This window comes from Pseudomonas sp. NPDC089407, from assembly GCF_044900445.1.
Taxonomy (GTDB): Bacteria; Pseudomonadota; Gammaproteobacteria; order Pseudomonadales; family Pseudomonadaceae; genus Aquipseudomonas.
This window is the reverse complement of the sequence record NZ_JBJDNB010000031.1, coordinates 1-56,153: the sequence shown is the minus strand read 5'-3', so window position 1 is coordinate 56,153 and position 56,153 is coordinate 1. Positions and strand designations below refer to the sequence as shown.

52 protein-coding genes, 6 tRNA genes and 2 pseudogenes (1 of these 60 running past the window's edge) are annotated in these 56,153 nt (G+C 62.3%); 28 read left to right on the top strand and 32 right to left on the bottom strand.

The window, feature by feature from the left end; genetic code table 11:
* The 3 genes from glyA to ACI2KG_RS21895 all read left to right on the top strand — a co-directional run.
* A protein-coding gene (gene glyA, locus ACI2KG_RS21905) for a serine hydroxymethyltransferase (protein WP_110996555.1) crosses the window boundary here: on the top strand, positions 1-654 show its 3' portion. The gene continues 600 nt to the left of window position 1, outside the view; only the last 654 of its 1,254 coding nucleotides appear in the window; its start codon lies off the left edge, out of view; its stop codon occupies positions 652-654.
* 142 nt (positions 655-796) lie between these two features.
* On the top strand, positions 797-1,390 hold the full coding sequence (locus tag ACI2KG_RS21900) for a hypothetical protein (RefSeq protein ID WP_404663268.1): 594 nt from the start codon (positions 797-799) through the stop codon (positions 1,388-1,390).
* Positions 1,391-1,481: 91 nt separating this feature from the next.
* Positions 1,482-2,435, top strand: a complete 954-nt coding sequence (locus ACI2KG_RS21895; RefSeq protein WP_404663266.1) for an arsenic resistance protein — start codon at positions 1,482-1,484, stop codon at positions 2,433-2,435.
* A 15-nt stretch (positions 2,436-2,450) separates the two neighbouring features.
* Here the strand turns inward: ACI2KG_RS21895 and aceE are convergent, their stop codons facing one another.
* Complete coding sequence (aceE, locus tag ACI2KG_RS21890) at positions 2,451-5,123, bottom strand: pyruvate dehydrogenase (acetyl-transferring), homodimeric type (RefSeq protein WP_404663265.1); 2,673 nt, start codon at positions 5,121-5,123, stop codon at positions 2,451-2,453.
* 166 nt (positions 5,124-5,289) lie between these two features.
* Between aceE and ACI2KG_RS21885 the strand changes: the two genes are divergently transcribed.
* Complete coding sequence (locus tag ACI2KG_RS21885; RefSeq protein WP_404663264.1) at positions 5,290-5,736, top strand: MarR family winged helix-turn-helix transcriptional regulator; 447 nt, start codon at positions 5,290-5,292, stop codon at positions 5,734-5,736.
* A gap of 2 nt (positions 5,737-5,738) precedes the next feature.
* Here the strand turns inward: ACI2KG_RS21885 and ACI2KG_RS21880 are convergent, their stop codons facing one another.
* From ACI2KG_RS21880 to ACI2KG_RS21870, 3 genes are all read right to left on the bottom strand, one after another.
* Positions 5,739-6,791: a transketolase-like TK C-terminal-containing protein gene (locus ACI2KG_RS21880; protein ID WP_404663263.1), complete on the bottom strand. Its 1,053-nt coding sequence runs from the start codon at positions 6,789-6,791 to the stop codon at positions 5,739-5,741.
* Positions 6,792-6,992: 201 nt separating this feature from the next.
* Positions 6,993-7,136, bottom strand: a complete 144-nt coding sequence (locus tag ACI2KG_RS21875) for a hypothetical protein (protein ID WP_404663262.1) — start codon at positions 7,134-7,136, stop codon at positions 6,993-6,995.
* A gap of 130 nt (positions 7,137-7,266) precedes the next feature.
* Complete coding sequence (locus ACI2KG_RS21870) at positions 7,267-8,196, bottom strand: malate dehydrogenase (RefSeq protein WP_404663261.1); 930 nt, start codon at positions 8,194-8,196, stop codon at positions 7,267-7,269.
* Positions 8,197-8,658: 462 nt separating this feature from the next.
* Here ACI2KG_RS21870 and ACI2KG_RS21865 point away from each other — a divergent pair, with 462 nt between their 5' ends.
* From ACI2KG_RS21865 to ACI2KG_RS21845, 5 genes are all read left to right on the top strand, one after another.
* Positions 8,659-10,044, top strand: coding sequence for a GntP family permease (locus tag ACI2KG_RS21865; RefSeq protein ID WP_404663260.1), 1,386 nt, complete (start codon positions 8,659-8,661; stop codon positions 10,042-10,044).
* A gap of 570 nt (positions 10,045-10,614) precedes the next feature.
* Positions 10,615-11,085: a GNAT family N-acetyltransferase gene (locus ACI2KG_RS21860; protein ID WP_404663259.1), complete on the top strand. Its 471-nt coding sequence runs from the start codon at positions 10,615-10,617 to the stop codon at positions 11,083-11,085.
* Positions 11,086-11,168: 83 nt separating this feature from the next.
* Complete coding sequence (locus ACI2KG_RS21855; protein WP_404663258.1) at positions 11,169-11,675, top strand: sigma-70 family RNA polymerase sigma factor; 507 nt, start codon at positions 11,169-11,171, stop codon at positions 11,673-11,675.
* The gene (locus tag ACI2KG_RS21850) at positions 11,672-12,637 is read left to right on the top strand and encodes a FecR domain-containing protein (protein ID WP_404663257.1); all 966 of its coding nucleotides are present in this window, start codon (positions 11,672-11,674) and stop codon (positions 12,635-12,637) included. The genes ACI2KG_RS21855 and ACI2KG_RS21850 overlap by 4 nt, the downstream gene beginning before the upstream one ends.
* Before the next feature lie 195 nt (positions 12,638-12,832).
* On the top strand, positions 12,833-15,187 hold the full coding sequence (locus ACI2KG_RS21845) for a TonB-dependent siderophore receptor (RefSeq protein ID WP_404663279.1): 2,355 nt from the start codon (positions 12,833-12,835) through the stop codon (positions 15,185-15,187).
* Positions 15,188-15,839: 652 nt separating this feature from the next.
* Here the strand turns inward: ACI2KG_RS21845 and ACI2KG_RS21840 are convergent.
* From ACI2KG_RS21840 to ACI2KG_RS21820, 5 genes and pseudogenes are all read right to left on the bottom strand, one after another.
* Positions 15,840-16,065: pseudogene (locus ACI2KG_RS21840) on the bottom strand (hypothetical protein).
* A 584-nt stretch (positions 16,066-16,649) separates the two neighbouring features.
* A pseudogene (locus ACI2KG_RS21835) lies at positions 16,650-16,847 on the bottom strand (Fic family protein); the annotation flags it as partial.
* A gap of 12 nt (positions 16,848-16,859) precedes the next feature.
* On the bottom strand, positions 16,860-17,210 hold the full coding sequence (locus ACI2KG_RS21830; RefSeq protein ID WP_404663256.1) for a hypothetical protein: 351 nt from the start codon (positions 17,208-17,210) through the stop codon (positions 16,860-16,862).
* Positions 17,211-17,701: 491 nt separating this feature from the next.
* A tRNA-Thr gene (locus ACI2KG_RS21825) sits at positions 17,702-17,777 on the bottom strand.
* Between the two features lie 71 nt (positions 17,778-17,848).
* Positions 17,849-18,259, bottom strand: a complete 411-nt coding sequence (locus tag ACI2KG_RS21820) for a pilin (RefSeq protein ID WP_404663255.1) — start codon at positions 18,257-18,259, stop codon at positions 17,849-17,851.
* A gap of 217 nt (positions 18,260-18,476) precedes the next feature.
* On the opposite strand from ACI2KG_RS21820, the gene ACI2KG_RS21815 reads away from it, so the two are divergent.
* From ACI2KG_RS21815 to yacG, 4 genes are read left to right on the top strand one after another with little or no spacing between them, the layout of a single operon-like run.
* Entirely contained in the window at positions 18,477-19,685 is a 1,209-nt protein-coding gene (locus tag ACI2KG_RS21815) for a type II secretion system F family protein (protein WP_404663254.1), read from the top strand.
* Between the two features lie 2 nt (positions 19,686-19,687).
* Complete coding sequence (locus tag ACI2KG_RS21810; protein WP_404663253.1) at positions 19,688-20,554, top strand: prepilin peptidase; 867 nt, start codon at positions 19,688-19,690, stop codon at positions 20,552-20,554.
* Positions 20,554-21,177, top strand: a complete 624-nt coding sequence (coaE, locus tag ACI2KG_RS21805) for a dephospho-CoA kinase (RefSeq protein ID WP_404663252.1) — start codon at positions 20,554-20,556, stop codon at positions 21,175-21,177. The genes ACI2KG_RS21810 and coaE overlap by 1 nt, the downstream gene beginning before the upstream one ends.
* Entirely contained in the window at positions 21,174-21,374 is a 201-nt protein-coding gene (gene yacG / locus ACI2KG_RS21800; protein WP_201205810.1) for a DNA gyrase inhibitor YacG, read from the top strand. Before coaE ends, yacG begins: the two co-directional genes overlap by 4 nt.
* 248 nt (positions 21,375-21,622) lie before the next feature.
* Here the strand turns inward: yacG and ACI2KG_RS21795 are convergent, their stop codons facing one another.
* Positions 21,623-22,330, bottom strand: coding sequence for an energy-coupling factor ABC transporter permease (locus tag ACI2KG_RS21795; RefSeq protein ID WP_404663251.1), 708 nt, complete (start codon positions 22,328-22,330; stop codon positions 21,623-21,625).
* A 131-nt stretch (positions 22,331-22,461) separates the two neighbouring features.
* Between ACI2KG_RS21795 and ACI2KG_RS21790 the strand changes: the two genes are divergently transcribed.
* From ACI2KG_RS21790 to ACI2KG_RS21780, 3 genes are all read left to right on the top strand, one after another.
* The gene (locus ACI2KG_RS21790; protein ID WP_201207926.1) at positions 22,462-23,091 is read left to right on the top strand and encodes a DUF1780 domain-containing protein; all 630 of its coding nucleotides are present in this window, start codon (positions 22,462-22,464) and stop codon (positions 23,089-23,091) included.
* 132 nt (positions 23,092-23,223) lie between these two features.
* On the top strand, positions 23,224-23,397 hold the full coding sequence (locus tag ACI2KG_RS21785) for a DUF3094 family protein (RefSeq protein WP_033744188.1): 174 nt from the start codon (positions 23,224-23,226) through the stop codon (positions 23,395-23,397).
* Positions 23,398-23,481: 84 nt separating this feature from the next.
* Complete coding sequence (locus tag ACI2KG_RS21780) at positions 23,482-24,777, top strand: NAD(P)/FAD-dependent oxidoreductase (RefSeq protein ID WP_404663250.1); 1,296 nt, start codon at positions 23,482-23,484, stop codon at positions 24,775-24,777.
* A gap of 267 nt (positions 24,778-25,044) precedes the next feature.
* Here ACI2KG_RS21780 and ACI2KG_RS21775 read toward each other — a convergent pair.
* From ACI2KG_RS21775 to rluD, 8 genes are all read right to left on the bottom strand, one after another.
* Positions 25,045-25,120: transfer RNA gene (locus tag ACI2KG_RS21775), tRNA-Lys, on the bottom strand.
* 5 nt (positions 25,121-25,125) lie between these two features.
* Positions 25,126-25,202 (bottom strand) — tRNA-Pro (locus ACI2KG_RS21770).
* Between the two features lie 47 nt (positions 25,203-25,249).
* Positions 25,250-25,325, bottom strand: a tRNA-Lys gene (locus ACI2KG_RS21765).
* A gap of 6 nt (positions 25,326-25,331) precedes the next feature.
* Positions 25,332-25,408 (bottom strand) — tRNA-Pro (locus tag ACI2KG_RS21760).
* 3 nt (positions 25,409-25,411) lie between these two features.
* A tRNA-Asn gene (locus tag ACI2KG_RS21755) sits at positions 25,412-25,487 on the bottom strand.
* A gap of 432 nt (positions 25,488-25,919) precedes the next feature.
* Positions 25,920-28,484: an ATP-dependent chaperone ClpB gene (clpB, locus tag ACI2KG_RS21750; RefSeq protein WP_404663249.1), complete on the bottom strand. Its 2,565-nt coding sequence runs from the start codon at positions 28,482-28,484 to the stop codon at positions 25,920-25,922.
* 231 nt (positions 28,485-28,715) lie between these two features.
* Positions 28,716-29,456, bottom strand: coding sequence for a peptidoglycan editing factor PgeF (pgeF, locus tag ACI2KG_RS21745; protein ID WP_404663248.1), 741 nt, complete (start codon positions 29,454-29,456; stop codon positions 28,716-28,718).
* Positions 29,453-30,415, bottom strand: a complete 963-nt coding sequence (gene rluD, locus ACI2KG_RS21740) for a 23S rRNA pseudouridine(1911/1915/1917) synthase RluD (protein WP_400619344.1) — start codon at positions 30,413-30,415, stop codon at positions 29,453-29,455. Before rluD ends, pgeF begins: the two co-directional genes overlap by 4 nt.
* Positions 30,416-30,562: 147 nt before the next feature.
* Between rluD and ACI2KG_RS21735 the strand changes: the two genes are divergently transcribed.
* The 10 genes from ACI2KG_RS21735 to ACI2KG_RS21690 all read left to right on the top strand — a co-directional run bounded on the left by ACI2KG_RS21735 (position 30,563) and on the right by ACI2KG_RS21690 (position 40,420).
* Positions 30,563-31,582 (top strand): outer membrane protein assembly factor BamD, encoded by a 1,020-nt coding sequence (locus ACI2KG_RS21735; RefSeq protein ID WP_201206528.1) that lies wholly within the window; start codon positions 30,563-30,565, stop codon positions 31,580-31,582.
* A 94-nt stretch (positions 31,583-31,676) separates the two neighbouring features.
* Entirely contained in the window at positions 31,677-31,907 is a 231-nt protein-coding gene (locus tag ACI2KG_RS21730) for a PP0621 family protein (RefSeq protein WP_404663247.1), read from the top strand.
* A gap of 243 nt (positions 31,908-32,150) precedes the next feature.
* Complete coding sequence (locus tag ACI2KG_RS21725) at positions 32,151-32,915, top strand: FadR/GntR family transcriptional regulator (RefSeq protein WP_404663246.1); 765 nt, start codon at positions 32,151-32,153, stop codon at positions 32,913-32,915.
* Positions 32,916-33,005: 90 nt separating this feature from the next.
* Positions 33,006-34,208 (top strand): ABC transporter substrate-binding protein, encoded by a 1,203-nt coding sequence (locus ACI2KG_RS21720; RefSeq protein WP_110747695.1) that lies wholly within the window; start codon positions 33,006-33,008, stop codon positions 34,206-34,208.
* A 65-nt stretch (positions 34,209-34,273) separates the two neighbouring features.
* Positions 34,274-35,134 (top strand): branched-chain amino acid ABC transporter permease, encoded by an 861-nt coding sequence (locus ACI2KG_RS21715; RefSeq protein ID WP_404663245.1) that lies wholly within the window; start codon positions 34,274-34,276, stop codon positions 35,132-35,134.
* Position 35,135: 1 nt separating this feature from the next.
* The gene (locus tag ACI2KG_RS21710) at positions 35,136-36,155 is read left to right on the top strand and encodes a branched-chain amino acid ABC transporter permease (RefSeq protein ID WP_400619356.1); all 1,020 of its coding nucleotides are present in this window, start codon (positions 35,136-35,138) and stop codon (positions 36,153-36,155) included.
* Positions 36,155-36,907, top strand: a complete 753-nt coding sequence (locus tag ACI2KG_RS21705; RefSeq protein ID WP_400619359.1) for an ABC transporter ATP-binding protein — start codon at positions 36,155-36,157, stop codon at positions 36,905-36,907. Before ACI2KG_RS21710 ends, ACI2KG_RS21705 begins: the two co-directional genes overlap by 1 nt.
* A complete protein-coding gene (locus ACI2KG_RS21700) occupies positions 36,907-37,602 on the top strand; it encodes an ABC transporter ATP-binding protein (protein ID WP_404663244.1) in 696 nt (231 codons plus the stop codon). Before ACI2KG_RS21705 ends, ACI2KG_RS21700 begins: the two co-directional genes overlap by 1 nt.
* Positions 37,603-37,737: 135 nt before the next feature.
* Positions 37,738-39,015, top strand: coding sequence for a Zn-dependent hydrolase (locus ACI2KG_RS21695; protein WP_404663243.1), 1,278 nt, complete (start codon positions 37,738-37,740; stop codon positions 39,013-39,015).
* A 1-nt stretch (position 39,016) separates the two neighbouring features.
* Positions 39,017-40,420 carry an amidase gene (locus ACI2KG_RS21690; protein WP_404663242.1) on the top strand — a complete coding sequence of 468 codons (1,404 nt, stop codon included), beginning with the start codon at positions 39,017-39,019 and terminating at the stop codon, positions 40,418-40,420.
* A 118-nt stretch (positions 40,421-40,538) separates the two neighbouring features.
* Here the strand turns inward: ACI2KG_RS21690 and thiO are convergent, their stop codons facing one another.
* Genes thiO through ACI2KG_RS21665 form a run of 5 tightly spaced genes read right to left on the bottom strand, consistent with a single transcriptional unit; the run spans position 40,539 to position 43,366 of the window.
* Positions 40,539-41,636: a glycine oxidase ThiO gene (gene thiO, locus ACI2KG_RS21685; protein WP_404663241.1), complete on the bottom strand. Its 1,098-nt coding sequence runs from the start codon at positions 41,634-41,636 to the stop codon at positions 40,539-40,541.
* A 54-nt stretch (positions 41,637-41,690) separates the two neighbouring features.
* A complete protein-coding gene (locus ACI2KG_RS21680) occupies positions 41,691-42,080 on the bottom strand; it encodes a type IV pilin protein (RefSeq protein ID WP_404663240.1) in 390 nt (129 codons plus the stop codon).
* Between the two features lies 1 nt (position 42,081).
* Positions 42,082-42,546, bottom strand: coding sequence for a hypothetical protein (locus tag ACI2KG_RS21675; protein ID WP_404663239.1), 465 nt, complete (start codon positions 42,544-42,546; stop codon positions 42,082-42,084).
* Positions 42,543-43,187: a PilW family protein gene (locus ACI2KG_RS21670; RefSeq protein WP_404663238.1), complete on the bottom strand. Its 645-nt coding sequence runs from the start codon at positions 43,185-43,187 to the stop codon at positions 42,543-42,545. Before ACI2KG_RS21670 ends, ACI2KG_RS21675 begins: the two co-directional genes overlap by 4 nt.
* The gene (locus ACI2KG_RS21665) at positions 43,184-43,366 is read right to left on the bottom strand and encodes a prepilin-type N-terminal cleavage/methylation domain-containing protein (RefSeq protein ID WP_404663237.1); all 183 of its coding nucleotides are present in this window, start codon (positions 43,364-43,366) and stop codon (positions 43,184-43,186) included. Before ACI2KG_RS21665 ends, ACI2KG_RS21670 begins: the two co-directional genes overlap by 4 nt.
* Positions 43,367-43,476: 110 nt before the next feature.
* Here ACI2KG_RS21665 and ACI2KG_RS21660 point away from each other — a divergent pair, with 110 nt between their 5' ends.
* Positions 43,477-43,965 (top strand): GspH/FimT family pseudopilin, encoded by a 489-nt coding sequence (locus ACI2KG_RS21660; RefSeq protein ID WP_404663236.1) that lies wholly within the window; start codon positions 43,477-43,479, stop codon positions 43,963-43,965.
* 151 nt (positions 43,966-44,116) lie between these two features.
* Here the strand turns inward: ACI2KG_RS21660 and ispH are convergent, their stop codons facing one another.
* The 6 genes from ispH to murJ form a co-directional block, all read right to left on the bottom strand.
* Entirely contained in the window at positions 44,117-45,064 is a 948-nt protein-coding gene (ispH, locus tag ACI2KG_RS21655) for a 4-hydroxy-3-methylbut-2-enyl diphosphate reductase (RefSeq protein WP_201206498.1), read from the bottom strand.
* Positions 45,065-45,078: 14 nt separating this feature from the next.
* The gene (fkpB, locus tag ACI2KG_RS21650; RefSeq protein ID WP_400619378.1) at positions 45,079-45,516 is read right to left on the bottom strand and encodes an FKBP-type peptidyl-prolyl cis-trans isomerase; all 438 of its coding nucleotides are present in this window, start codon (positions 45,514-45,516) and stop codon (positions 45,079-45,081) included.
* Positions 45,509-46,024, bottom strand: a complete 516-nt coding sequence (gene lspA / locus ACI2KG_RS21645) for a signal peptidase II (RefSeq protein WP_400619381.1) — start codon at positions 46,022-46,024, stop codon at positions 45,509-45,511. The genes fkpB and lspA overlap by 8 nt, the downstream gene beginning before the upstream one ends.
* Positions 46,017-48,848, bottom strand: coding sequence for an isoleucine--tRNA ligase (gene ileS, locus ACI2KG_RS21640; protein ID WP_404663235.1), 2,832 nt, complete (start codon positions 48,846-48,848; stop codon positions 46,017-46,019). The genes lspA and ileS overlap by 8 nt, the downstream gene beginning before the upstream one ends.
* Complete coding sequence (gene ribF, locus ACI2KG_RS21635; protein WP_404663234.1) at positions 48,845-49,795, bottom strand: bifunctional riboflavin kinase/FAD synthetase; 951 nt, start codon at positions 49,793-49,795, stop codon at positions 48,845-48,847. Before ribF ends, ileS begins: the two co-directional genes overlap by 4 nt.
* A 118-nt stretch (positions 49,796-49,913) precedes the next feature.
* Positions 49,914-51,452: a murein biosynthesis integral membrane protein MurJ gene (gene murJ, locus ACI2KG_RS21630; RefSeq protein WP_404663233.1), complete on the bottom strand. Its 1,539-nt coding sequence runs from the start codon at positions 51,450-51,452 to the stop codon at positions 49,914-49,916.
* Between the two features lie 250 nt (positions 51,453-51,702).
* Here murJ and rpsT point away from each other — a divergent pair, with 250 nt between their 5' ends.
* Positions 51,703-51,981 (top strand): 30S ribosomal protein S20, encoded by a 279-nt coding sequence (rpsT, locus tag ACI2KG_RS21625; RefSeq protein ID WP_003247625.1) that lies wholly within the window; start codon positions 51,703-51,705, stop codon positions 51,979-51,981.
* A 228-nt stretch (positions 51,982-52,209) separates the two neighbouring features.
* On the opposite strand, the gene ACI2KG_RS21620 is transcribed toward rpsT, so the two are convergent.
* The 3 genes from ACI2KG_RS21620 to ACI2KG_RS21610 are packed head-to-tail and all read right to left on the bottom strand — an operon-like array spanning position 52,210 to position 55,772.
* A complete protein-coding gene (locus ACI2KG_RS21620) occupies positions 52,210-54,510 on the bottom strand; it encodes an MlaD family protein (protein ID WP_404663232.1) in 2,301 nt (766 codons plus the stop codon).
* Positions 54,503-55,126: a paraquat-inducible protein A gene (locus ACI2KG_RS21615; RefSeq protein WP_404663231.1), complete on the bottom strand. Its 624-nt coding sequence runs from the start codon at positions 55,124-55,126 to the stop codon at positions 54,503-54,505. The genes ACI2KG_RS21620 and ACI2KG_RS21615 overlap by 8 nt, the downstream gene beginning before the upstream one ends.
* Positions 55,113-55,772 carry a paraquat-inducible protein A gene (locus ACI2KG_RS21610; protein WP_404663230.1) on the bottom strand — a complete coding sequence of 220 codons (660 nt, stop codon included), beginning with the start codon at positions 55,770-55,772 and terminating at the stop codon, positions 55,113-55,115. The genes ACI2KG_RS21615 and ACI2KG_RS21610 overlap by 14 nt, the downstream gene beginning before the upstream one ends.
* Between the last annotated feature and the right edge of the window lie 381 nt (positions 55,773-56,153).

The window sequence follows — 56,153 nt, the reverse complement described above, 5'->3', positions numbered from 1 at the left end:
ATGGCCCACGTTGCCGGCCTGGTTGCCGCTGGCGTGTACCCGAACCCTGTGCCGTTCGCCGACGTGGTTACCACCACCACTCACAAGACCCTGCGCGGCCCGCGCGGCGGCCTGATCCTGGCCCGTGCCAACGCCGACATCGAGAAGAAGCTCAACTCTGCTGTCTTCCCAGGCGCCCAGGGCGGCCCGCTGGAGCACGTCATCGCTGCCAAGGCCATTTGCTTCAAGGAAGCCCTGCAGCCTGAATTCAAGGCTTACCAGCAGCAAGTCGTGAAGAACGCCCAGGCCATGGCCAGCGTGTTCATCGAGCGTGGTTTCGACGTGGTTTCCGGCGGTACCCAGAACCACCTGTTCCTGCTGTCGCTGATCAAGCAGGAAATCTCCGGTAAGGACGCTGACGCCGCCCTGGGCAAAGCCTTCATCACCGTGAACAAGAACTCGGTACCGAACGACCCACGTTCGCCTTTCGTCACCTCGGGCCTGCGTTTCGGCACCCCAGCCGTTACCACCCGTGGCTTCAAGGAAGCCGAGTGCAAGGAACTGGCCGGCTGGATTTGCGACATCCTGGCAGACCTGAACAACGAAGCGGTGATCGACGCCGTGCGTGAGAAGGTCAAGGCCATCTGCAAGAAGCTGCCGGTTTACGGCAACTGATAGGCGCTTAGCCTGCAGTGAACAAGCCCGGCCCAGTGCCGGGCTTTTTCGTTTTCGGCCACCGGGCGGAACCCGTTCCGAATGGGCGCTTCATTGCGGTCGGCTTAGTCTGCCCCTTCTTGTCCCCAACCGGAAACACACCATGGTCGACCATAAGGCACTGTCATTCACCGCAACACTGGAACTAAGCGACTGCCCGCTGAATACGCTGGACAGCATTTCTACAGGGCCAATTCTCCTCAGTAACCCCATCAACGGGGTTGGTCCCGGCATCGACGGCAGCGGTGCTATCGGCATGTTCAATTGCTCGGATGAAGATTGGCAACTGGGCACAGACACTGGGCTGATCACCTTTGACAAAGGCCCCGGCGCACTGCCCCTCCTGTTGTACTTCCGCCATTTTGATGAGGGTTACAGGCTGTACGTGCGCAGCGGCAAGCACTCAGGCGAAGGCGTATTCGCCAATGACAATGGTTTGATAAACGTCCAGCCGATAAAAGCCAGCGATCCCTGCCTGTGGAAAGTACTCAATGCTCAAACCGGGCAACCCTTCGATCTTACCCAATGCGATGGCGCTGATTGTGATATCAAGTTGGTGAGTGCCAAGGGCCACCCGGTCGAGCCTCAGTACCTCTACCCCGTGGGCGCATTTCTGGCCTGTTACCCTGCGGCCCATCAAGGTGAATTGGGCCTGGTCATTCAAGAACGCGGAGTCGATTGGCTCAACGCGCAATGACGCACCTCAACTTGCAATCAAATGCGCGCCCTCACCGGCCGTAACGTATTACCCTGTGTCCCTTTCTCCACCCGCGGACACAGGCCCTACATTGACCAGAGAGCAACTCGAAACCCGGCAAATCCCGATCTACTTCGCCGCCGTGCTCGCCGCCGTCGCCTTCGGCCTGTTGGCCAGCGACACTGCACGCCAGCTGGAGGCCCTGGTCACCCCCGCCATCGCCGTGTTGATGTACGCGATGTTCCTGCAGATCCCTTTCCTTGATCTGCGCCAGGGTTTGGGCAACCGCCGCTTCATCGCCGCCCTGCTGCTGGCCAACTTCATCCTGGTGCCGCTGCTGGTATGGGCAATCACCCGTGGGCTGGTCGCACACCCGGCAATCCTCGTCGGTGCCTTGCTGGTGCTGCTCACACCGTGCATTGACTACGTGGTGGTGTTCACCCACATCGGCAAGGGTGACTCGCGCCTGACCTTGGCCGCCACCCCCGTGTTGCTGTTGCTGCAACTGGTGCTGTTGCCGGTGTTCCTGGCGCTGATGCTGGGTGACAGCAACAACGTGGCCATCTCAATCACCCCGTTCGTGGAAGCCTTCGTGCTGCTGATCGTGTTGCCAATGGCGCTTGCCATACTCACCAGCGCCGGCGCCCGTCGCTTACGTGCAGTCTCGACCTGGTACAATGCCTGGGCCTGGCTGCCGGTGCCGGCGATGGCCCTGGTGCTGGTTGTGGTGATCGCTTCGCAGATTGCCGCGGTACTGCACGACTTCGAGCGCTTGCTGCCGGTGATTCCGGTGTACATCGGCTTCATGCTGCTGGCGCCAGCCATAGGCTTCGTCTCGGCCCGGCTGCTGCGCCTGCCGGCCACCGAGGCACGCTCGGTAACCTTCAGCGCCGCCACGCGCAACTCGCTGGTGGTGCTGCCGCTGGCGCTGGCACTGCCTGAAGACATGCGCAGCCTGGCGGCAGCGGCCGTCATCACCCAGACACTGCTCGAACTGGTGGCCGAGCTGATCTATGTGCGGGCAGTGCCCCGGCTGGTGCACTGACCCGCCGCGCTTCACTTACACTTTGGCAGGGTCCGGTTTGTCGGCATTGATACCCAACGCTTCGATCGCCTTGGCCAGCAGCGCCCGCTCGACAACACCCTCATCGGCCAGCGCCTTGAGCGCAGCCAGCACGATGAACTGGCGGTCGACCTCGAAGTGCCGGCGTAGCGCCTCACGGGTATCGGACTGGCCAAAGCCGTCGGTGCCCAGCGCAACGAAACGCCGGTCATCCAGCCATGGGCGGATCTGGTCAGCGTGGATCTTGATGTAGTCCGTCGCCACTACCACTGGGCCGGCATGGCCCTGCATAACCTGCCGCACATACGGCACCTTGGGCGCTTCGAGTGGGTGCAGCAGGTTCCAGCGCTCGATCGCCTGCGCTTCACGGCGCAGCTCGGTCAGGCTGGTGGCACTCCAGATCTCGCTGCCTACGCCGTAGTCCCGCTCAAGGATCTCAGCCGCCGCGATCACCTCCGGCAAGATTGCACCACTGCCCATCAACTGGACACGGCGCTGGCCATCCTCGACCTTGGTCTCGATCGGCAAACGGTAAAGCCCCTTGAGAATGCCCTGCTCGCAACCTTCGGGCATGTCCGGGTGCGCGTAGTTCTCGTTGAGCACGGTGATGTAATAGTAGATGTCCTCCTGCTCGGCATACATGCGGCGCATGCCGTCCTGGATGATCACCGTCAGTTCGTAGGCGTAGGTCGGGTCGTAGGACACACAGCACGGCACCGTCGCCGACATCACGTGGCTGTGGCCATCGTCATGCTGCAGGCCCTCGCCCATCAGCGTGGTGCGCCCGGAAGTAGCGCCCAGCAGGAAGCCACGGGCGCGGGCATCACCTGCCGCCCATAGCAGGTCACCGACCCGCTGGAAGCCGAACATCGAGTAGAAGATATAGAACGGCACGGCCATCACGCCATGGTTGGCGTAGGCCGTACTGGCCGCGATCCACGACGAGGTCGCCCCGGACTCGTTGAGGCCCTCCTGCATGATCTGGCCGTCGATGCTTTCCTTGTAATACGACAAGGTACCGGCGTCCTGCGGGGTATACAGCTGGCCGACATGCGAGTGGATACCCACCTGGCGGAACATGCCCTCCATGCCGAAGGTGCGTGACTCGTCCGGCACGATCGGCACCACCTGGCGGCCGATGTTCGGGTCCTTGAGCAAGGCGCTGAGCAAGCGGACGAAGGCCATGGTGGTGGAAATCGCCCGGCCGTTGGTGCCCTTGGTGTGGCTCTCGAGCGCTGCCAGTGACGGCACCTGCAGCGGCTCGATTGCGGCATGCCGGGCCGGCACCTGGCCGCCCAATGCCTCGCGGCGGGCTTTCAGGTAATTGGCATCAACGCTGTCCGGGGCCGGGCGCAGGTACGGCAAATCGCCGAGTTGCTCGTCAGACAGGTCCAGGCTGAAACGGTCGCGGAATGCCTTGACCGCGGACTCGCCGATCTTCTTCAGCTGGTGGTTGATGTTCTGCGCCTCGCCCGCCTCCCCCAGGCCGAAGCCCTTGACGGTCTTGGCCAGGATCACGGTCGGGCGCCCCTGGTGGCTAACCGCACTGGCATAGGCGTTGTACACCTTGACCGGGTCGTGGCCACCCCGGGCGAGCTTCCAGATCTGCTCGTCGGTCATGTCGCTGACCATTTCCAGCAGTTCCGGGTACTTGCCGAAGAAGTGCTCGCGCACATAGGCGCCATCCTGCGACTTGAAGGCCTGGTACTCGCCATCGACGCATTCCATCATGCGTTGGCGCAGCAAGCCGGTGGCATCCTTGGCCAGCAGGCGGTCCCACCCGCTGCCCCACACCACCTTGATCACGTTCCAGCCGGCGGCGCGGTAGATGGCCTCGAATTCCTGGATCACCTTGCTGTTACCGCGCACCGGGCCGTCCAGGCGCTGCAGGTTGCAGTTGACCACGAAGATCAGGTTGTCGAGGCGCTCGCGGCCGGCCAGGGAAATGGCCGCCAACGATTCCGGCTGGTCCATCTCGCCGTCACCGAGGAAGGCCCATACCTTGCGGCCCTGGTGCGCCTTCAGGCCTCGGTCTTCCAGGTAACGCATGAAGCGCGCCTGGTACGCCGAGGTAATCGGCCCGAGGCCCATCGACACCGTCGGGTACTGCCAGAAGTCCGGCATCAGCCGCGGGTGCGGGTAAGACGAAATGCCATCGCGGTCGGTTTCACGGCGGAAGTTGTCCAACTGCTCTTCGCTCAGGCGCCCTTGAGTGAAGGCGCGACCATAGATACCAGGCGCCGAGTGCCCCTGGATGTACACCAGGTCACCCGCGAACTGCTCTGTGCGGCCACGGAAGAAATGGTCAAAGCCCACGTCGTACAGCACCGCCGCCGACGCATAGGTAGCAATGTGGCCGCCGACATTGGAGTGTTTACCGGCGCGCAGCACCATGGCCAGCGCGTTCCAGCGAATGTAGCCATTCAGGCGCTTCTCGATTTCCAGGTTGCCGGGGTAAGGCAGTTCACGCTCCGGGCTGATGGTGTTGACGTAGGGCGTAGTGATGCGGCCGTGCAGGTCGCCGTGCAGCGACACGTCGAAGTCCAGCAGCTTGTCGATCAGGAAGTGCGCACGTGGGCGGCCTTCTACTTTTACGACGGACTCGATCGAATCGATCCACTCCCGCGTTTCTTGCGGGTCGGCATCATGAAGCAGGGCATTTCGAACCATGGCGCAATCTCCTTGATTGGTCGGCGTCCGGGCGTGATCGCCAGCAGCCAGTTGTTGCAAGTGCAATTGAATTTAGCCCCCAGGACGATATGATTGCAACTGCAATAAAGCACGCATGGCAAAAAATGTTGCAAAAGCAACAACATTTTCAATTTTGGGATATCACATGCCGAGCAAGACCCCAGACCTCTGGTTCAGCTTCGTACGCGCCCACCGCAGCCTGATCCGCGAGATCGAACGCCGGCTCAGCGAGCAGGACTTGCCCCCTTATGCGTGGTACGACGCACTCTGGGGCATCGAGAGCGGCACCGACGGCTGCCGGCGCATGCACGAGCTGGCAGATGTGATGGCAATCGAGCGCTACAACCTGACCCGCCTGGTCGACCGGCTGGAGAAGGAAGGCCTGGTCGAGCGAATCAAGGCCATGGATGACGCCCGCGGCGCGGTGGCGCAGATCACCGACAGTGGCCGCAAGCTGCGCAAGCGCATGTGGAAAGTTTACAAACAGGCGGTCGATGAACTGTTCCTGGCCCAGTTCGACGAGGAACAGCAAAAAGCCTTTTCCGAAGCCCTGGAGGGCGCTATCGGTAACGCCCGTCAACACTCACGCTAGGCTCAGCACAGGTTGTAGCGCTGCAAGGCCTGGTCCAGCACACCTGCGTCAATGACCGACTGCCGGGCCAGCGCCTGCAAGGCGAGGTACGTTATCCAGTGCCGATCGGGGCGCTGGCCCGGTTGCAACGTATCGGCACCCAGCGCAGTGAATGGCGCGCTGACATGCCCAGACAGTTGCCCGGCGACGAACTCTGCATAGCCGGTGACTGCAATGATCGGCAGTTGGCTACCGCCCAGGCAGTGCTGCAGATACGAGCGGCGTTGGCGACGCTTCTGGCGTTGCACAGCGGCAGCATCACGGGCCAGGCGCGTATAACTGGGGCAACTCCAGATTTCACTGGTCACGCCCCAGTCGCGCTCAAGCAACCCGGCTGCTGCCTGCACTTCGCGCAACACCTGCCCGGCCCCCAACAGCCGTACCTGAGGGGTGCCCCCAACCTCACGCAACAGCGGATACATGCCCAGATAAGCCCGGCTGCGATCACAGTCAAGCTTGTCGCCCGGCTCGTCATGCAAGGTCATGTAGCAAAAACCGGTTAGCCCTTTCAGGTACAGCTCGCGCAAGGCACCACTGAGAATCACCCGGGCCTCGTCGCCGCAGGCCGGGTCATACGGCATGCACTGCGGGTTCGATGCCAGCCACATCGGCAACCACGGGTGCGCGCCCTTGGCCCAGCGCGACGGGCTCGACTCGATGTCGTTGAGGAAGATGCCACGCTGCGCCGTCTGGTTGGTCAGCATCGACAAGCGCGCCGACGTGGGCGACTGGGTCAGGTAGAGCATCGGCCGCTCGTCGGCACGGGCACCTTGGCTGAACCATAGCGGCCAGGCACTTACCGGCGTATCCGCCTGCTGCTCGCTGGAACGGTCATCGATCAGCCACAACTGGCCACCGACCTGCGGGTCCTTGCGCATGCGCTTGATCAGGTCCAGTACGGTGAACAGCGGCGAGCTGCGCGAGCCCTGCAGCCGCGCCGACTCGTCGATATGACGCAGGCAGGCTTCGGCTGCGGATTCAGTGCGGGTGGTGCGTTGAAGACCCAGGTTGTCCATTGCAAAAATCCCTCGATGCACAGGCGCGTGCATCATGTGATAGCGCAATGAAGTTGCAATTGCAACAACAATCCCCCTTATCAGTTGTAGGTCACACTCCCACAGGGACAGCGCTGGCCCGTAGGAGCGGGTTTACCCGCGAAGCAACCAACACGGTGTATCGGTGTTCGCGGCCAAGGCCGACAAGGTCCAGTGCCAGGCTCAGAACCTGGCCCGCAACGCCACGTTGAAGTTGCGCGGCTCGCCATAGAAGTTCCAGTAGTTGGGGTTGCCCAGGGTCTGGTAGTACTTCTTGTCGAACACGTTATCCAGGTTGTACTGCAGCTCGAGGTGTTTGCTGATCAAGCCAGCTCCCACAGGTACTCCACTGCCCTCGAGCACGGTGATTATCCTGTGGGAGCTGGCTTGCCGGCGATGGGGCGCAACGCGGCCCAATTGGCTTGACTGACCGGCATTAACCCAAGCCCCGCCTCGCTCACAGCGCCTTCATCTCGGCAATATCCCTCGCCACCTGATCTGCAGAGTGGTCAAACATGGCCTGCTCCTGCGCATCCAGCGGCAATTCGATCACCCGCGCCAGCCCCTGCTCTGCCAGTACACAGGGCACACCCATGGCGATGTCGTTGCGTCCGTACTCACCTTCAAGAATCGCCACCGCCGGCAGAATGCGGTTTCGCCCATTGGCGATGGCATCGACCATCTGCGCAATGGCCACGCCCGGTGCATCGCAGGCGCTGCCCATCTTCTTCAAACCCAGGATCTCGCCGCCGCCCTTGCGCGTGCGTTCGACAATCTGCTCGATCTGCTCGGCGGACAGGAAGTGGGACAACGGCACCGAGCCAATCTGGCAGTAGCGCATCAGCGGCACCATGCTGTCGCCATGCCCGCCCAGCACCAGCGCGGTGATATCCCGGGCTGAAAACCCGGTCTGTTCGGCAATGAAGCACTTCATGCGCGCGGTATCCAGCACACCCGCCTGCCCGAACACCTTGTCGCGTCCAAGGCCGCTCACGCTCCAGGCGCGATAGGTCAGCACATCGACCGGGTTGGACACCACCAGCACCGTGGCAGCCGGTGCGTGGCGTTTGATATCCGCCATGATGCCGTCGAGGATCGGCAGGTTGATACTCAGCACATCCTGGCGCGACTGGCCGGGCTTGCGTGGCACGCCTGCGGTAATCACCACCAGCTCGGAACCGTCGAGCATCTCGGCCTTGGCCCCGCCGTAAACCCGGGTGTCGGAACCCGACTCAACAGCGGCCTGCCACACGTCCAGCGCCTTGCCCTGCGCCAGCTCACCCTGCACATCCATCAACACCAGTTCACGGCACAGCTCATCCCGCGCAATGATCTGCGCCGCGGCTTCGCCGACCAGGCCGGCCCCTACGATTGTCAATTTGTTCACCAGACACCTCCCAGCGGCGCGTGCCACCAGGAACACGCCTGCGTATAGAGAGAAGTATTGCTCGCTGGGGCTAAAAGGCCACCCTGGGTGATTCGCCAAACCTGTCATGAGCCACTGTCATGCACCCCTGTGGGCTTCAGCCGCGAACACCGGCAAAGCCGGTGCCATCCACCGCGTCGCCTCCTTCGCGGGTAAACCCGCTCCTACAGGGGATCAACGCATCTCTCAAGCTACGACGACGTTCACTTGACACTGTCCGGTTGAAGCCCGAATACTTTGCAAAGATTCATATAGATGACCAAATAACAAGGTGAATCGCTTCATGTATACCCTCCACCGAAATCCACTTGCCCTGCGCATTCCCTCCTTCAGCCGGCCCCAGTTCCAGCCCTCGCTAGTTCGGCTCTTACGCATTCAAATCCTTAGTGCCGCCAGAACACCTGCCCAACCGAGATTCCCTGAATGACTCCCTTAGATATACAGCTACTGCTGACCGCATTGGTCAGTGTCCTGGTGCTGGTGGCGCTGATCGTGTCGCGCCTCAAGATGCACCCGCTTCTGGCCTTGTTGGTGGTGTCCATTGGCGTCGGTTTCGCGACCCAGATGGAGCCAGGCAGCATCGTCTCGCACCTGCTCACCGGCGCCGGCAAGACCTTGGGTGCGGTCGGGGTGGTGATCGCGCTGGGCGCAATGCTCGGCAAGATCCTGGCTGACGCGGGTGTTACCGAACAGGTCGCGGATGTGATCCTCAAGCGCACGTCGGACCGGATGATTCCCTGGGCGATGATGCTGGTTGCTTTTGTCATTGGCATCCCGATGTTCTTCGAGGTGGGCCTGGTGATCATGCTGCCGCTGATCTTCAGCGTGGCGCGAAAGCTGGAAAGCAAAGCTCGCTTCAAAGGTTCGGCGTATGTGTATGTAGGTGTGCCGGTCATTTCCGCACTTGCCGCCATGCACGGCATGGTACCGCCGCACCCTGGCCCGCTGACCGCCATCGCCGTGCTCAAGACCTCGGTCGGGCCGACCATGCTGTATGGCTTCCTTGCCGCGATCCCGGCGATGATCCTGGGTGGCCCGCTGTATGGCCTGTTCATTTCGCAGCGCATGAGCACCCGCCCCGATCAGGCATTGCTGGACCAGTTCACCCTGGCTGAGAAAACCGATGATCAACCCCGCCCCGGCGTACTGGTCGGCATGCTGGCCGCGTTGCTGCCGGCGATCCTGATGCTGGTGCATGCCGTCGCCGAAATGCTGCTGCCCAAGGACAATGCGCTGCTGCAAATGGCCAGCTTCCTCGGTAACCCGCTGATCGCCATGCTGCTGGGCGTGCTGTTCGCAGGCTTCAGCCTGGTACTGGCGCGCGGTGGCGACGCTGAACAACTGCGCGATGCGCTGGGCAAAAGCCTCAAACCAATCGCCTCGATCATCATGATCATCGCCGGCGGCGGCGCCTTCCAGGAGATGCTGACCAGCGCCAAGGTAGGCGACGCCATCGTGCACCTGACCCAGCAGTCTGCCTTCCCGCCGTTGATTCTGGGATGGCTGATCGCAATGCTGTTGTCGGTGTCCACCGGCTCTGCCACGGTCGGCATCGTCGGCGCCGCCGGCTTGCTGGCGCCACTTGCCGGTGCCGACCCCAGCCTGAACCTGCCATTGCTGGCCCTGTCCATCGGCTGCGGTTCGCTGTTCTTCAACTATGCCAACCATGCCGGTTTCTGGATGGTGAAGGAGTCGTTTGGCATGACCATGGGCGAAGCGACCAAGACCATTTCGGTGGTGCAGTCCATTGTGGCGGTGGTCGGTTTGATTGTGGTGTTGATGTTGAATACGGCGATTACCGTGAGCTGAATCGGCTTCGCCTGTAATACGTCGTTGACGCGGTCTCTGTGGGAGCCGCGCTTGCCGGCGATGGGTTGCGAAGCAGCCCCAATGCAGGCGGCGCCATTCTGACGGATTGTAATTGACTTGAGACTTTGGGGCCGCTGCGCAGCCCATCGCCGGCAAGCGCGGCTCCCACACCGAGTGCAGTGGGCTTGCGGGCAAAGTTCTCTGCTCGACAGCTCAGCCCGGAGGGGCTGGGTGATCTCCCACAGGAACTGCGCTGGCTTCGCGTTAACACTGTACCTGTAGGAGCGGCTTCAGCCGCGAACACGAGCGAAGCTCGTGCCAGCCACCGCAATGCCCGCCCATCATGGAACGGCACTGCGCTCCGATATTGACTCACCCTGTGTAGTCATCAGAAGATGACCCCATGACCACTTACAAGCGTGCAAAAATGATGCGCCCCATGATGACCGCCTCCGGCGGGCCATAGGACGCTGCGCGCGCAAACAGAACGCATCCATCCCTAAGCCCCGCCCCCATGGTCGGGGCTTTTTCATGCTCCGATCATGCCCATCCATGACAAGGAGAGTGAACATGTTGCAGATCCGTCCAGCCAAGTACAGCGACGCCGAGGCCGCTTTCGAGATCCGGCTTCAGGCAATTCGGCACCAGTGCATAACCGTCTACACGCCGGAACAGGTTCAAGCCTGGACACAGGTGCCGCTGACCGAGGGATACAGGGCCAGCGTGGCCCGGCAATATCACATTGGATGGTGGGACGATGTACCGGTTGCCACTGGGCTGATCGATTTCCAGTCCGGGGAGCTGGGGGCGCTGTTTGTGCTGCCTGCATTCATGGGCGCGGGGATTGGCAAGGCGATGATTCACTACCTGGAGCGGCTGGCGCTTGAGGCGGGGCTGACCGAGATTCACCTGGACGCCACCCCAAATGCCACCCCGTTCTACCATCGGTGTGGTTATCAGGGGGAGGCAGAGGGTATCTATACCTCGCCTTCGGGGCTCGAGCTGGCATGCACGCCTATGCACAAACGACTGATCGACTAGAAACGGCGCTGTTCCAAAAATCCCCCGCTCACTCTACAATTGAAACTCATTCCTATCTGCAGCTTATTCTTGGGAAGAGGAAAGTGCCCCCTGACGCCCCGTTGCAACCCCTCGACAGCCTTTATCGCGACCACCACGGCTGGTTGCAAGGCTGGCTGCGTCTGCGCCTTGGGGATCGCGAGCGGGCGGCGGATCTTGCACAAGACACTTTCCTGCGGCTGCTGGTAACACGCCGCCTGCCCGAGCAGAGCGATGGCCGCCGGTTCCTGGCACAGATCGCCCGCAACCTGGTGATCGACCAATGGCGCCGTCAGCGTATCAAGCAAGCTTACCTGGACAGCCTGGCCGCCCTGCCCGAGCCGGAAAGCCCGTCACTGGAAACCCGTGCCATCGTCATCGAAACCCTGATGCAGATCGATGCCATGCTCGACAGCATGCCGGCCAAGGTGCGTGAGGCTTTCCTGCTGTCGCAGTTCGAAGGGCTGACCTACCCACAGATCGCTGAGCGCCTGGGGGTCAGCGTCAGCTCCGTGCAGAAGTACATGCTGCGTGCGATCACCGCCTGCTACCAGGTGCTGTACGCCGAATGACAAGCGCCAGCGAAGCCCCGATCGCCGCCAACATCGTCGAGCAGGCCAGCCATTGGCTGATGCTGCAATGGGGCGGAGAACTGAACAAGGAACAACTGCGGCGCTTCACCGAATGGCGCGCGGCAGACCCTGAGCATGACCGCGCATGGCTGCGCCTGGAGCAGCTGCAAAGCACCCTGAGCGGTGTGCCGGTGGATACCGCCCTTAGCGTGCTGCGAGAGCAACCCGATGCCCGCCGCCGGCAAGCGCTGAAACTGCTTGGTACACTTCTGTTGGCTGGCGGCAGCGGCTATCTCGCCCAGTCGCAATTGCCTTGGCGCGAGGCGATGGCAGACCTGCGCAGCGGCACCGGCGAACGCCTGCAACGCACGCTGGCCGATGGCAGCCGGCTGAGCCTGAACAGTGGCAGTGCGGTTGATATCCTGTTCAGCGCCAGCGAGCGGCGCATTCGCCTGCTGACGGGGGAGCTGCTGCTGGACAGCGGCCGGGACCGAGCACAACGCCCGTTGATCGTTGACACCGCAGCCGGCGAAATTCAGGCGCTGGGCACGCGCTTTTCCGTCTATCAACATGACGAAGAATGCCAGGTCGAGCTGTTCGAAGGCGAACTGGAACTGCGCCCGCGACATGCCGGCGCCATACGCCTGCAAGCCGGGCAAAGTTGCCGGTTCTCCGCTATCCGGCTCGGTGACATCGTGCCAGCCAACCCCAACGCCATTGCCTGGCACGATGGCCGCTTGATCGCCGAGCGTACGCCGCTGGGGCAGTTCATCGCAGAACTCGCCCGCCATCGCCCAGGCATGTTGCGCTGTGACCCCGCCGTGGCCGCCCTGCCGCTGACGGGCGTGTTCCCGCTGGCAGACACAGACCGCGTGCTCTTGGCACTCGAGCAGTCACTGCCCGTGAAGGTGCACAGGCTGACACGCTTCTGGACCACCATCAGCCCGGCATCACAGACGTAGCAATCGGGATTAGAAAAAAACCTGCAATCCATTGTCGGTTTTGCCGACTCGTCCGGGATAACTCTTGAATCCAACCAAGAAGCATTCTCAAGAGGACCGTTCAGAGTGCCGAACTTAGTCACATCCACCCGCCTACGACTGTCCCGACATATTCTGTTCACCGGCTTGCTCAGCAGCGGTGCGGCGCTGCTTGCCATGCCCGCCGCGCAGGTCTACGCAAGCGAACAGACACGCCACTACGCCATCCCCGCCGGAGGCGTGGATCAGGCGCTGAACCACTTTGCGAGCCAGTCCGGCATTTTGCTGTCCGCAGATGCTCAACTCACAACCGGCAAGCGCAGCCCGGGGCTCAATGGCACCTATTCGGTGAAAGATGGCCTGGCCCAACTGCTGGCCGGCACTGGCCTTCGAGCGCTCAAGAGCGCCGACAGCTACATAGTAGAGGCAGTTGTGGACAGCAAAGGTGCGCTGGAGCTGGGGGCGACTACCGTGACGGGCGCAGTACTGGGTAGCACTACCGAAGGCACCGGCTCGTACACCACCCGCTCAGCCCAGACGGCTACCAAGCTGCCGTTGTCCCTACGCGAAACGCCGCAATCGGTGACGGTCATCACCCGCCAACGCATCGAAGACCAGAATCTCGCCAACCTCAACGAGGTGGTACAGAACACCCCTGGGCTCACCCTGCGCCGCACCGGGCCCGAACGCTCGTCGTACTACGCCCGTGGCTTTTCCCTCGATAACATCATGTACGACGGCCTGCCCACCAGCCTGGATAGCTCACAAGTGTCACAGGACCTGTTGTCGGCCGACATGGCCATGTATGACCGGGTTGAAGTCGTGCGTGGCGCCACTGGCTTGATGCAGGGCGCAGGCAACCCTGCTGCCGCCATCAACCTGATTCGCAAGCGGCCGACGCGAGCGTTCCAGGCCAGCATCGAAGGCAGCATGGGCAGTTGGGACCGTTACCGCACCGAGGTTGACCTCAGCGGCTCACTCAACCAAAACGGTACCCTTCGCGGCCGGATGGTGACGGCATACCAGACCGGCAACAGCTACCGGGATACGCTGGATAACGAGCGCAGCCTGTTCTACGGCATCCTGGAGGCCGACCTCGACGACAGCACCACCTTGACCCTGAGTGCATCGCGCCAGCAAGACAACAACAACGGCAACGGCTGGACCGGCCTGCCGGTGGGCTTCAACGGCAGCGACCTGCACCTGTCCCGCTCCACCTCACTGAGCAGTGACTGGGAGTACTGGGACAAAATCAGCACGTCTGCCTATGCCGCACTTGAACACATCCTCGACAACGGCTGGAAGCTCAACCTTTCGGCTACCAAGACCTGGGCCGACCTGGACATGCTGGGCACCTATCTGGTCGGTAGCACAGCCACTCAGACCTATAACCAGTTCGTCGGTGCCGGGCACTATCGGGAAACCCAGAACAGCTTCGATGCCTATGCCAGCGGCCCGTTCCGCTTGATGGATCGCGAGCATGAACTGGTCGTGGGCGCCAGCCACCGACGCGTCGTGTTCAACGGTGACGTGCCCTACAACATCCTGCTGAACAGCAACATCGACCTCTACAACTGGGACGCGGGCGCCACGCCGAAACCGAAGAGCCAAGACAAGTACGGCTGGCAAAACACCAACGCCAAGCTCAACAGTTTCTATGCCACCACGCGCCTGAACCTGGCCGACCCGCTGAAGCTGATTTTAGGCAGCCGACTGGACTGGTATGACAACACCACCACCTCACCCTACAAAAACACCGCGCCAAGCGAGTTGAAGGTCACGCGGCATGTCACCAAGTACGCCGCCCTGATCTACGACATTGATGAACATCACAGCATCTATGTGAGCTACACCGATATCTTCAAACCGCAGAACTACCGGGATGCCGCCGACAACATCATTGCCCCGATCACCGGAAAGAACTACGAGCTGGGTATCAAGGGCGAGTACTTCGAGGGCGCGTTGAACGCTTCGGCTGCCATTTTCCAGATCGATCAGGAAGACCGCGCCAAGTCGTTTACCGACGGCTGCCCTACGGCGCCGACCACCCCCTGCTACGAGGCGGCAGGAAAAGTGCGCAGCAAGGGCATCGAGCTGGAGGTGCAAGGTCAACTGACGCCTGATTGGCAACTGGCGGCCGGATATACCTTCGCCGAAGCCAAGTATGTCAAGGATGCCAAAAAGGAAAACGAGGGCCGCCTGTTCGACACCGACATTCCCCGCCATCTGTTCAAGATGAGCACAACCTATACGCTGCCTGGGCGATTCAACCAGTGGCGGGTGGGCGCCTCCCTGTATCACCAGAATCGCATCTACAACAAGAACACCACCTACATGATTGAGCAGGATGGCTACACCTTGGTCGACGCCATGTTGGGCTTCAAGCCGACCGAGCACATCGATGCTCGCGTTAACCTGAACAATGCTTTTAACAAGAAGTACTACAACGCGCTCAGCAACTCGGTCACGGTACCGAGTAACGTTTATGGTGAGCCACGCAACCTGATGCTGTCGGTGAAGTACTCGTTCTGAGGCATCAAGCGACTCCGTGCTAGATGGCACGGGCTTCGCCCGTGTTCGCGGGCATGCCCTAATGCCAGTCAGTTAGGCGACAAGGGCTGACGGGTGTTTGCCTTGGGATTTTGGTTGCCTGTTAGATCGAGCGCCGCCCGCGCGGCGCTCGATCTCACAGGCGATGCTAAAAGCCCGCCGAACACCTTGCGCGGCCAAGCAAGCTAAGGTGGCAGCAGTACGCGGGTTGGCCGACCGGGACGAAAGGAACCCGGCACACCCCAAGGTGACCCGCGCACCACCGCCATAACGCGACATCGCGGGCACAAAAAAAGCGCCTGCGATAAAGATTGGGCGCTGATGCACCTTTCGATTCCGACCGGCCAAGGTCGCATCACCAATGCTTCGGCGACGGAGGGACTTTATTCCTGGGTAGCTATTTTCGCAAATTTCTCAGAATACGAAAGGACTGCGCACTTCGTAGGAAAACGACCTGGCACAGGTAACGCACACACGTCAGGACCGACGCGGTCAGTGTGGGAGCTGGCTTGCCTGCGATGGGCTGCGAAGCAGCCCCCTACCCCGAACCCGAAGGAATAACCCGCTAGCGGCCCTCAACAGGAACGGGCCAGCCGCAACTCCAATATCTGGCCCTTTCCATCAACGATCTCGCCTACCACTCCAACTCGTGACCGTTCCGCTCCATGACTTTCCCGCACTGCTCACTGGCTAACCGGCTAATAATCCGAATCGCCTGATGAATTCCGGCCGTATTGCGAAAGCTCAATCGGGTTGTGTTCGCATTCCAGCATTTCATCGTGCTGGACCAAGGCCTCGCCTAGCAGTTCGAGGGTCCAGGCGTAGCTTTGGATGGTGGATAGGCGTTCTTGGTCAGACATGGCGCACCTCCGTTCGGACAGAGGAATTGCGGGCCTGGCTGATGGTGAAGTCAGTGGGAACCATCGAGAAACGACGGAGGGGAACGAATGCGCGGATCCTGCTCGGACTTGAGATAAGCATGCATGAGGCTCCAAGTTTTGGCTGGAGCTACCACGATCCTTCCTACGGGATTGGGTGGCAGCCGTGTGTGGGGTAGGAATACCGGGAAACTTGGAAACCCGGCCAGGCCGAAGCCTGCCCACACACAGCCGCCATGACACAGCACGGCTGGCACAAAAAAAAGCGCCAGCTGTGGTGCAGGGGCGCCTAGTGCGTGCGCCAAGTTTACCAACGGGTTCCTACGCCCGGTCACGGAATTTTCCGCGACTGGGAAATTTAGCCTCACATTTGTAGACAGTGCAAGTTCAAACTTTGTAGGAAAAAGACACGCATAATGTAGGAAAAACGTGGGAAAGCACGACTATGTCGTTTCGCTGCCACAAATGCCGAGGTGGAACATTCGAGCATATTGGTGGCATTCGAGACTGAGTGGCGTGCTGTCAGTAGCTCACGAAGTAAAACGTCCGGACCTGAGCCTTCCTTTTCACGGCCTGTCGAGTGGTTCTGGAATGAACCCCTGCTCTCTCAACGCCTTGATGACCCCACGCACAAGGTAGTTGTTGGAGAAGCCAAAGGTGTATTGCCTGGTGCCTGGGCTGACCGGCAACAGCATCCCTTGCTCCGCCAGGTTTTGGGTCTGATAAGTCAGTTGGTTGGCCGTGAGCGCGGGCAGCGCCTGAGCGGTGTTAAGCTTTCACCTTTCGGGCTTTACTGCTTGGCTCCGAGCTGCTTTGTCCGCCTCGTAGGCTTGGCTCCGAGCTGCCTTCTCCGCGTCGTAGGCGAGTTTCTTTTGGGCGTAACGATAAGATGACAAGCCAAGATAGGATAAGCCCCCTACGACAACCAGCACAGACACCACCAACCAGCCAGTGGATGCCATCGCGTTGAAGTACCCCGCAAGGATCGGCGCCGGCCAAATTTTGATGACCGCAAAGCTCAACCAGGGCACGAACACCGTGTAAAGAATCGGCCCCCAGAAAATGATGTTCAAAATGTAGATAAACGGTTCAAACGCGTCCGATGGTGTACTTCTCTCTTTAGCCATGTGTGCTCCTGCTTGTTGATTCGGGCGCATATCCCATGCGTTTCAACAGATTATTCACCGAGCCATCGCTTATAGGCTTGCGCGGTTCGTTTCGGCCCGCGATAGCGCCCGGTGATCTAGTGAGCGTGCTTCGCCTCTTCCATCGCCTGCCGCGAAAGCGGTACCAAGTACGGTGGAATCTCCCGCTTTTCGTCCTAACCCGTCGCTGCAACTGCTTCACGATCCCGGGCGGAATCGTCCACACCCCCTCCACGAAGTCGAACTGGTCAAAAGTCGCGCTGCGCGGCTCGATCGTAAGCACGCCGGTCAACAGTAGCAGCTTCACCGCGCTGCGGGCGTACTCAGCGCACTTGAAGTCGCGCAGCGCCACCAGTAACTCTTTCAGCTCATGCCCGCGAAAGAAAGCGCAAAGCTACGGGCAAAATAAAACCGCCAAGCTGGCGGTTTTATTGGGGTTTCCGGAAGATGACAGGTCATCGCGGAACGTATTATGGTGCCGGAGACAGGAATCGAACCTGCGACCTTCGCGTTACGAGTGCGCTGCTCTACCGACTGAGCTACACCGGCGTGTAGCGCAACGTACCATTGCTCGCACCCGTTACGCAAACCCCTGTTTCCACTACTTTATTGCCCTACCCTCAAGCCCCCTTGCAGCCCTTTGGCGCCAGGTCTTCCTCGATGTCGGTGGTGCACGCCCACCCAGTGGCAGAACGGGTCAAAGACAGTGCCTTGCCCAGCACATTGGCCGGCGCATCCACCAGCGTGCAAGTAATGCTGCCGCTGCCATCCGCCGCCTTGCCGCTGGCCGTGATCGCACAGTTCGCCGTTGTCGGCTGGCCACCCAACTCAGCCGCACCAGCCACATCCTTGCCATCATTCAACCTCAGATCCATGGCCGTCTTCAGCGCGCTGATCTCCAGCAACCCGGCCGCAGCCTTCGCGCGCGCCTGGTGGTTGGTGTACATCGGTAAGGCGATGGTGGTCAGAATGCCGATGATCGCGATGACGATCATCAGTTCGATCAGGGTGATACCGCGTTGCCCTTTCATGAACGTATTTCCCTTGTGTGTTCGCTTACGCATTGAGGTCGGTCGCGCCCCAAGCGGCAGCGGCGCAGTAGGCCTGAACAGACACCTTTTGTCACCCCTGCCCGCTTGGGCGTCATCTTCGCTGAACTACTCTAGTGAGCATCATGGACGCGCGCCCTTTCATGGACGCGGCAAGCTGTTTCCAGGCTTGTCGCAGGGGCAGAACAAGGACCTTTGCATGAGTACATCCACACCGCTTTACAGCTGGCACGGCACCGACGCCAACGGCGCGCCGGTCAGCGGCCAAACGCCTGGGCGCAGCCCGGCCTATGTGCGTGCCGGGCTGATTCGCCAGGGCATTACCGTGGCCAGCTTGCGGCCGGCCGGCGGGCTGGCGTTCAGTTTGCCCACGCGGCGGGAGAAGGCCGACCCCGCGGGGTTCAGCCGGCAGTTGGCGACCTTGCTCAAGGCCGGGGTGCCGCTGTTGCAGGCGTTCGAGGTGATGGGGCGCAGTGGCTGTGATGCGGCGCTGGCAGCGTTGCTGGATAGATTGAAACAGGATGTAGCTTCAGGGCTGGGGCTGGCGGATGCGTTGCAGCGGTACCCGGCGTGGTTCGATGCGCTGTATTGCAACCTGGTGCGGGTGGGTGAGCAGTCCGGCACGCTCGACCGGCAGCTGGAGCAGCTGGCGGGCATGCTGGAACAGCGGCGGGCGCTGTACAAGAAGGTGCGCAAGGCGATGGTCTACCCGCTGCTGCTGTTGCTGACCGGGCTGGGGGTGTCGGCGATCTTGTTGCTGGAGGTGATTCCGAAGTTCGAGGGCATGTTTTCTGGTATGGGCGCAGAGCTGCCGGCCTTTACGCAGTGGGTGATCGACTTGTCCACAGGGTTGAGTCGGTTTGCACCGCTGTTGCTGGTAATGGGTGTGGTGCTAGGTTTTGCCGTGCGCCAGCTGTACCGGCAGCATGCGCCAGCGCGCCTGTGGATATCTCAACGGCTGCTGGGCTTGCCGGTGTTCGGCCAGTTGCTGGGGCAGGCGGCGCTGGCGCGGTTTGCGCGTAGCCTGGCGACGTCTTATGGCGCCGGGGTGCCGTTGCTGGATGCGTTGGGTACGGTGGCGCGGGTAACGGGGGGCGATTTGCATGAGCAGGCGGTGTTGCGGCTGCGTCAGGGGATGGCCAATGGGCAGGGGCTGAACCAGGTGATGGCGGCTGAACCGCTGTTTCCGCCGTTGCTGGTGCAGCTGACGGCCATTGGTGAATCCAGTGGCACGCTGGACCAAATGCTGGAGAAAGCCGCCAGCCATTACGAGGAACAGGTCAGCCAGGCGCTAGACCAGTTGACCAGCCTGCTGGAGCCGGCCATCGTGCTGGTCCTGGGCCTGCTGGTCGGTGGCCTGGTGGTGGCGATGTACCTGCCGATCTTCCAGTTGGGTAGTTTGATCTGAACATGACTTTATGGACTTTCCTGGCTGAGCAGCCGGCGTACTTCTTCACCCTGGCCACGCTGCTTGGCTTGCTGGTGGGCAGTTTTCTCAATGTGCTGGTGTATCGCTTGCCGATCATGCTGGAGCGGCAGTGGCAGCGTGAGGCGCAGGAGGTACTGGGGCTGCCGACTACGCTGCACGAGCGGTTCGACCTGTGCCTGCCCGCCTCGCGCTGCCCGCATTGCGCGCACCAGATACGCGCGTGGGAGAACATCCCGGTCATCAGCTACCTGGCGTTGCGTGGGCGCTGTTCAGCCTGCAAAACCCGCATCAGCCCGCGCTACCCGGTGGTGGAAGTGGCCAGCGCACTGCTGTCGCTGCTGGTGGCCTGGCGGTTTGGCGCTTCGGCCGAGGCGTTGCTGGCCTTGCCGCTGACCTGGTGTCTTCTGGCGCTGAGCCTTATCGATGCCGATCACCAGCTGTTGCCGGATGTGCTGGTGCTGCCGATGCTGTGGCTGGGGCTGATCGTCAATGCCTTTGGCCTCTATGTGCCGCTTAGCGACGCGCTGTGGGGCGCGGTGGCCGGATACCTCAGCCTGTGGTCGGTGTACTGGGTGTTCAAGCTGGTCACGGGCAAGGAAGGCATGGGCTATGGCGATTTCAAGCTGATGGCGCTGATCGGTGCCTGGGGTGGCTGGCAGGTGTTGCCGCTGACGCTGCTGTTGTCGTCGGTGGTCGGGGCGCTGGTGGGCCTGTGCCTGCTGCGTTTGCGCCGGCATGCCCTGGGCACGGCCATGCCGTTTGGCCCTTATCTGGCGATTGCGGGGTGGATTGCCGTGCTCTGGGGTGATGAAATATACGCCTCATACATGCAACTGCTTGGATACTGATGACCATTGCGGCCTTTACCCCTTGGATTCTCGGCCTGACCGGCGGCATTGGTAGCGGCAAGAGCGCCGCTGCCGAGCGCTTCGTCGAGCTTGGCGTGCACCTGGTCGATGCCGACCAGGCAGCGCGCTGGGTTGTCGAACCTGGTCGCCCGGCCCTGGCCAGCATCGTCGAGCGCTTTGGCGCGGGTGTGCTGCAGGCGGACGGCCAGCTTGATCGGGCGGCACTGCGCCGGCTGATCTTCGCCGACCCGGCGCAGCGCAAATGGCTGGAGCAGCTGTTGCACCCGCTGATCGGGCAGGAAATTTTCAGCTACCTGGCCAAGGCCGAGTCGCCGTATGCCGTATATGTGTCGCCACTGCTGATCGAGTCGGGGCAATACCATAAGACCCAGCGTGTGCTGGTGATCGATGTGCCGCAGGAACTGCAGATAGCGCGTACCCTGGCGCGGGACAACACCAGTGCCGAGCAGGTGCAGGCGATTCTGCAGGCCCAGCTGGGCCGTGAGGAACGCCTGCGCCATGCCCATGATGTGGTGGTCAATGACGGCGATCTGGCCGCGCTGCATGAGCAGATTGACCGCCTGCACCACTTTTACCTGACTTTGAAAGGAGGCCAGCCATGAGCCAGCCATTGACCGTCGATTGCCCGACCTGCGGCGCACCTGTGGAATGGAACGAAAAAAGCGCGTTCCGGCCGTTTTGTTCGGATCGGTGCAAGCTGATCGACCTGGGTGCCTGGGCGGCTGAAGACCACAAGATACCGGGGTCGGAAGAGTCCGAGGATGAGCTGTATTCGGGGGATCTGGAGCCGCGGCATTGAGCTGATGATATAGGTGGCGGTGCCGGCCTCCTCGCGGGCTCGCCCGCTCCCACAATGTCCTGCACAAGATTCAAGGCTGGCGCTGTACCTGTAGGAGCGGCCTTGCGTCGCGATGGGCCGCAAAGCGGCCCCGGTTTTTGGCGTAAATGCAGAGGTCGCCGGGGCTGCTGCGCAGCCCTTTCGCGACGCAAGGCCGCTCCTACAGGGTCCCTTGCATCGTTCAAGGTCGGTGCAAGACCTGTGGCAGGTTACCGCTCATCCTCCTTCCAGGGCGCCTGCAAATACCGCGTACGGTTGAAGGTTTCCAGCCACTCCGGGCAAAACACCACCAGCGCGCTGATTACCATGCCGTTGATGAACGCCTCGGGGAACATCATCAGCCACAGGTAACCCACAAAGTCGCTAAGCCACTCCGGCATGGCAAACCGCCCATCCAGCCACAACACACCCAGCGCCGCAGGCACGCAAACAAGCACGGTCAGCGCGGCAGGAAAGAACCCCGAGCAGAAGATATACACGAACAGGTTCTGCGGCTGTGCACGCTCGACCGCTATCGCGCACACCTCGGTAATCAACACCGGCAGGCCCACCAGCAACAAGCCATTCACCCCCAGCGCCGCCAGGTCCTGGCGCCCCAGCGCCAGCAAACCAAGCTGGGCCATGAACCCACCCAATACCGCCAGCGGCCAGTCCAGCAGCAGGGTTACCGCCGTCATGCCAATAAAGTGGTACGAAACCCCGGTATCGAAATCGCGCCTCACCAGCCACAACGCAAACAGGCAAAACACCGTGCCAAACAGCAAATGCTGGCGGCGCCGATCAGTGAACAGTTCAACCCAGCGAACCCGGCTGACCGCCCAGACCAGCAACGGCACGTAACCCAGCCAGCCAAGGGTAAGGGTGGTGCCGGACAACACCTGCGCGCTGATCACCTGAACAATGCCCCTTGCAGCCATGTGGATAAACCCGAGTCTACACCCATTCTCCGCTTCATCAGGCTGCTGCGCGGGGGTCTGTTGAAGGTTGGGCTGATTCCCACGCACAAACAGCATCTTACCGTCATCGATTACCGGCTAAGCTTGTCTGCATGGATGACTCAGACTACCTGCGCCTGCTTACCATCCAGGCGGAACAAGCCAATGCCTTCCTCTCCAACGCCCGCAAGTGGGAGCGGGAGCGGTGGGTGTGCCAGCGCCTGTTGCAGGGGCTGAACATTCCCTACCGCAGCGAGGACTTCACCCCGGCCGGGCAGGAACCGCCTGATGTGCTGTTCCGCGACGCAGCGTTCGAGGTGTTCTTCGTGCTCGACGAGGGCCGCCGGCTCAATGACGAATGGCGCGAAGAGCTGCAGCGCCGGCGCAGTGCGTTTTCCCTGGCGCAACTGGTGCGCCGCGAAGCGCGCCCGCGGCGCATCAGTGCCACCGAACTGCTCGGGCGCCTGGCGCCGACCTTGCGCAAGAAAGCGCACAACTACCGCGAGCGCGGCCTGGAGCTGAACGAGCTGGACATCATCGCCTTCTCCAGCCTCAAGCGCGAAGTGCTCGACCTCAATACCCACTTCCCGCCGCCCACCGAATACCTGCGCCAGGGCTGGCGCTCGCTGTCGCTGGTGGGGCCGACCTTTGCCCGGGTGCTGTTCGCCCACCCCGATGCGCCGGACTTCCTGCGCAGCAACCTGGGCCGCAGCATCGTGTTCGACGTGGGCATCAGTCTTTGATCCAGTGCAGCGAATGTTTGCGATGGCGTACACTCGGCGCCAGGGATAGAAAGCCTTATCATTTGTTTCAAGCGCTTGCGCGAACGCTGTAGCCTTCGTGCAATCACAAACGTCTACCTGACGAGGCCCACCATGACTAGCCGCCTGAACCCGGAAGATCAGCGTCGTGTCGATGAGTATCTGCGCGCCCCCCAGCACCAAGTCGAGCGTCGGCCTTTCCGGCCCTGGCTGCTCCTTGTGCTGGTGGTGGCCGTGACCATCGGGTTGGGTCTCGTCAGCCGCCTGCTGAGTGGACTGGTGCTATGAGCTGCTTCGCGCTCGCCCTCCCCTCGTGCAGTTTGCGGCAGCCCCATCGGGGCACGAATTCCGTAAACCTTATGAGATATTCCCATGACTCATCGCATCGTGATTGTCGGCGGCGGCGCCGGCGGCCTGGAACTGGCGACCCGCCTGGGTAAAAGCCTGGGCAAGCGCAAGCAGGCCGAAATCACCCTGGTCGACGCCAACCTCACGCACATCTGGAAGCCGCTGCTGCACGAAGTGGCCGCCGGCTCGCTGAACTCCTCGGAAGACGAACTGAACTACGTGGCCCAGGCCAAGTGGAACCACTTCAACTTCCAGCTGGGGCGCATGAGCGGCCTGGACCGTGAAGGCAAGCAGATCCAGCTGGCCGCCACCCTCGACGAAGAGGGCCGCGAGCTGCTGCCTGCGCGCACCTTGGCTTATGACACCCTGGTGATCGCCGTGGGCTCCAACACCAACGACTTCGGCACCCTGGGCGCGGCGCAGCACTGCCTGTTCCTGGACACCCGCAAGCAGGCCGAGCGCTTCCACCAGCAACTGCTCAACCACTACCTGCGTGCCCACGCCGGCGATGTGGCCAGCGAGCAGATCAGCGTGGCCATTGTGGGTGCCGGTGCCACCGGTGTAGAGCTGGCAGCCGAGCTGCACCACGCGGCCCACGAGCTGGCGGCCTATGGCCTGGACCGCATCCAGCCCAAGGACATGCACATCACCATCATCGAGGCAGGCCCGCGGGTACTGCCGGCGCTGCCGGAGCGCATCAGCGTGCCGGTGCACAAGACCCTGGAAAAACTCGGCGTGAAGGTGCTGACCAACGCGGCCGTCAGTGAAGTGACCGAAGATGGCCTGAAAACCAAGGACGGTGAAGTGATCCAGGCCAGCCTGAAGGTGTGGGCGGCCGGTATCCGTGCGCCAGGCTTCCTGAAAGACATCGATGGGCTGGAAACCAACCGCATCAACCAGCTGGTGGTGCGCCCTACACTGCAGACTACCCGCGATGACAACATTTTCGCCTTTGGTGACTGCGCCGCGTGCCCGCAACCGGGCAGCGACCGCAACGTGCCGCCACGTGCGCAGGCTGCGCACCAGCAGGCTTCGATGCTGGCGCAGAGCTTGAAGGCGCGGCTGGAGAACAAGGCGCTGCCGACCTACGCGTACAAGGATTACGGCTCGCTGGTGTCGCTGTCGCGCTTCTCGGCGGTGGGCAACCTGATGGGTAACCTGATGGGCAGCGTGAAGCTGGAAGGCTGGCTGGCGCGGATGTTCTATGTGTCGCTGTACCGTATGCACCAGATGGCGCTTTATGGGTTCTTCCGCACGGCGTTGATGATGCTGGGCAGCAAGATTGGCCGGGGTACTGAGCCGCGCCTGAAGTTGCACTGACAGGCATACACTAGAGGTTGCCTGTACTGGCCTCATCGCCGGCAAGCCAGCTCCCACAGGGACTGCACGAGGCTTAAGGCCTTTGCATATCCTTGTAGGAGCGGGTTTACCCGCGAATGCGATGGTGGCTGCACTACCGCATTCGCGGGTGAACCCGCTCCTACAAAGGGAAGGTGTGGCAAAGAGAGACAAGAAGCACCTGCACTGAGGGGTGCATTTTCCCGAGGCAAAGAAAAAGGGCATCTCATGCGAGATGCCCTTTGTTCATGGTGGGTCGTGTAGGATTCGAACCTACGACCAATTGGTTAAAAGCCAACTGCTCTACCAACTGAGCTAACGACCCAAAAATGGTCGGGGTGAGGGGATTCGAACTCCTGACATCCTGCTCCCAAAGCAGGCGCGCTACCGGACTGCGCTACACCCCGTGGTGCTTCAAAAAAAAGGGCATCTCTTTGAGATGCCCTTCTTTACATGGTGGGTCGTGTAGGATTCGAACCTACGACCAATTGGTTAAAAGCCAACTGCTCTACCAACTGAGCTAACGACCCGGAAAATGGTCGGGGTGAGGGGATTCGAACTCCTGACATCCTGCTCCCAAAGCAGGCGCGCTACCGGACTGCGCTACACCCCGAGATGGCTCCGCGACCTGGACTCGAACCAGGGACCCAATGATTAACAGTCATTTGCTCTACCGACTGAGCTATCGCGGAACTGAACTTCGGTACTACTTTCCGATTTACTACTCCGAAGACTGTGTTCGCTTCGGACTCTTCAGCTTCTCTGCTTTCGCTTTGTCGCTGCTGAGGCCGGCTATTCTACATTCTTCGTTTTGCTTGTCAACCACTTTTTTTCATTCAACTTACTGATTTGTAAGTTGTTTTGCGGTCACCGTTGTTGCTGGTGATTCGCTTAGTGCCTGACAACGCGGCGTATATTAGGGGGACTCGTTTTTTGATGCAAGCAAAAATTTCAAAAATTTCAGCGGGTTATCAAGATGGCCTGCAAAGGCCCGAAATTGCTGGGCTGTGCCGGCCTCTTCGCGGCGGTTCGGCGCCCCGATGAACCCGCTCCCACAGGTAGGGCACTGGCATCGAGATGTGCAAAAAAAGCCCCGCAATCGCGGGGCTCATGGTGCAACACAATCAGCCAAAGATGATTTCGTCGCCTTCCACCTTGGCGGTGATCGCCGAACCTGGCACAAACTTGCCGGCCAGGATCAGTTGCGCCAGCGGGTTTTCGATCCAGCGCTGGATCGCCCGCTTCAGCGGCCGTGCGCCGTACACCGGGTCGTAACCCACGGCAATCAGCTTGTCCAACGCCTCCGGGCTCAGGCTCAGCGACAGTTCGCGCTCCAGCAAGCGGCTGCGCAGGCGGCCCAGCTGGATTTCGGTAATGCCGGCAATCTGCTCGCGGCCCAGTGGCTCGAACACCACCACTTCGTCGATACGGTTGATGAACTCCGGACGGAAGTGCGCACCCACGGCATCCATCACCGCCGCACGCTGTGCCTCGCGGTCACCCACCAGTTCCTGGATCTGGGCCGAGCCCAGGTTGGAGGTCATCACGATCACCGTGTTGCGGAAGTCCACGGTGCGCCCGTGGCTATCCGTCAGGCGGCCGTCTTCCAGCACCTGCAGCAGCACGTTGAACACATCCGGGTGGGCTTTCTCCACCTCGTCCAGCAGCACCACCGAGTAAGGCTTGCGCCGTACGGCCTCGGTCAGGTAACCGCCCTCTTCATAACCTACGTAGCCTGGTGGTGCACCGATCAGGCGAGCCACGGAGTGTTTCTCCATGAACTCGGACATGTCGATGCGCACCATTGCCTCTTCGGTGTCGAACAGGAACTCGGCCAGCGCCTTGCACAGCTCGGTCTTGCCCACACCGGTCGGGCCAAGGAACAGGAACGAACCACTTGGCCGGTTCGGGTCGGACAGCCCGGCACGCGAACGGCGTACGGCGTTGGCTACGGCAGTGACTGCCTCGCCCTGGCCGATCACCCGCTGGTGCAGCAGCTCTTCCATCTTCAGCAGTTTTTCGCGCTCACCTTCCAGCATCTTGGCCACCGGAATACCGGTCCACTTCGACACCACTTCGGCAATTTCTTCCTCGGTCACCTTGTTGCGCAGCAACTGGTTCTCGGTCTTGCCGTGCTGGTCGACCATCTGCAGGCTGCGCTCCAGGTCCGGGATTACCCCGTACTGCAGCTCGGCCATGCGGCTGAGGTCGCCTTTGCGACGGGCGGTTTCCAGCTCCTGGCGGGCCTGCTCGATCTTTTGCTGGATCTGCGCCGAGCCCTGCACTTCGGCCTTCTCCGACGCCCAGATTTCTTCCAGGTCGGAATACTCACGCTCCAGCCGCTCAATTTCCTCGGTCAGCTTCTCCAGGCGTTTTTTCGCCGCTTCGTCTTCTTCCTTCTTCAGCGCCTGCGATTCCACTTTCAGCTGGATCAGGCGGCGATCAAGGCGGTCGAGCACTTCCGGCTTGGAGTCGATCTCCATACGAATGCGGCTGGCCGCTTCGTCGATCAGGTCGATGGCCTTGTCCGGCAGCTGGCGGTCGGTGATGTAGCGGTGGCTGAGCTTGGCCGCAGCAATGATGGCACCGTCAGTGATGGCCACCTTGTGGTGCACTTCATAGCGCTCTTTCAGGCCACGCAGGATGGCGATGGTGTCTTCCTCGCTCGGCTCCTCCACCAGCACCTTCTGGAAGCGGCGCTCCAGCGCGGCGTCCTTCTCGATGAACTGGCGGTACTCGTTCAGCGTGGTAGCACCCACACAGTGCAACTCACCACGGGCCAGGGCCGGCTTGAGCATGTTGCCGGCGTCCATGGCGCCTTCGCCTTTACCGGCGCCGACCATGGTGTGCAGTTCGTCGATGAACAGGATGATCTGGCCTTCCTGCTTGGACAACTCGTTCAGCAGGCTTTTCAGCCGCTCTTCGAACTCGCCACGGTACTTGGCACCGGCAATCAGCGCGCCCATGTCCAGCGCCAGCAGGCGCTTGCCTTTCAGGCCATCGGGCACTTCGCCGTTGATGATGCGCTGGGCCAGGCCTTCGGCGATGGCGGTTTTACCCACGCCAGGCTCACCGATCAGCACCGGGTTGTTCTTGGTACGGCGTTGCAGCACCTGCACGGTGCGGCGAATCTCGTCGTCACGGCCGATCACCGGGTCCAGCTTGCCCTCTTCGGCACGCTTGGTCAGGTCGACGGTGTACTTGTCCAGGGCCTGGCGCGACTCCTCGGCGTTGGGGTCATTCACTGCCGCGCCACCGCGCAGGTTGTTGATGGCGTTTTCCAGGGCCTTTTTGGTCACGCCCTGGCTCAACAGCAACTTGCCGAGCTTGCTGTTCTCGTCCATGGCGGCCAGCACTACCAGTTCGCTGGAAATGAACTGGTCGCCCTTCTGCTGGGCCAGGCGGTCGGCCTGGTTGAGCAGGCGTGCAAGGTCCTGCGACATGTTCACGTCACCGGTGGGGTTCTGGATTTTCGGCAACTGATCGAGTTCTTTCACCAGCGCCTGGCGCAGGCTGTTGATGTCGAAGCCTACCTGCATCAGCAGCGGCTTGATCGAACCGCCCTGCTGTTCAAGCAGTGCCTGCATCAGGTGCACGGGCTCGATGGCTGGGTGGTCCATGCCAACGGCCAGGGACTGGGCATCGGATATTGCTAATTGCAGCTTGCTGGTCAAACGGTCTATTCGCATGGTGTACCTTCCTTTAAAGGGCAGGTCGGAGCGATGGACAGCGCCTGTTTATGAAGAAACCTGCCTGAGATGACCTTATAGATAAGGCTGATTCTGGAAGATTCAAGCGTAGCGGGGCTGACCGGGGTCAACCTGTTGGATTAGTGCTGGGGCATTCACGGGTGAACCCGCTCCTACAGGTTTCGCGTTCCCTTGTAGGAGCGGGTTCACCCGCGAAAGGGCCAGTGCAGGCTAACGCGACTCCAGCCACACCAGCGAAGCAAACCGCCCACCCTGCGGCGTACGCCGATAGGAGAAGAACCGCTCATCGCTGACCGTACAGAAACCACCGCCATAAACGGCCGTCACCCCACGCGCCGCCAGGCGGATACGCGCAAGCTCGTAGATGTCAGCCATCAGCTTGCCCGGCCGCTCGCCGTCGACAAAGGCCCGCGCCGCTTCAGGATGTACAGCAGTAAAGGCATCCCGCACTTCCAGCCCGACTTCGAATGCCTTGGGGCCAATCGCCGGCCCCAGCCACACCAGCACCTCTTCCGGCGCCAGCGCCAGTTGGTCCAATGTAGCTTCCAGCACGCCGCCGGCCAGCCCGCGCCAGCCCGCATGCGCCGCAGCCACACGAGTACCCGCGCGGTCGCAGAACAGCGCAGGCAGGCAATCGGCAGTCATCACGGTACAGGCAATACCCGGCTGGGCAGTCCAGCTGGCGTCGGCCTCGGCCACCACGGCCGGGTCGGCCTCCGCCACCACCAGCCCGTGTACCTGCTTGAGCCAGGCAGGCTGAATGGCGAATTCGTCGCTCAGGCGGCGACGGTTCTCGGCGACCGCCGCAGGGTCATCCCCTACATGGTCACCCAGATTGAAGGTTTCGTAGGGCGGCAAGCTGACGCCGCCCTGACGGGTGGTGACACAGGCGCGTACCGAGGCCGGGGCCGGCCAGTCGGGGAGCAGCAGCGACTGTGTCAGGCCACTCATCCGATAAAGCTCTCGCGGTCCTGGTTGAGCAGCGACAGCAACCAGACGAAGTCATCAGGCAGTGGCGATTCCCACTTCATGATTTCACCGGTAATCGGGTGAGCCAAGGCCAGGAAACGCGCATGCAGGGCCTGACGCGGGAAGGTTTTCACCGCCTCGACCATGGTAGGGCTGGCAGCCGGCGGAATGCGGAAGCGCCCGCCGTACGTCTGGTCGCCGACCAGCGGGAAACCAACGTGGGCCATGTGCACGCGAATCTGGTGGGTCCGGCCGGTTTCCAGCTTGACCCGCACGTGGGTGTGCGAACGGAAGCGCTTGAGCACACGGTAGTGGCTGACCGCCGGCTTGCCGCCGTCGGTTACCGCCATGCGCTGGCGCATGCCGCCGTGGCGGCCGATCGGGGCGTCGATCTTGCCGCCCGCGGTGACCACGCCGATCACGATGCACTCATAAATCCGGCTGACCTTGCGCGCCTGCATCTGCTCGACCAGCTTGGTCTGCGCCTGCAGGGTCTTGGCCACCACCATCAGGCCGGTGGTGTCCTTGTCCAGGCGGTGCACGATACCGGCGCGCGGTACGTTGACGATGTCTGGCACGTGGTGCAGCAGCGCATTCAGCAAGGTGCCACTGGCATGCCCGGCGGCCGGGTGCACAACCAGCCCGGCAGGCTTGTTGATCACCAGAATGTGATCGTCTTCGTAGACGATATCCAGCTCGATATCTTCGGCAATCCACTCACCCTGGGCCTCTTGTTCGGCCTCCAGGATAAGCTGCGAGCCACCATGGACAGGGTCACGAGGGCGCACGACGGCACCATCGACCGTCAGGCGGCCCTCTTTGATCCACGAAGTAAGCCGCGAACGCGAATACTCGGCGAACAATTGGGCGGCGACCTGGTCGAGGCGTTGGCCGCCCAGTTCGGACGGTACCTCTGCGCTAAGTTGAATGATCTCGGACATGCTCGATTCGGCGGGCGCACAGCCTTTGGTTTCGGCTGCGAGCTTGTGGTTAAATACGGCTTCTTTTGTCCCGGGCTTGGCCGGGGCGCTCATCATAACAGGACGGCACCGCCCAAAACAGCGGCCGTCAAAGGGACGCAAGCCGCCATGCAAGTGAAACACCTGCTGCTGATCGCCATCCTTGGGCTCACCGCGGCCTGTTCCTCCAATAAGGAAGTCATTGACGAGAACCTCAGCGAGGCCGAACTGTATCAGCAGGCTCAGGCTGACCTGGACAATTCCAGCTATACCAGCGCCGTGAACAAGCTCAAGGCCCTGGAGTCACGCTACCCGTTCGGCCGCTATGCCGACCAGGCGCAGCTCGAGCTGATCTACGCCAACTACAAGAACTCCGAGCCTGAGGCTGCCAAGTCGGCTGCCGAGCGCTTCATCCGTCTGCACCCGCAGCACCCGAACGTTGACTACGCCTACTACCTCAAGGGCCTGACCTCGTTCGACCAGGACCGTGGCCTGCTGGCGCGCTTCCTGCCGCTGGACATGACCAAACGTGACCCGGGTGCCGCCCGCGACTCGTACAACGAGTTCGCCCAGCTGACCAGCCGCTTCCCCACCAGCCGCTACGCACCCGACGCCAAGCAGCGCATGATCTACCTGCGCAACCTGCTGGCCTCGTACGAAATCCACGTGGCCGACTACTACCTGAGCCGCCAGGCTTATGTGGCTGCTGCCAACCGTGGCCGCTACGTGGTAGAGAACTTCCAGGAAACCCCATCGGTCGGCGACGGCCTGGCGGTGATGGTCGAGTCGTACCAGAAGATGCACCTGGACGAACTGGCTGCCAGCAGCCTGGAAACCCTCAAACTCAACTACCCGGACCACCCAAGCCTGGCCGATGGCGAGTTCCAGCCCAAGCAGACCGAGTCCGATGGCCGCGGCTGGCTGTCCAAGGCCACCCTGGGCCTGATCGAGACCGACACCCCGCTGCCGCCGGGTGAAACCCGCGCCAACCAGGACGTGGTCAAGCAGTTCCAGGACGCGCGTGACGAAATGCCGCAAGAACTGCTGCCCAAAGACGAGAACGGCGACCCGATCGTGCCGGAAGGTCCGAAAGAAGCCGAGAAGGACCGCTCCTGGTTCAGCTATATGACCTTTGGCATGTTCGACTGATCCGCAGCGATCCATGAAAGGGAGGCCTTGGGCCTCCCTTTTTTATTGGCCGCGTCCTAGACTATCGGCTTCTTCAACCGACAAGCTGGACACCATGGTTCGCCTACTTTTCTGGATCGCCCTGATCGCCGCCGCGTTCTGGCTGTGGCGCAAGTTCAAAGCCAGCCAACAGTCGCACCCCGAGGCGAAGCTCGACGCACCGCTGCAAATGGTGCGCTGCGCCCATTGCGGCGTGCACCTGCCCAACGACCGCGCGCTTCAGCAGGGCAAAGAGCGGTATTGCAGCCAGGCCCACCTGCAGCAAGGCCCCGGCCGCCAGGGCTAAGTCCAACACCTCTTGAACCCCATCGCCGGCAAGCCAGCTCCCACAGGTACCCCGCAGGCCTTGAGCCTTCTGCAGTACCTGTGGGAGCTGGCTTGCCGGCGATGGGGCCAGCGAAACCAACATCACATATCCCTCCCCGACCCTTTTGCACCATTTACGACCCCTCCCCCGCTTCCAGCATTGACCCACCCAGGCAAAATTCGCTAAATCCTATTTATCCGCATAAATATGAAAAATAGCGAAATGCTCAAACCCAAACGCAAGCGCCAGAAGCTATCGGATGTGATCGTCGAATCGGTCAAGCGCTCGATCGTCACCGAGGCGCTGCACCCTGGCGACCGGCTGCCCACCGAACGCGAGCTCATGGAACACTTCGAATGCTCCAAGGGCACCGCCCGCGAAGCGCTCAAGGCACTAGAGGTCGAGGGCCTGGTCAGCACCCGCACCGGCCCGACCGGCGGCGCCTACCTCAATGAAGTCGGCACCGAGCCGGCCAGCCGTGCGCTGCGCAATTACCTGCACTTCCAGCACCTGGACGGCGAGCAGGTGTACCAGCTGCGTAAAGTCATCGAGGTCGAGCTGGCGGTGTCGGTCATGGGCAAGCTGAGCGACGCCGACTACGCCGCACTGCAAGCCAACATCGACTTCTGCAGCGCGCCGGAAGACAGCGAAGAAGGCCAGCGCGAGCAGCGCCTGGCCGAGCTGGAGTTCCATACCCTGCTGGCCGACCGCTGCCCCAACCCGTTGTTGCGCTTCATGGCGGTGTTCCTCAACGACCTGCTGCGCGACCTGGTGGTGCTGAAAAAGGCCTACCTGCCCAAGCGCCAGCAGTTCGCCGCGGCCAACATCGACTACCACAAACAGCTGCTGAGCGCGCTGCGCGCCAGCGACGAGCCCGCCGTACGCCGGCTGATGCACGAGCACATGTGCGACGCCGAACACCACATGACCGCGCTGGAAGGCGAGGTTGCCCGCAACTTCCTGCTGGAGTTCAACCACCACCACTGATGCGCCTGGAAAGAGGCCTGCACACAGGCCCGGCCGTACCCGCTTTGTCATTGCCACTCCTGCCTAATAACCACAACCAAGGAGTTACTCATGCAAAGACGTACCCTGCTCAAGGCAGGCCTTGCCCTGGGTGCCTTAGGTAGCCTCCCGCTGGGAGCGCACCGGGCATTCGCCGACCAACCGCTGACCTTCTATGGGCTCAAGTCCATGTCGGGCGCCTTCGCCAGCTACGGCAAGTACGCCGACATGGGCTCGCGCCTGGCCATCGCCGAGTACCCGCAGCTGCTTGGCCAGCCACTGAAGTACAAGGTCATCGACACCGAAGGCAACGCCGGCAAGGCGGTGCGCAAGGTGCAGGAAGCCATCGGCCAGGATGGCGCACGCTTCTTCCAGGGTTGCACCCTGTCGTCCTCGGCGCTGGCGGTGTCGAAGGAAATCCACAAGGCCGGCGGCGTGTTCATGACCCCGGTCGGCGCTGACGAGATCACCGGTAAAGACTGCAACGCTTCGACTTTCCGCTGGTCCGTGCCCACCTATGGCGCCATCCGCGAAACCCTGGTGCCGATGATCCGCCAGCTGCCGCAAGCCAAACGCTGGTACACCATCACCCCACAATACGTGTTCGGTGATGCCTTGCTGGATAATGCGCGCAAGGTGTTCGCCGAGCTGGGGGTGGAACACATCGGCAACAGTTACCACTCGTTGCAGGAGCAGGAGTTCTCGGGCTACCTGACCAACGCCATTGCCGCCAAACCCGACGTGCTGGTGCTGCTCAACTTCGGCAGCCAGGCCTCCAACGCCCTACGCCAGGCGGTCAACTTCGGCATCAAGGACCGTATGAAAGTGCTGATGGTGTGGTCAGCCGGCCTCGACCAGTTCCAGGAGCTGGGCAGCGATGTGCTCGAAGGCGTGTACCTGGGCGCGCAGTACTGGCACCAGGTCGATACCCCGCTGAACAAGCAACTGGTGGCTGCCACCCGCAAGGCTTATGGCATCAACCCCAACTACCCGCTGGCCGCCGACTACATCGGCACCAAGGTCATGCTCGAAGCCATCGTCAAGGCAGGCAGCCTGGACGGCGCCGCCGTGTCTGCGGCGTTGCAGGGCATGCGCTTCCAAGGCCCGACTGGTGAAGAGCTGATCCGCCCGGGCGACCACCAGGTGCTCAAGGACTACTACCTGCTGCGTGGCAAGCCCCAGGGGCAGATGCGCGACGAAGACGACCTGGCCGAAATCATCAGCTCGGGCCGCTCGTTCGTCGAGGTCGACCACACCGGTTGCGCCCTGGCCTGAAGCCGCGGCGTTAGTCACACACACTCGTACAGGCAGCCGCGCCGCGCGCTGTCGAGGGCACGCTCATGCTCGATTTGTACCTGTTCCAACTGCTCAACGGCCTGGGCCTGGGGATGATCTACTTCCTCATCGCCGTGGGCCTGACGATCATTTTCGGCCTGCTGAACTTCGTCAACTTCGCCCACGGCGCGTTCTTTTTGCTGGGCGCCTACCTGTGCTACACCGCCGTGGCCCTCACCGGCAACTTCTGGCTGGCGCTGCTGATTGCACCGCTGGTGGTGGCTGCACTGGCCTGGGCGGTCGAGCGCTTGTTGATCAAGCGCATCTACCACCTGCCGCATACCTTCCAGATCCTCGTCACCCTTGGCATCGCATTGATCATCCAGGAAGCCTCGGTGCTGATCTGGGGCCCGGTGGGCAAGAGCATTGCCGTACCGCCGGAGCTGCGCGGGGTGCTGATCGTCGGTGACTTCATCTACCCCTACTACCGGCTGTTCCTGATCGGTTTCGCCGCGCTGATCGGCCTTGGCCTGTGGCTGCTGCTGGAGCGCACCCGCTTCGGCGCGCTGGTACGGGCCGGCAGCGAGAGCACCGAAACCGTGTCGCTGCTGGGTACCAATATCTTCCGCCTGTTCTCCCTGACCTTCGCCCTGGGCGTAGGCCTGGCTGGCGTGGCCGGTGTGCTGTTCGCGCCGCTACGGGGCGCCCAGCCGTTCGTCGGCCCGGAAATCCTCGGCATCGCCTTCGTGGTGGTGGTGATCGGTGGCATGGGCTCGTTCGGCGGCGCACTGGTCGGCGGCCTGCTGGTGGGGGTGGTGCAAAGCATGATGACCAGCCTCTGGCCACAAGGCGCCAGCCTGATGATCTACGGCGCCATGGCCGCGGTGATCCTGGTCCGCCCCTATGGCCTGTTCGGGAGAGCGTGAGATGAGCGAGAAAAATCCAATACCCGTCGCCAAGGGGCGCGCCCCGGCGCTGCTGTTGCTGGTGGTCGCCAGCCTGGTGGCGCTGCCGCTGCTGCTGCCTTCGGCCACCCTGGCCACCGAGATCCTGATTTTTGCCCTGGCCGCGCTGGCCTGCAACCTGCTGCTGGGCTACACCGGCCTGCTGTCGTTCGGCCAAGGCATCTTCTTTGGCGTGGGCGCTTATGGCGCGGCGCTGCTGATGATTCACCTGCAGTGGGGCATGTTCGCCGCACTGCTGGGTGCAGCGGTGTTCGGCGCCTTTCTGGCGCTGCTGGTGGGCGCCCTGGCGATCCGCCGCACGGGCATCTACTTCGTCATGCTGACCCTGGCCTTCAGCCAGATGGCCTACTTCCTGGCCTACACCCTCAGCGGCTGGACCGGCGGTGACAACGGCCTGCTCGACGTACCCCGGCCAAATATCGAAATCGCCGGCCATGTGCTGGTCGACCTGGCCGACCCGCGGCACTTCTACGTGTTCGTCGCCGTGCTGTTCCTGCTGATCTTCGCCGGCGCCCTGCGGGTGATCCGTTCGCCGTTCGGCAGCACCCTGCTGGCCATCCGCGAAAACGAGACGCGCGCCGCCGCCATCGGCTACGACACCCGCCACTTCAAGATCCTGGTGTTCATGCTGTCGGGCGCCATCACCGGTATCGCCGGAGCGCTGTACGCCATGCTGCTGCACTTTGCGCCGCTGTCGAACATCGACCTGATGATGAGCGAGAACATCCTGATCATGACCATCGTCGGCGGCACCGGCTCGCTGTTCGGCTCACTGCTGGGTGCCGGCGCCATCGTGCTGCTGGGCGACGTGCTGTCGGAGCTGTGGCCACGCTGGCTGATGCTGCTGGGGGTGATCCTGATTCTGGTGGTGGTGTTCATGCGCGGCGGCCTGTGGGGCGGCCTGGCCGACCTTGGCAAGCGCCTGCTGGTCAGCCGCAATGCCAATGACAAACCCCAGGCCAAGACCAAGGAGACCCTGTGATGAGCGACTACCTGCTGGAAACCCGCCAGCTGGAACTGGCCTATGGGCCGTTCAAGGCCGTCGCCGGCGTGGACCTTAAAGTGCGCGCCGGCACCATCCACACCGTCATCGGCCCCAACGGCGCAGGCAAGACCAGCCTGTTCCACTGCCTGACCGGCGAGCGCCAGGCCACGGCGGGCAAGATTCTGTTCAACGGCCAGGACATCATCCGCAAGCCGTCCCACGGGCGTGTAGCGCTGGGCATGGCGCGTTCGTTCCAGCTCACCAGCCTGTTCCAGAACCTGTCGGTGCGCGAGAACCTGCGCTTGGCCGCCCAGGGCCGCGATGGCCTGGGCGCGCTGAACTTCTGGCGCAGCGTCGAGCACAAACGCAGCCACTGGGACACCGCCGACCAGGTACTGGAACGGCTGAAGCTGACCGGCCGTGCCGAGACCCTGGCCGGCGAGCTGTCGCACGGCCAGCAGCGGGTGCTGGAAGTGGGCATGTCGATCTGCGCCAAGCCCACCTTGCTGATGCTCGACGAGCCCACCTCGGGCATGGGCATCGATGACATCCCGGTCATGACCGCGCTGATCAGCGACCTGGGCCGCGACCACACCGTGCTGCTGATCGAGCACAACATGAGCATCGTCATGTCGATCAGCCAGCGCATCACGGTGATGAGCCACGGCCAGATCCTGGTCGAGGGTACCCCTGAACAGGTGCGCAACGACGAGCGCGTGCGCACCGCTTACCTTGGAGAGGCCGCCTGATGCTCAACGTCGATTCGATCCACTCCTACTACGACAAGAGCCATGTGCTCGAAGGCGTCTCGCTCAAGGTCGAGGCTGGCGAACTGGTGACCCTGCTGGGCCGCAACGGTGCCGGCAAGACCACCACCTTGCGCAGCATCCTCGGCATCGTCCGCCCCCGGCAGGGGCAGGTCAGCTTCAACGGCCAGCAGCTGGTTGGCCGAGAAATCTTCGACATTGCCCGGCAGGGCATTGCCTTGGTACCGGAACATCGCGGCATCTTCCGCCAGCTCAGCGTCGAGGAAAACCTGAAGATTGCCGTGCGCAAGACCAGCCGCTGGCAGCTGGAGGACGTGTACAGCATGTTCCCGCGGCTGAAGGAGCGGCGCCGTAACGGTGGCTTCGCGCTGTCCGGTGGTGAGCAGCAGATGCTGGCCATTGCCCGCGCGCTGCTCAACGGGCCCAAGCTGCTGATCCTCGATGAACCGACTGAAGGTTTGGCGCCGGTGATTGTTGAAGAGCTGGTGAAGATTCTGCGGCGGATCAAGGACGAGGGGCTGTCGATCCTGCTGGTGGAGCAGAACCTGATGGTCTGCGATGCACTTGCCGACCGCCATTACGTGCTGGAGCAGGGTCGGGTTGCCTACCAGGGCAGTGCGGCGCAGTTCCGGGAAGACCCGAGTATCAAGAACCGGTATCTGGCCTTGAGCGCCTGACACAGACCTCGTTTTCCTGTGCCGGCCTATTCGCGGGTAAACCCGCTCCTACAACGATTTCACCACCCTGTAGGAGCGGGTTTACCCGCGAAAGGGCCAGCACAAGCAACCCAGTATTTTCAGGAGAGATGAACCATGAACACCCGCATCGATCCCGCGCAGCACCTGCTCGGCCAAGGCCCTCTGGTCAGCCGCGAACGCCTCTGGCAATCACTGATGGACCTGGCCCGCCTCGGCGCCACCGCCAAGGGCGGTGTGTGCCGCCTGGCCCTGACCGACCTCGACCGCCAGGCTCGCGACCTGTTCGTGCGCTGGTGCGAAGAAGCCGGCTGCACCGTCAGCATCGACGCCATCGGCAACATCTTCGCCCGCCGCCCCGGCCGCAACCCTGCCCTGCCACCGGTGATGACCGGCAGCCATATCGACACCCAGCCCACCGGCGGCAAATTCGATGGCTGCTACGGCGTCATGGCCGGCCTTGAAGTCATGCGCACCCTCAACGACCTCGACTTGGCCACCGAAGCGCCACTGGAAGTGGTGGTGTGGACCAACGAAGAAGGCTCGCGCTTCCCGCCGTGCATGATGGGCTCTGGCGTGTTCGCCGGTAAATTCGGCCTGCAAGAAACCCTGGACAAGGTCGACGACCAGGGCCTGTCGGTCGGCGCCGAGCTGCAGCGCATCGGCTACGCCGGCCCGCGCGTGCCCACCGGGCATGCCGTCGGCGCCTACTTTGAAGCCCACATCGAGCAAGGCCCGGTGCTGGAAGACCAACGCACCACCATCGGTGTAGTCCAGGGCTGCCTGGGGCAGAAATGGTTCGACCTGGTACTGACCGGCGTCGAGGCCCATGCCGGCCCCACCCCCATGCACCTGCGCAAGGACGCCCTGGTCGGTGCTGCCGAAGTGGTGGCGGCGGTCAACCGTGTGGCCCACGCCCATCAGCCGCATGCCTGTGGCACGGTTGGCTGCCTGACCCTGCACCCGGGCTCTCGCAACGTTATCCCCGGCCAGGTACAGATGACCATCGACCTGCGCCACCTCGACCCCGAATACCTCGCGGCGATGGTCAGCGAAGTGCGCGCGGCCATCGAGTCCGCCAGCGCGAAGCACGGGCTGAGCTACCAATTGACGCCGACCGCCGACTTCCCGCCGCTGTACTTCGCCGAACAGTGCGTCGACGCCGTGCGCCAGGGCGCGCGCGCGCTGGGCCTGAGCCACATGGACATCGTCAGCGGCGCCGGCCACGATGCGATCTTCCTCGCCGAGCTGGGCCCGGCCGGGATGATCTTCGTGCCATGTGAAGGCGGTATCAGCCACAACGAAATCGAAAATGCCGCACCGCAAGACCTGGCCGATGGCTGCGACGTGCTGCTGCGCGCCATGTTCCAGGCCGCCAACCCGGGAGCCCGTTGAGATGACCCAGAAAACCGCGATTGGCGAGTTCACCGCCGTCGAAGTGCTCGAGCTGTACCAGCGCCGCCAGTTGTCACCGGTCGAGGTGGTCGACGACGTGCTGGCACGCATCGACCTGCACAACCCGGCGGTCAACGCCTACTGCCATGTCGACGGCGAAGGTGCCCGCGCCGCCGCCCGGGCCAGCGAGCAGCGCTGGCAACGTGGCGAGCCCTGCGGCCGGCTGGACGGCGTGCCCGCCTCGATCAAGGACCTGACCCTGACCCGTGACATGCCCACCCGCAAAGGCTCGCGTACGATCTCGGGCGCTGGCCCATGGGAGGTCGATGCGCCCTTCACCGCCTTCATGCGCGAAGCCGGCGCGGTGCTGGTGGGCAAGACCACCACCCCGGAGTTCGGCTGGAAGGGGGTCACCGACAACCCGCTGTATGGCATTACCCGCAACCCCTGGGATACCCGGCTGACCGCCGGTGGTTCGTCTGGCGGTGCAGCGGCAGCCGCCGCGCTGAACCTGGGCGTGCTGCACCAGGGCAGCGATGCCGGTGGCTCGATTCGCATCCCGTGCGCCTTTACCGGCACGTTCGGCATCAAGCCGACATTTGGCTATGTACCGCAGTGGCCGGCCAGTGCCATGACCGTGTTGTCGCACCTGGGGCCAATGACGCGCACCGTAGACGACTCGGTATTGATGCTCGACTGCGTCGCCCGGCCTGATGCCCGTGACGGGCTGGCAGGTGCACCACGGCAGGCAGCCTGGCTAGGCCAGGAACAAGACCTGAGCGGCCTGCGCATCGCCTACAGCGCCGACTTCGGCTATGTGCAGGTCGACCCGCAGATCCAGGCGCTGGTGGCGCAAGCAGTACAGCGCCTGGTGTGGCTCGGTGCGCAGGTGGAGGAAGTGGACCCGGGCTTCAGCGACCCGCTGGAAACCTTCAATACCCTGTGGTTTGCCGGCGCAGCGCGGCTGGCCAGTGCGTTGAGCGATGAACAGCAGGCGTTGCTGGACCCCGGGTTGCGCTGGATTGCCGAACAAGGCGCACAGATCAGCTTGAGTGAATACACCCAGGCGCTGGAGGCACGGGCGGAGTTGATTGCGAAGATGAATGCCTTCCACCAGCGCTATGACGTGCTGGTGTCGCCGATGCTGCCATTGGTGGCGTTCGAGGCCGGGCATAACGTGCCGCCGGGGTCTGGCATGGCGCAGTGGATGGAGTGGACGCCGTTCAGCTACCCGTTCAACCTCACCCAGCAGCCGGCAGCGTCAGTGCCTTGCGGGTTTACCCGCGAGGGGCTGCCGGTGGGGCTGCAGGTGGTGGCCGGGCGCTTCGCCGATCAGCAGGTGCTACGGGTGTGCAAGGTGTATGAACAGCATTACCCAAGCCGGCACCTGCAGGCACCGCGTTGACATTCTGGGGCTGCTTTGCAGCCCTATCGCGACACAAGGCCGCTCCTACAGGGGATCGCGTACTCCTTGTAGGAGCGGCCTTGTGTCGCGATAGGGCCGCACAGCGGCCCCGGCAGTCTCAGCCCAAACGCCCGGCTGGCGCATACGGCGCCGGGTCAATGATCGGCTCGGCACCGGTCAGCAAATCGGTAAACAGCTGGCACGAAGCCGGCGCCAGCACCAACCCGTTACGGTAATGCCCGCAGTTCAGCCACAACCCCGCATGCCCCGGCACCGGCCCGATGTACGGAATACCCTCCGGCGACCCCGGTCGCAGCCCGGCCCAGTGCCCCACCACCGTGGCCCCTTCCAGCTCAGGCAACAACTCCACCGCCGAAGCCTTCAGGCTCTCCAGCGCATGCCCGGTCGGGGTCTTGTCATACCCGGCATGCTCCAGCGTACTGCCCACCAGAATGTGCCCATCACGCCGCGGGATCGCATAGCGCCCCTTGGCCAGCACCATGCTCGGCAGGAAGTCTTCGGCACACTTGAACAGAACCATCTGCCCCTTCACCGGCTCCACCGGCAGCTCCAAACCTAGCGTACGCAACAGGTCGCCACTCCAGGCACCAGCACTGAGTACCACCTCATCCGCCGCCAGCACGCCGTCGGCCGTCTGCACGCCGCTCACCCGCCCGCCCTGCTGGGCAAAGCCGGTGATCTGGCAGTGTTCGCGCAGTGTCACATTAGGCAATGCCAGCAACGCCGCCTTCAGCGACTTCACCAAGCGCGGGTTGCGCACATTGGCCACGCCCGCCATGTAGATGGCGCGCTTGAAACCCGGGCCCAGCACCGGCACCGCGTCATAGGCTGCCGAGATATCCACGGCACTCAACGGCCGCTCCACGCGCTTTGCCCAGGCCAGCGCTTCGGCTTCGTCGTCCAGGTCCAGCCAGTACAGGCCAGTGGTGTGCACTTCGGGGTCGACGCCGGTGCTGGCGAACAAGCGCTCGCCCAGCTGTGGATAAAAATCCTGCGACCAGTGCGCCAGGGCAGTCACTGCCGGGCTGTAGCGCCATGGGTACAACGGCGAGACGATGCCGCCGCCAGCCCAGGACGACTCGCGGCCAACCTCGCCCTGATCACACACCACCACCTGGCCGACCTTGGCTGCCAGGTTGAACGCGGTCAGCAGGCCAATCACCCCGCCGCCGACCACCACTACTTGCTTGCTCATCTGTCGATCCAACACCTGAAGTAAAACCGCGATGCACCGGGCACCATTCAACCTTCAGCTTCCCCAGCAGTGCGCGCCATGTTCAGCGCCACCCGGATTGCGCTGCACGCCGGCCTGGTCAAGCTGGAAGTCGCCACAGCCATCCTGCGCCATCAGCCCATGCGGCAGCCGCCGGGCGCGCAGCGTGAAGGTGTCGCTGTCGCGTTGGGCCTGCAGGCTGTAGTAGCGGGTACCGTCGGGCAAGGCCGGGTCGCCCTCGGCGTATTGGCCGGTGCGCACGCGGTGGCGCTCCAGGCGCAGGGCGGCATCATGCAGCAGGCCAACCACTTCGCTGCGCGCGGCTCGCCGAAGCTGGTCGCTGTAACTGGGGTAGGCAATGGCTGCCAGAATGCCGGTCACGGCCAGCACAATCAACAACTCGATCAGGCTCAAGCCTTGCTGCATGTCAGTCTCCTCGCAATCTTTGCCGCCAGCTGATGCGTCGGGTTGTGCCGTCAGCCACGGCGTAGACCGCTTCCAGTACATGTCGTGACTGGGGTTGCTTGCTGACGGCGGTTATCCGGAACAGGGTGACCGGCTGCCCGTCGGGCATGTGCGCGGCACGTTTGCTGATACCCAGGTTCTGTAGATGGACGTAGCCGGTCTGGGTGGTTTGCCATGGCCCTACCAGATCGTGCGGTCGGGCTGGTGGCAGGCACGCCTTACAGGAATCTGGCGGCGCCCGTTCGAGTTCGCGCGCCCCTGCCTGCAAGGCGGCCTCGGCCTCTTCCAGCGCCAGCAGGCCATCGCTCAGGTAGCCGGTCATGCGCGTTTCCACCAACGCGTCACGTAGGGCGGATGCGGCGAGCAGGCCTAAGAGCATGGTGAGTACCAAGGTCAGCAGCAGGACGACACCACGTTGGCGGCTCATGAAGCGGGGGGCGGGTTGCGGATTGCCACGCTCAGCTCATGGCGCTGTTCGAGTTTGAGCGTGGATTCGTACAGTGTCAGGGTGATATCCACCCGCTCTCCTTCCGTCATCGGCACACGCTCGAGACTCATTGCCTGCACATTCTCAACCAACGGTTGAAATTTGCTGTTTCCGCGCTTGAACTTCAGCGTATTGCCTTGGAGCTGGTAGACATACCTGCTGACCGGATACACCAGCGAGTACCCTGCCTTGCGCTTTTCATCCACAGAGGCTTCTTTGAGGCAATCGGTGTGCAAATACCACTCAGGTGCGCCCGCTTGCCCAGGTAACTCCGCCACGATCAAGCTCAGTGAGGATGCTTCGACCACCACGGGGCGGGCGAATACCTGGTGCAAAGTCGGGTCGTCGAAATCGTCAGGTTTCAAACGCAAGCAACCAAACATCGCTGCCATGCGGATATCCTGAGCCATGCGCAGCAACGCCTGCCGAGCCTCGTCCTGCATACGTGTCGCAGTACTTTGCAGGCGCCAGGTCTGGTGAGCAGATGTAAACAGCTGACTAGCCGCCACCAGCAGCATCAACCCAATAGCCAGCGCCAGCATCAGCTCAAGCAAGCCAAAACCACGTTGACCGCGCCTCATCGACGCCCCCGCTCATGCTCACTGTGCACCGCCATGGCCGCCTGCCCATCGCGACGCGCGCTGTCCACAGCCTGCAGGGCCTTCAACTGCAACCCCGCCGCTGCGAACATGCCCACGGCCAAAACCACCACCGCCAACAACACTTCCAAAAGCGTCATGCCCCGTTGCCTTGCCTGCATCCCTGCACCTCCTGCGACTTTTCCCGCAATGGCCTTTACCTCGGGCGACTGGACCTCTTGTCCGGCGACCACGAAGCTATTAGCCAAGCACTTCCGGGGAGGAATGCACGGTGAAGCAACGCGGCGTAACACTGATACAAATGTTGTCGGCCTTGGCCGTGGCGATGTTGCTGACACAGCTCGGCATGCCGGCCTACGCCAGGATGAGCGATGACCTGCACAGGGCGGCAGCGGCGCGTGACTTGGCCCAGGCACTGCGCAGTGCGCGCAGCCATGCGCTATTGCAAGGGCAGCCAGTGCTGGTGCAGGCGTTGGACGGTAACTGGGGGAATGGGTGGCGGGTGGAGTTGGAGCATAACCGGCAGGTGTTGCGTGAGCAGCGGTTGGCACGGCCGTTGAAAATTACCAGCAATAAAGGTGAGCAATTCAAGTTCAGTGCACAGGGGGTGCCGATGAACCTGGCTAACAGTTGGTTCTCGTTTACTCTGGAAGTGTGCGAGCGCTCATCGGCCAGCAGCCGCTATCAAGTGGTGATGGCATCGACCGGAAGGGTCAATCTGCTCACAGAGAGCCGCAACAATAACCGCTGCCCCGGCTAACGCGGTCGTTGTAGGAGCGGCCTTGCGTCGCGATGGGCCGCAAAGCGGCCCCGGCAATCTCAGCTTTTACGCGAAAATCCTGGGGCCGCTGTGCGGCCCATCGCGACGCAAGGCCGCTCCTACACGGGGACCGCGTAATCCCCGAGCGCAATCAGATCAGCGACCGAACCCGCAGCTCTTTGGGCATCGAGAAGGTGATGTTCTCTTCCCGCCCATCCAGCTCTTCAGCGCCAGTGGCGCCCCAGGCCTTTAGCTGTTCGATTACCCCACGCACCAGCACTTCGGGCGCCGAAGCACCGGCAGTGATGCCGATCCGTGCAGCCTGGTCGAACCAGCCGCGCTGCAGGTCTTCGGCACCGTCGATCAGGTAAGCCGGGGTGCCCATGCGCTCGGCCAGCTCGCGCAGGCGGTTGGAGTTGGAGCTGTTCGGGCTGCCGACCACCAGTACCACGTCGCTCTCACCGGCCAGCTGCTTGACGGCGTCCTGGCGGTTTTGCGTGGCATAGCAGATGTCGTCCTTGCGCGGGCCGCCGATGTTCGGGAAGCGTGCACGCAAGGCGTCGATGACACGGCTGGTGTCATCCATCGACAACGTGGTCTGGGTCACGAAGGCCAGGTGGTCCGGGTCGCGCACCTGCAGGTTGGCCACATCGTCCTCGTCTTCGACAAGGTAGATGGCGCCGCCATTGCTGGCGTCGTACTGGCCCATGGTGCCTTCGACTTCCGGGTGCCCTTCGTGGCCGATGAGAATGCACTCACGGCCATCGCGGCTGTACTTGGCCACCTCGATATGTACCTTGGTCACCAAGGGGCAGGTGGCATCGAACACTTTCAGGCCACGGCCAGCCGCTTCCTGGCGCACGGCCTGGGAAACACCGTGGGCACTGAAGATGACGATGACATCATCCGGCACCTGATCCAGCTCTTCGACGAAGATGGCGCCACGGTTGCGCAGGTCTTCCACCACGAACTTGTTGTGTACCACTTCGTGGCGCACATAGATCGGCGGGCCGAAAACTTCCAGCGCGCGGTTGACGATCTCGATCGCCCGGTCGACCCCCGCGCAGAAACCGCGAGGGTTGGCGAGTTTGATTTGCATGCTCGGCTCCAGGCTTACAGGGCCTTCACCTCGAGGATCTCCACCTCGAAGCTCAGGGTCTTGCCAGCCAGTGGGTGGTTGAAGTCGATGGTCACCTGCGCGTCATCGAAGGCCTTGACCACGCCCGGCAACTCGGCGTTGGCAGCATCGTTGAAAATCACCAGCAAACCTTCGGACAGCTCCATGTCGGTGAACTGCGAGCGCGGCATCACCTGCACGTTCTGCGGGTTAGGCTGGCCGAAGGCACTCTCCGGGGCCACGGTGACGGTGCGCTTGTCACCGGCCTTGAAGCCGAAAAGCGCAGCTTCAAAGCCCGGCAGCAGGTTACCGTCGCCGACCTTGAACACGGCCGGGGACTTGTCAAAAGTGCTGTCGACGGTGTCGCCGTTTTCCAGGTGCAGCGCGAAGTGCAGGGTGACTTCGGTGTTCTGGCCGATACGGGTGTCAGTCATGGACCGGATCCTCGGACTTTTTGCTCTTGAACATATCCAGCGCCAGCATCACCGCACCAACGGTGATGGCGCTGTCGGCCACGTTGAAAGCCGGGAAGTAATGGCGGTTCTGCCAGTGCACCAGGATGAAATCGACCACATGGCCCAGCACGACGCGATCGTACAAATTGCCAATGGCCCCACCCAGCACCAACGCCAGCGCCACGGCCAGCCAGGTCTCGTTGCGCCCCAGGCGCTTGAGCCATACCACCAGCACGGCACTGACCACCACGGCGATCAGGGCGAACAGCCAGCGCTGCCAGCCGGCGCCATCGGCCAGGAAGCTGAACGCGGCCCCGGTGTTGTAGGCCAGGGTCCAGCTGAAGTAGTCAGGGATGACCACAATCTGCTGGTACATGGTCAGGGCATTATTGAAGTACAGCTTGGTGGCCTGGTCGACGACCAGGACCAGCAAGCTCAGCCACAGCCATGCCAGGCGCCCGAGGCGCCCCGCTGCAGGGTTAGGCATAGTGGCGCACCTCTCCCGAACCGGTCAGGTTGTCGACGCAACGGCCACAGATTTCCGGGTGCTCCGGGTGGCTGCCGACGTCGGCGCGGAAGTGCCAGCATCGGCCGCACTTGGTGTGGCTGGACTTGACCACTTGCAGCTTGAGGCCTTCGACTTCGGTGGCTACCGCTTCGGCCGGAGCGTGGGCGAATGGCACCACACTGGCGGCCGATGTGATCAGCACGAAGCGCAGTTCGTCGCCCAGCTTGCCCAGGTCGGCGCTCAGGCCTTCGTCGGCGTACAGGGTGACTTCGGCCTGCAGGTTACCGCCGATGACCTTGGCGGTACGCTGGTTTTCCAGCTCCTTGTTGACCGATGCCTTCACCGCCATCACGCGGTCCCAGTAAGCGCGGTCCAGCTCGGTGCCTTCCGGCAGCCCGCTCAAGCCCTGGTACCAGCCGTTGAGCATTACCGACTCGTTGCGCTCGCCCGGCAGGTACTGCCAGATTTCGTCGGCGGTGAACGCCAGGATCGGCGCGATCCAGCGCACCAGCGCTTCGCTGATGTGGTACAGCGCGGTCTGGCAGGAACGGCGGGCGACACTGTTGGCGCCGGTGGTGTACTGGCGGTCCTTGATGATGTCGAGGTAGAAGCCGCCCAGTTCCTGAACGCAGAAGTTGTGCACCTTGGAGTAGACGTTCCAGAAACGGTACTCGCTGTAGTGCTCTTCCAGCTCGCGTTGCAGCAGCAGGGTGCGGTCCACGGCCCAGCGGTCCAGGGCCAGCATGTCTTCCGGGGCCAGCAGGTCGCGGGCCGGGTCAAAGCCGGACAGGTTGGACAGCAGGAAGCGCGCGGTATTGCGGATACGCCGGTAGGCGTCGGCGCTGCGCTGCAGGATCTGCTCGGAAACGGCCATTTCACCGGAATAGTCGGTGGCCGAAACCCACAGGCGCAGGATGTCGGCACCGAGGGTGTTGTTGACCTTTTCCGGCTCGATGGTGTTACCCAGCGACTTGGACATCTTGCGGCCGTTCTCGTCCACGGTGAAGCCGTGGGTCAGCAACTCACGGTAAGGCGCGTGGTTGTCGATGGCGCAACCGGTCAGCAAGGACGAGTGGAACCAGCCGCGGTGCTGGTCGGAGCCTTCCAGGTACAGGTCGGCGCGCGGGCCGGTGGCGTGACCGATGTCATGCGAGCCACGCAGCACGTGCCAGTGGGTGGTGCCCGAGTCGAACCACACGTCGAGGGTGTCGGTGATCTTGTCGTACTGGCCGGCTTCGTCGCCCAGCAGTTCAGCCGCGTCCAGCTTGAACCAGGCCTCGATGCCTTCCTTTTCCACGCGTTGGGCAACGGCGTCCATCAGCTCGACGGTGCGCGGGTGCAGCTCGCCGGTCTGCTTGTGCAGGAAGAACGGGATCGGCACACCCCAGTTGCGCTGACGCGAGATGCACCAGTCCGGGCGGTTGGCGATCATCGAATGCAGGCGCGCCTGGCCCCAGGCCGGGACGAACTTGGTCTCTTCGATCGCTTTCAGCGCGCGCTCACGCAGCGGCTCGCCAGTGGTTGGCTGCTTGTCCATGCCGACGAACCACTGCGCGGTGGCGCGGTAGATCAGCGGGGTCTTGTGGCGCCAGCAGTGCATGTAGCTGTGGCTGATGGTTTCGGTGTGCATCAGCGCACCGACTTCGCTCAGCTTGTCGACGATGGCCGGGTTGGCCTTCCAGATGAACTGGCCGCCAAAGAATGGCAGCGACTCGACATACACACCGTTGCTCTGCACCGGGGTGAGGATGTCGTCGTTGACCATGCCGTAGCGCTTGCAGGTGACGAAGTCGTCTTCACCGTAGGCTGGCGCGGAGTGCACCACGCCGGTACCGGCGCCCAGCTCGACGTAGTCAGCCAGGTAGATCGGCGACAGGCGGTCGTAGAACGGGTGACGGAAGTTGACCAGTTCCAGCGCCGAACCCTGGGCGGTGGCGATCACCGAGCCTTCCAGGTTGTAGCGTTTCAGGCACGACTCGACCAGCTCTTCGGCCAGCACCAGCAGGCGCTCGCCGGTATCGACCAGGGCGTACTTGAACTCCGGGTGGATGTTCAGCGCCTGGTTGGCCGGGATGGTCCACGGGGTGGTGGTCCAGATCACGATGGCGGCTGGCTTGGCCAGCGAGGCCAGGCCGAAGGCGGCAGCCAGCTTGGCCTCGTCAGCGACCGGGAAGGCCACGTCGATGGTCTGCGATTTCTTGTCAGCGTACTCGACTTCTGCCTCGGCCAGGGCCGAACCGCAATCGAAGCACCAGTTCACCGGCTTCAGGCCCTTGAACACGAAGCCTTGCTTGACCATCTCGGCCAGGGCGCGGATTTCACCGGCCTCGTTGGCGAAGTTCATGGTCTTGTACGGGTTGTCCCAGTCACCCAGCACACCCAGGCGGATGAACTCGGTCTTCTGCCCTTCGATCTGCTCGGCGGCGTACTCGCGGCACAGCTCGCGGGTGCGGTCGGCAGACAGGTGCTTGCCGTGGGTAACCTCGACCTTGTGCTCGATCGGCAGGCCATGGCAGTCCCAGCCCGGCACGTACGGCGCATCGAAGCCGGCCAGGGTCTTGGAACGGACGATCATGTCCTTGAGGATCTTGTTCAGCGCATGACCGATGTGAATCTTGCCGTTGGCATAGGGCGGGCCGTCGTGCAGGACGAACTTGGGACGATCCTTGCCAATTTCGCGCAGCTTCTGGTACAGGCCAATGCTGTCCCAGCGCTGCAGGATCTGCGGTTCGCGCTGAGGCAGGCCGGCCTTCATGGGGAAGGCGGTGTCCGGAAGGTTAAGCGTGGCTTTGTAGTCGGTCATTTCAGGCTCTTGGTTAGCGGTTGAGCGTGCCAATGTGCACGTGCGGCGGCGATATCCGCATCGATCGCCGACTTCAGCGCCTCCAGGGAGGCGAATCGCTGCTCTTCACGCAGCTTGTGGTGGAACTCCACCGTCAGGCGCCGGCCATAAAGGTCGCCGGCATAGTCCAGCAGATGAATTTCCAGGTGCGGGCGCCCGTCACCGGCAACGGTGGGGCGCACGCCGATGTTGCCGACACCCGGCCAGGCCTTGCCGTCGATCTCGATGCTGGCCAGGTAGACCCCGGACAGCGGCACGCGGCGGCGCTTGAGCTGGATGTTGGCGGTTGGTGTGCCCAGCTGGCGAGCCAGCTTCTGGCCGTGCAAGACACGGCCGGTAATGCGGTACGGCCGGCCCAGCAAGTGCTCGGCCAGCTGGAAGTCGCCTTCGGCCAGGGCCTTGCGTATTTCGGTGCTGCTGACCCGCAGGCCGTCCTGGATCACCGTGTTGGCGGCCTCGACGGTGAAACCGTATTGCTTGCCAGCCCCGACCAGGAAGCCGAAGTCGCCGGCGCGGTCGCAGCCAAAGCGGAAGTCATCGCCCACTTCGAGGTGGCGCACACCCAGGCCGTCGACCAGGATGGCCTTGACGAAGGCATCGGCGCTGAGCTTGCTCAGGCGCTGGTTGAACGCCAGGCACAGTACCCGGTCGATGCCTTCGGCGGCCAGCAGTTCGACCTTGTCGCGCAGGCGGGCCAGGCGCGCCGGGGCGGTGTCGGGGGCGAAGTACTCGCGCGGTTGTGGTTCGAAGATCACCACGCAGGTCGGCAGGCCTAAAGCCTGGCCGCGCTCGCGCAGGCGCGCCAGGATTGCCTGGTGGCCGCGGTGAACCCCGTCGAAGTTGCCAATGGTGGCGACACAGCCCCGGTGCTCGGGGCGCAGGTTGTGAAGACCTCGAACCAGCTGCATAACGCGCTTCTTGCTCATAAAGTGGCCGATTATAACCACACCCGGGCGCCGGTGACAGGCAGCAGCGCCCAAGGGCGGCGTGGAATGCGAAAAACCGACGCCTGACCCGCCCGAAGCCTTAGTGCAAGGCCTTGCGGGCAAAATGCCGCGGCCGGAAGCCGCACAGGTACAGGCAGCCAAAATAGGTCACGACGCCCGCCAGGATCAGCGCCCCCAGGCGCATGAAGCGCTCAAGCATGATGCCCTGCTCCCAGGCCGGCATGTAGTGCATGCCCGCCAGCAGTACGGCCGACATCAGCGCCACGGCCAATACCAGCTTGAGCAGGAACATGGCCCAGCCTGGCTGCGGCTCGAACAGCTGCTGGCTGCGCAGCTTCCAGAACAGCAAGCCGGCATTCAGGCAGGCACCGAGGCTGATTGCCAAGGCTAGCCCGGCATGTGCCAGCGGGCCGACCAGCGCCAGGTTGAACAGCTGGGTGCAGACCAGGGTAAACACCGCAATCTTCACCGGCGTGCGGATATTCTGCTGCGCATAGAAGCCGGGTGCCAGTACCTTGACCAGAATGATCGCCAGCAAGCCTACGGAATAGGCCATCAGCGCCCGCTGGGTCATGGCCGCATCAAACGCACTGAATTTGCCGTACTGGAACAGCGCCACGGTCAACGGCTCGGCAAGAATGGCCAAGGCCAGGGTGCACGGCAACACCAGCAGGAAGCACAGGCGCAGGCCCCAGTCGAGAATCCGCGAGTACTCTTCGCGGTCCTTGTTGGCGTAGGTCTTGGCCAGGGTCGGCAGCAGGATGGTCCCCAGCGCCACGCCCAGCACGCCCGAAGGCAGCTCCATCAGGCGGTCGGCGTAATACATCCACGACACCGAGCCGGCCACCAGGAACGAGGCGAAGATGGTGTTGATGATCAGCGAGATCTGGCTTACCGACACCCCCAGAATCGCCGGCAGCATCTGCTTGAGCACTCGCCACACGCCGGTATCGCGCAGGTTCAGGCGCGGCAGCACGAGCATGCCGATCTTCTTCAGTGCCGGCAGCTGGTACAGCAACTGCGCCAGACCGCCGGCCAGCACACCCCAGGCCAGGGCCATGATGGGCGGGTTGAAGTACGGCGTGAGCAGCACCGCGAAGGCGATCATCGCCACGTTCAGCAAGGTCGGGGTAAAAGCCGGTACCGAAAAACGGTTCCAGGTATTGAGGATCGCCCCGGCCAGGGAAGACAGCGAGATCAGCAATATATAAGGAAATGTCACCCGCAACAGGTCGGTGGTCAGCTGGTATTTTTCAGCGCTGTCGACAAAACCCGGCGCCGTCGCCCACACCACCCACGGGGCCGCCAGGATGCCGATGGTGGTGACCAGGGCCAGGACCAGGGTCAGCAAGCCACTGACATAGGCAATGAAGGTGCGTGTCGCCTCCTCGCCTTGCTGGGTCTTGTATTCGGCCAGGATCGGCACGAAGGCCTGGGAAAAAGCACCCTCGGCAAAAATACGCCGCAGCAGGTTGGGCAGCTTGAATGCGATGAAAAAGGCGTCGGTTGCGACACCTGCCCCAAAAATACGCGCCAGGATGGTGTCGCGAATAAAGCCCAGCACCCGCGAAATCATGGTGATCGAGCTTACTGCAGCCAGGGATTTGAGCAGATTCATCGAAAAGATTCACGCCAATGACAGAGGACGCTGCCAGACAGCGTCCGAATGTGCGATACTCCCGCGCCTTCGCAGGGGAGCCAAAAATTCCCGAGTGTACAGGTCGCGCAGCAGAAAGGAATCTTTCCGGCTTGTTGGCGCACCGCTCGGCGGAACCTTGCAAGTGGCCTTGACATCCGGTCGACTGATCGGCATGATTCGCGGCCTATTTTGTTTGCTATTTACCTAAAGTCTTTCGAGGAGCTCGACGGTGGCCAACACACCTTCCGCCAAGAAACGTGCAAAACAGGCTGAGAAGCGTCGCAGCCACAACGCCAGCCTGCGTTCCATGGTCCGCACCTACATCAAGAATGTAGTTAAAGCCATTGACGCAAAAGACGCCGAAAAAGCGCAAGCCGCTTACGTTCTGGCTGTACCTGTAATCGACCGTATGGCCGACAAGGGTATCATCCACAAGAACAAGGCTGCTCGTCACAAAGGCCGTCTGAATGGCCACATCAAGGCGCTGAAAGAAGCTGCAGCTGCCTAAGCGACGTGCAAGTCGAAAAGCCGACCCTAGGGTCGGCTTTTTGTTGTCTGCGATTTATGCATGCTCCAGGGGCGCAACGCTTTTTGTAGGAGCGGCCTTGTGTCGCGATCGGGCTGCAAAGCAGCCCCGGCAATATCTGCACAGCAGCTGAAATCGAGGGGCTGCTGCGCAGCCCGATCGCGACACAAGGCCGCTCCTACAAAAAAGCAGGCCTGTGTTTGCCCGGTGTTACTTGGCTATCTGAATTTTTGGCGCCCACTGCAGCCACTGGTCCTCGGCCTTGTCGAACAAGGCAAAGGTCTGCTGCGGCCGTGCCGGGTTGCCCATCTGCTCGCCATCCGGCGTCGCGAAGGCAATGCCACCATCGATCAGGGTCTCCACCGACTCGGTACGCACCGTAGCGCCCTTGAACAAGCCCCAATCGAAGCCGAAGCCGCTGCTGTTCCAGAAGCGGCTGCCGCTGCGCACCAGGGCTGCATAGCGCGGTTCGATAAGGATATGGATCAGCACCCGGTCAGCACTCTGGCCCAGCTCGAAGCCCGTCACCTTGCCCACCGCCACCTCTCGGTAGGTCACCGGCACACCCGGCTTGATCGAGCCACGCCGCGGCGCGCTGAGCGTCAGTGGCAGGCCAACCTCTGGCCCTGCCACCTGCGGCGCATCGGCCAAGGCAATGAAATCGCGCTGCGGTCCACGGTCTTTGGCCGCCGGCTGCACTTCCAGATACTGCCCACCAATCAGCGTGTCGAGATTTTCAGTGCGCACCAGGCCCAAGGCCGGTTTGACCACCCAGAACTGCGTACCGGCACGGGCAATGCGGTTCGCCGCTTCGGTAATACGCGCCCGCAGCAGCACCGCCTGCAGGTCGTCAGTGAGGTCGACACTCTCGATACTGCCCACATCCAGGCCGCGGAAGCGAATGGCCGTACCCGGCTTCAGGCCATCGGCGCGATCGACCCGAATGGTGATCAAGGTACCAGTACGGTTTACCGCCTCTTGGCTTTCAAGCAGCCGGAAGCGCGGAATATGGCGCTTCAACGGCACATCGGGCCGCGGCGTATCGAATGCGATACCGCCAGCCATCAGCGTCTGTAGCGATTCACTCTTGATCTTGATGCCCGAGAGGCCGCCAGTCAGGGTAATGCCGCTGACGTTCCAGAAGCGCGACGACCCGTTTACAAGCTTCTCGTATTCCTTCTCGATATGCACACCGATCAGGATGCGGTTGCTGTTGCGGGCGAACTGGTAGCTTTGCACACTGCCCACCTTCACTTGGCGGTACATCACCGGGCTACCGACCTCCAGCGAGCCCAAGGTATCGGCGAACAGCACCATGTGCAGGCCCGGCGCCTTGAGGTCGAGCGGTGGCGCCTTGGCGCGCGCTTCGAACTCACGTTCCGGCCGCTGCCCCCTCTCACCGGGGCGAATGGCAATGTAGTTACCTTTGACCAACGCTTCCAGGCCGGTGATACCCGCCAGAGAAATCGACGGCTTCACCACCCAGAACTGTGTGCCCTCAACCAGGTAGTCTTCGGTCAGCGGGTCCAGGGTCAGCTCAGCCGAAGCGCTGGCCAGGTTGTCTTCCATCTTCAGGGTTTTAAGCGAACCTACCTGGATACCCTTGTACATCACCGGCGTGCGGCCCGCCTGCAGGCCTTCGTAATCGCTAAGCTTCACCTTGACCCGGATACCGGCCTGGGCTGCGTCGAAGTCTTCATACAAGCGGAATGGCAGGCTCGGGTCGGTGGGCGGGCTGTCCTTGCGGTGCTCTGGCGTCGCAAAGGCAATACCACCGGCAACGATGCTCGAAAGCGACTCGCTGCGCACCTTCACCCCCGAGAGCGACGCATCGATACTGACGCCGCTGGCATTCCAGAATCGCGTGTGCTTACGCACCAGGCTGGCATAGGCTGGTTCGATGAAGACCTTGACCTCGACGGTACTCTGGTCTTCGGATAAGCGGTAGCTTTTGACCCGGCCTACCTGGATCTGCTTGTAGAACACGGGGCTGTCACGGTTGAGCGAACCCAGCCGCTCGGCCTTGAGCATAAGGTGCAGGCCCGGCTCGCTATCGGACAGCGGTGGCGCCACTTTCAGTGCCTTGAACCGCTTGGTAGGCTCGCCCTCCCCTGGGCTGACTGCAATGTAGTTACCGGACACAAGCGTTTCCAAGCCAGAAATACCTGCCAGGCTGACACTTGGCTTCACCAGCCAGAAGCGTGTGCCCTTGTTCAGATGGGGCTCAGCCGCTTTGTTCATCTCGATCGTGGCGATTACACCCTGAGTGTCGCCCTTGGCATCAAGCACCAGGCTCTTCACCTTGCCCACCGGCATGCCCTTGTACATGACCTCGGTCTTGTTGGCGACGATGCCGTCGCCCGACTCGAAGCGTACTTCAATATCCACACCGGCATCACGGTAGGCCTGCCATGCGAGCCAGCCACCGATCATCAACGCGATCAACGGCAGGATCCAGATGGCCGACCAGTTAGAGGCGGGGCGGGTTTTAGCCGTTGGCAGGTCACTCATGGTCGTCATCCGACTCCGTGTTATCCCAAATCAGTCGGGGATCGAAAGTTAAAGCGGCAAACATCGTCAGGATCACCACAGTTGCAAAGGCGACAGCGCCCAGGTTGGCTTCGACACTGGCTATTCGGCCGAAATTCACCACGGCCACCAGAATGGCTATGACGAAGATATCCAGCATGGACCAGCGCCCAATAAATTCGATGAAGCGGTACATCAATATTCGTTGCCGGGCAGATAATGGCTGCCGGCGTTGCACGGAGTACAGCAGCAAGCCGATGCCCACCAGCTTGAACGTGGGCACCAGGATACTGGCAATGAACACCACCGCCGCAATCGGCACCATGCCATGCTTGAGCAGGGTGATAACCCCGGACATGATCGTGTCCGGACTGCCCTGGCCGAGGGTGCTCACTGTCATGATCGGCAGCAGGTTGGCCGGAATGTACAGGATCGACGCGGCAATCAGCAGCGCCCAGGTACGCACGATGCTGTTCGGCCGGCGCGCATGCACGATGGCGCCGCAACGCGTGCAGGTTTGCGAAGTGCTGCCTGGTTCTTTCCGGTTCAGCTCGTGACATTCATTGCAGACCAGAATGCCCGCATCAATCGCCCGCATGCAGGTCCTCCCCTGATAGCGCACTCCAGATCTGGTGGGGTGACATCACCACTTCGAGCCACACCTGGATCAACAACAGACTGATAAAACAGAACAGCCCCAAGCCTACGGTCAGTTCGGCCAAGTCCACCAGTTTGACGATGGCCACCAGCACGCCCATGAAATAGACCTCGAGCATGCCCCAGTCGCGCACGTGGTGATAGAGGCGGTAGAACACCAGCCCATAGTCCCGCCCTACGTTCAGGCGAATACTCAACAACACGGTCAGCTGGCATAACAGCTTGATCAGCGGTATGGCCATGCTGCACAGGAACACGACTACGGCGACGCCGCGCATTTGCGAGTTATAAAGGCCCAGCACACCGCTCCAGACGGTATCGTCCGAAGTCTGGCCGAGCAGGTGCAGCTGCATGATTGGCAGGAAATTGGCCGGGATGAACAGCAACAGTGCTGTAAGCACCAGGGCCAGGCTGCGGTTTACCACGTTGTGCCGGTGGGCGTAGAGCTCGTAGCCGCAGCGCGGGCATTGGGCTTTTTCATCATGCTGAAGCACCGGCTTGCGCAGCAGCAGGTCGCATTCGTGGCAAGCGACAAGCTCGTCCAGTGGCAATTTGGCCAGTGATTCAGGTTCGACAGGATTGGACATATAGCGCTTCTGAATAGGTGCGTGGACCTATTCTAGTGTTATGGCTCGAATTGTGGGAGGACATCGCCCGTTAGGCTCAAATACCAACAGGCCCGACGCAATTACTGCCATGCGCCGCGATCCCTGTGGGAGCGGCTTTAGCCGCGAAGCAGGCGACGCGGGGGGATGGCACCGGCTGCGCCGGTGTTCGCGGCTAAAGCCGCTCCCACAGGGAACCGGGCATGACCGGGGATCTGCGTCCGGCTTGAGATTTTTGCCCCACAAAGACAAAACCCCTACCTGCATACGCAGATAGGGGTTTTGCGAAATGAATCTTGACGATGACCTACTCTCACATGGGGAAACCCCACACTACCATCGGCGATGCATCGTTTCACTGCT

Bases quoted from the DNA above. Each gene is read 5' to 3' on its own strand.
- ACI2KG_RS21725 (WP_404663246.1), top strand. From the start codon at position 32,151: ATGCTCAAACCCAAACGCAAGCGCCAGAAGCTATCGGATGTGATCGTC.
- ACI2KG_RS21720 (WP_110747695.1), top strand. From the start codon at position 33,006: ATGCAAAGACGTACCCTGCTCAAGGCAGGCCTTGCCCTGGGTGCCTTA.
- yacG (WP_201205810.1), top strand. From the start codon at position 21,174: ATGAGCCAGCCATTGACCGTCGATTGCCCGACCTGCGGCGCACCTGTG.
- ACI2KG_RS21795 (WP_404663251.1), bottom strand. From the start codon at position 22,330: ATGGCTGCAAGGGGCATTGTTCAGGTGATCAGCGCGCAGGTGTTGTCC.
- rluD (WP_400619344.1), bottom strand. From the start codon at position 30,415: ATGTCCGAGATCATTCAACTTAGCGCAGAGGTACCGTCCGAACTGGGC.
- ACI2KG_RS21735 (WP_201206528.1), top strand. From the start codon at position 30,563: ATGCAAGTGAAACACCTGCTGCTGATCGCCATCCTTGGGCTCACCGCG.
- ACI2KG_RS21860 (WP_404663259.1), top strand. From the start codon at position 10,615: ATGTTGCAGATCCGTCCAGCCAAGTACAGCGACGCCGAGGCCGCTTTC.
- ACI2KG_RS21610 (WP_404663230.1), bottom strand. From the start codon at position 55,772: ATGTCCAATCCTGTCGAACCTGAATCACTGGCCAAATTGCCACTGGAC.
- ACI2KG_RS21850 (WP_404663257.1), top strand. From the start codon at position 11,672: ATGACAAGCGCCAGCGAAGCCCCGATCGCCGCCAACATCGTCGAGCAG.
- ACI2KG_RS21865 (WP_404663260.1), top strand. From the start codon at position 8,659: ATGACTCCCTTAGATATACAGCTACTGCTGACCGCATTGGTCAGTGTC.
- thiO (WP_404663241.1), bottom strand. From the start codon at position 41,636: ATGAGCAAGCAAGTAGTGGTGGTCGGCGGCGGGGTGATTGGCCTGCTG.
- ispH (WP_201206498.1), bottom strand. From the start codon at position 45,064: ATGCAAATCAAACTCGCCAACCCTCGCGGTTTCTGCGCGGGGGTCGAC.
- coaE (WP_404663252.1), top strand. From the start codon at position 20,554: ATGACCATTGCGGCCTTTACCCCTTGGATTCTCGGCCTGACCGGCGGC.
- ACI2KG_RS21900 (WP_404663268.1), top strand. From the start codon at position 797: ATGGTCGACCATAAGGCACTGTCATTCACCGCAACACTGGAACTAAGC.
- ACI2KG_RS21830 (WP_404663256.1), bottom strand. From the start codon at position 17,210: ATGGCTAAAGAGAGAAGTACACCATCGGACGCGTTTGAACCGTTTATC.
- ACI2KG_RS21615 (WP_404663231.1), bottom strand. From the start codon at position 55,126: ATGCGGGCGATTGATGCGGGCATTCTGGTCTGCAATGAATGTCACGAG.
- ribF (WP_404663234.1), bottom strand. From the start codon at position 49,795: ATGCAGCTGGTTCGAGGTCTTCACAACCTGCGCCCCGAGCACCGGGGC.
- ACI2KG_RS21665 (WP_404663237.1), bottom strand. From the start codon at position 43,366: ATGCAGGCAAGGCAACGGGGCATGACGCTTTTGGAAGTGTTGTTGGCG.
- ACI2KG_RS21885 (WP_404663264.1), top strand. From the start codon at position 5,290: ATGCCGAGCAAGACCCCAGACCTCTGGTTCAGCTTCGTACGCGCCCAC.
- ACI2KG_RS21695 (WP_404663243.1), top strand. From the start codon at position 37,738: ATGAACACCCGCATCGATCCCGCGCAGCACCTGCTCGGCCAAGGCCCT.
- ACI2KG_RS21705 (WP_400619359.1), top strand. From the start codon at position 36,155: ATGAGCGACTACCTGCTGGAAACCCGCCAGCTGGAACTGGCCTATGGG.
- clpB (WP_404663249.1), bottom strand. From the start codon at position 28,484: ATGCGAATAGACCGTTTGACCAGCAAGCTGCAATTAGCAATATCCGAT.
- ACI2KG_RS21715 (WP_404663245.1), top strand. From the start codon at position 34,274: ATGCTCGATTTGTACCTGTTCCAACTGCTCAACGGCCTGGGCCTGGGG.
- murJ (WP_404663233.1), bottom strand. From the start codon at position 51,452: ATGAATCTGCTCAAATCCCTGGCTGCAGTAAGCTCGATCACCATGATT.
- ACI2KG_RS21675 (WP_404663239.1), bottom strand. From the start codon at position 42,546: ATGAGCCGCCAACGTGGTGTCGTCCTGCTGCTGACCTTGGTACTCACC.
- ACI2KG_RS21785 (WP_033744188.1), top strand. From the start codon at position 23,224: ATGACTAGCCGCCTGAACCCGGAAGATCAGCGTCGTGTCGATGAGTAT.
- aceE (WP_404663265.1), bottom strand. From the start codon at position 5,123: ATGGTTCGAAATGCCCTGCTTCATGATGCCGACCCGCAAGAAACGCGG.
- ACI2KG_RS21670 (WP_404663238.1), bottom strand. From the start codon at position 43,187: ATGAGGCGCGGTCAACGTGGTTTTGGCTTGCTTGAGCTGATGCTGGCG.
- ACI2KG_RS21780 (WP_404663250.1), top strand. From the start codon at position 23,482: ATGACTCATCGCATCGTGATTGTCGGCGGCGGCGCCGGCGGCCTGGAA.
- ileS (WP_404663235.1), bottom strand. From the start codon at position 48,848: ATGACCGACTACAAAGCCACGCTTAACCTTCCGGACACCGCCTTCCCC.
- ACI2KG_RS21815 (WP_404663254.1), top strand. From the start codon at position 18,477: ATGAGTACATCCACACCGCTTTACAGCTGGCACGGCACCGACGCCAAC.
- ACI2KG_RS21680 (WP_404663240.1), bottom strand. From the start codon at position 42,080: ATGCAGCAAGGCTTGAGCCTGATCGAGTTGTTGATTGTGCTGGCCGTG.
- ACI2KG_RS21620 (WP_404663232.1), bottom strand. From the start codon at position 54,510: ATGAGTGACCTGCCAACGGCTAAAACCCGCCCCGCCTCTAACTGGTCG.
- ACI2KG_RS21880 (WP_404663263.1), bottom strand. From the start codon at position 6,791: ATGGACAACCTGGGTCTTCAACGCACCACCCGCACTGAATCCGCAGCC.
- ACI2KG_RS21845 (WP_404663279.1), top strand. From the start codon at position 12,833: ATGCCCGCCGCGCAGGTCTACGCAAGCGAACAGACACGCCACTACGCC.
- pgeF (WP_404663248.1), bottom strand. From the start codon at position 29,456: ATGAGTGGCCTGACACAGTCGCTGCTGCTCCCCGACTGGCCGGCCCCG.
- ACI2KG_RS21820 (WP_404663255.1), bottom strand. From the start codon at position 18,259: ATGAAAGGGCAACGCGGTATCACCCTGATCGAACTGATGATCGTCATC.
- lspA (WP_400619381.1), bottom strand. From the start codon at position 46,024: ATGCCTAACCCTGCAGCGGGGCGCCTCGGGCGCCTGGCATGGCTGTGG.
- ACI2KG_RS21730 (WP_404663247.1), top strand. From the start codon at position 31,677: ATGGTTCGCCTACTTTTCTGGATCGCCCTGATCGCCGCCGCGTTCTGG.
- fkpB (WP_400619378.1), bottom strand. From the start codon at position 45,516: ATGACTGACACCCGTATCGGCCAGAACACCGAAGTCACCCTGCACTTC.
- ACI2KG_RS21710 (WP_400619356.1), top strand. From the start codon at position 35,136: ATGAGCGAGAAAAATCCAATACCCGTCGCCAAGGGGCGCGCCCCGGCG.
- ACI2KG_RS21690 (WP_404663242.1), top strand. From the start codon at position 39,017: ATGACCCAGAAAACCGCGATTGGCGAGTTCACCGCCGTCGAAGTGCTC.
- ACI2KG_RS21810 (WP_404663253.1), top strand. From the start codon at position 19,688: ATGACTTTATGGACTTTCCTGGCTGAGCAGCCGGCGTACTTCTTCACC.
- ACI2KG_RS21700 (WP_404663244.1), top strand. From the start codon at position 36,907: ATGCTCAACGTCGATTCGATCCACTCCTACTACGACAAGAGCCATGTG.
- ACI2KG_RS21790 (WP_201207926.1), top strand. From the start codon at position 22,462: ATGGATGACTCAGACTACCTGCGCCTGCTTACCATCCAGGCGGAACAA.